The organism is Pseudomonas sp. KUIN-1, from assembly GCF_009176725.1.
GTDB lineage: Bacteria > Pseudomonadota > Gammaproteobacteria > Pseudomonadales > Pseudomonadaceae > Aquipseudomonas > Aquipseudomonas fragariae.
On record NZ_AP020337.1, the window covers coordinates 5,320,001 to 5,374,605 of the forward strand.

60 protein-coding genes (2 of these 60 running past the window's edge) are annotated in these 54,605 nt (G+C 59.7%); 16 read left to right on the plus strand and 44 right to left on the minus strand.

Annotated features, from left to right (window positions below):
* Positions 1-35, minus strand: the start of a protein-coding gene (gene tyrS, locus KUIN1_RS23995; protein WP_024639964.1) for a tyrosine--tRNA ligase. It extends 1,177 nt beyond the left edge of the window; 35 of the gene's 1,212 nt are visible here — the first part of the coding sequence; its start codon is at positions 33-35; the stop codon falls past the left edge of the window.
* 201 nt (positions 36-236) lie between these two features.
* On the opposite strand from tyrS, the gene KUIN1_RS24005 reads away from it, so the two are divergent.
* Together KUIN1_RS24005 and KUIN1_RS24010 are read left to right on the plus strand one after the other, a co-directional pair.
* Positions 237-1,664 carry a peptidoglycan DD-metalloendopeptidase family protein gene (locus KUIN1_RS24005; protein ID WP_103754712.1) on the plus strand — a complete coding sequence of 476 codons (1,428 nt, stop codon included), beginning with the start codon at positions 237-239 and terminating at the stop codon, positions 1,662-1,664.
* Between the two features lie 3 nt (positions 1,665-1,667).
* On the plus strand, positions 1,668-2,762 hold the full coding sequence (locus KUIN1_RS24010) for an anhydro-N-acetylmuramic acid kinase (protein ID WP_003401948.1): 1,095 nt from the start codon (positions 1,668-1,670) through the stop codon (positions 2,760-2,762).
* 62 nt (positions 2,763-2,824) lie between these two features.
* Here the strand turns inward: KUIN1_RS24010 and erpA are convergent, their stop codons facing one another.
* Entirely contained in the window at positions 2,825-3,175 is a 351-nt protein-coding gene (gene erpA / locus KUIN1_RS24015) for an iron-sulfur cluster insertion protein ErpA (protein WP_002551953.1), read from the minus strand.
* 243 nt (positions 3,176-3,418) lie between these two features.
* Entirely contained in the window at positions 3,419-4,453 is a 1,035-nt protein-coding gene (gene argC, locus KUIN1_RS24020) for an N-acetyl-gamma-glutamyl-phosphate reductase (RefSeq protein WP_011269099.1), read from the minus strand.
* 133 nt (positions 4,454-4,586) lie between these two features.
* Between argC and hemJ the strand changes: the two genes are divergently transcribed.
* The 5 genes from hemJ to coq7 all read left to right on the plus strand — a co-directional run bounded on the left by hemJ (position 4,587) and on the right by coq7 (position 8,059).
* Complete coding sequence (gene hemJ / locus KUIN1_RS24025) at positions 4,587-5,015, plus strand: protoporphyrinogen oxidase HemJ (RefSeq protein ID WP_003316309.1); 429 nt, start codon at positions 4,587-4,589, stop codon at positions 5,013-5,015.
* Between the two features lie 85 nt (positions 5,016-5,100).
* Positions 5,101-6,015 carry a DUF805 domain-containing protein gene (locus KUIN1_RS24030; protein ID WP_057457394.1) on the plus strand — a complete coding sequence of 305 codons (915 nt, stop codon included), beginning with the start codon at positions 5,101-5,103 and terminating at the stop codon, positions 6,013-6,015.
* Positions 6,016-6,071: 56 nt separating this feature from the next.
* Entirely contained in the window at positions 6,072-6,848 is a 777-nt protein-coding gene (locus KUIN1_RS24035; protein WP_103754714.1) for an SDR family NAD(P)-dependent oxidoreductase, read from the plus strand.
* Between the two features lie 103 nt (positions 6,849-6,951).
* The gene (locus KUIN1_RS24040) at positions 6,952-7,290 is read left to right on the plus strand and encodes a histidine triad nucleotide-binding protein (protein WP_003316306.1); all 339 of its coding nucleotides are present in this window, start codon (positions 6,952-6,954) and stop codon (positions 7,288-7,290) included.
* A 121-nt stretch (positions 7,291-7,411) separates the two neighbouring features.
* Entirely contained in the window at positions 7,412-8,059 is a 648-nt protein-coding gene (gene coq7 / locus KUIN1_RS24045) for a 2-polyprenyl-3-methyl-6-methoxy-1,4-benzoquinone monooxygenase (RefSeq protein ID WP_003401955.1), read from the plus strand.
* 69 nt (positions 8,060-8,128) lie between these two features.
* Here the strand turns inward: coq7 and speD are convergent, their stop codons facing one another.
* Positions 8,129-8,923 (minus strand): adenosylmethionine decarboxylase, encoded by a 795-nt coding sequence (speD, locus tag KUIN1_RS24050; protein WP_003316303.1) that lies wholly within the window; start codon positions 8,921-8,923, stop codon positions 8,129-8,131.
* A 242-nt stretch (positions 8,924-9,165) separates the two neighbouring features.
* Positions 9,166-9,588 (minus strand): OsmC family protein, encoded by a 423-nt coding sequence (locus KUIN1_RS24055; RefSeq protein WP_003401957.1) that lies wholly within the window; start codon positions 9,586-9,588, stop codon positions 9,166-9,168.
* Positions 9,589-9,789: 201 nt separating this feature from the next.
* Between KUIN1_RS24055 and crp the strand changes: the two genes are divergently transcribed.
* The gene (gene crp / locus KUIN1_RS24060) at positions 9,790-10,434 is read left to right on the plus strand and encodes a cAMP-activated global transcriptional regulator CRP (RefSeq protein WP_003401959.1); all 645 of its coding nucleotides are present in this window, start codon (positions 9,790-9,792) and stop codon (positions 10,432-10,434) included.
* An 11-nt stretch (positions 10,435-10,445) separates the two neighbouring features.
* Here the strand turns inward: crp and KUIN1_RS24065 are convergent, their stop codons facing one another.
* The 27 genes from KUIN1_RS24065 to KUIN1_RS24200 form a co-directional block, all read right to left on the minus strand.
* Positions 10,446-11,141, minus strand: coding sequence for a lipoate--protein ligase family protein (locus tag KUIN1_RS24065; protein WP_024640874.1), 696 nt, complete (start codon positions 11,139-11,141; stop codon positions 10,446-10,448).
* A gap of 34 nt (positions 11,142-11,175) precedes the next feature.
* Positions 11,176-12,012 (minus strand): indole-3-glycerol phosphate synthase TrpC, encoded by an 837-nt coding sequence (gene trpC, locus KUIN1_RS24070; protein ID WP_011269105.1) that lies wholly within the window; start codon positions 12,010-12,012, stop codon positions 11,176-11,178.
* Positions 12,009-13,058: an anthranilate phosphoribosyltransferase gene (trpD, locus tag KUIN1_RS24075; protein WP_024640873.1), complete on the minus strand. Its 1,050-nt coding sequence runs from the start codon at positions 13,056-13,058 to the stop codon at positions 12,009-12,011. The genes trpC and trpD overlap by 4 nt, the downstream gene beginning before the upstream one ends.
* A 21-nt stretch (positions 13,059-13,079) precedes the next feature.
* On the minus strand, positions 13,080-13,679 hold the full coding sequence (locus tag KUIN1_RS24080; RefSeq protein ID WP_003394873.1) for an aminodeoxychorismate/anthranilate synthase component II: 600 nt from the start codon (positions 13,677-13,679) through the stop codon (positions 13,080-13,082).
* A gap of 411 nt (positions 13,680-14,090) precedes the next feature.
* On the minus strand, positions 14,091-14,603 hold the full coding sequence (locus KUIN1_RS24085) for a lysis system i-spanin subunit Rz (protein WP_172980079.1): 513 nt from the start codon (positions 14,601-14,603) through the stop codon (positions 14,091-14,093).
* Positions 14,600-15,145, minus strand: a complete 546-nt coding sequence (locus KUIN1_RS24090; protein WP_057457391.1) for a glycoside hydrolase family 19 protein — start codon at positions 15,143-15,145, stop codon at positions 14,600-14,602. Before KUIN1_RS24090 ends, KUIN1_RS24085 begins: the two co-directional genes overlap by 4 nt.
* 230 nt (positions 15,146-15,375) lie before the next feature.
* Positions 15,376-15,873, minus strand: a complete 498-nt coding sequence (locus KUIN1_RS24095) for a tail fiber assembly protein (RefSeq protein ID WP_024639973.1) — start codon at positions 15,871-15,873, stop codon at positions 15,376-15,378.
* A 354-nt stretch (positions 15,874-16,227) separates the two neighbouring features.
* Entirely contained in the window at positions 16,228-16,794 is a 567-nt protein-coding gene (locus KUIN1_RS24100; RefSeq protein ID WP_024639975.1) for a tail fiber assembly protein, read from the minus strand.
* Positions 16,795-16,801: 7 nt separating this feature from the next.
* A complete protein-coding gene (locus KUIN1_RS24105; protein WP_024639976.1) occupies positions 16,802-18,265 on the minus strand; it encodes a hypothetical protein in 1,464 nt (487 codons plus the stop codon).
* Positions 18,266-18,275: 10 nt separating this feature from the next.
* The gene (locus KUIN1_RS24110) at positions 18,276-18,875 is read right to left on the minus strand and encodes a YmfQ family protein (protein WP_010439013.1); all 600 of its coding nucleotides are present in this window, start codon (positions 18,873-18,875) and stop codon (positions 18,276-18,278) included.
* Positions 18,863-19,903, minus strand: a complete 1,041-nt coding sequence (locus KUIN1_RS24115) for a baseplate J/gp47 family protein (RefSeq protein ID WP_003401993.1) — start codon at positions 19,901-19,903, stop codon at positions 18,863-18,865. Before KUIN1_RS24115 ends, KUIN1_RS24110 begins: the two co-directional genes overlap by 13 nt.
* Positions 19,893-20,291 carry a phage GP46 family protein gene (locus tag KUIN1_RS24120; RefSeq protein ID WP_003316288.1) on the minus strand — a complete coding sequence of 133 codons (399 nt, stop codon included), beginning with the start codon at positions 20,289-20,291 and terminating at the stop codon, positions 19,893-19,895. Before KUIN1_RS24120 ends, KUIN1_RS24115 begins: the two co-directional genes overlap by 11 nt.
* On the minus strand, positions 20,288-20,800 hold the full coding sequence (locus tag KUIN1_RS24125) for a phage baseplate assembly protein V (protein ID WP_003372720.1): 513 nt from the start codon (positions 20,798-20,800) through the stop codon (positions 20,288-20,290). Before KUIN1_RS24125 ends, KUIN1_RS24120 begins: the two co-directional genes overlap by 4 nt.
* Positions 20,797-21,924 (minus strand): phage baseplate assembly protein, encoded by a 1,128-nt coding sequence (locus tag KUIN1_RS24130; RefSeq protein WP_003401994.1) that lies wholly within the window; start codon positions 21,922-21,924, stop codon positions 20,797-20,799. Before KUIN1_RS24130 ends, KUIN1_RS24125 begins: the two co-directional genes overlap by 4 nt.
* A 3-nt stretch (positions 21,925-21,927) precedes the next feature.
* A complete protein-coding gene (locus KUIN1_RS24135) occupies positions 21,928-23,340 on the minus strand; it encodes a DNA circularization protein (protein WP_024652215.1) in 1,413 nt (470 codons plus the stop codon).
* Positions 23,337-25,496: a phage tail tape measure protein gene (locus KUIN1_RS24140; RefSeq protein ID WP_152092333.1), complete on the minus strand. Its 2,160-nt coding sequence runs from the start codon at positions 25,494-25,496 to the stop codon at positions 23,337-23,339. Before KUIN1_RS24140 ends, KUIN1_RS24135 begins: the two co-directional genes overlap by 4 nt.
* On the minus strand, positions 25,496-25,702 hold the full coding sequence (locus KUIN1_RS24145; RefSeq protein ID WP_116830836.1) for a hypothetical protein: 207 nt from the start codon (positions 25,700-25,702) through the stop codon (positions 25,496-25,498). Before KUIN1_RS24145 ends, KUIN1_RS24140 begins: the two co-directional genes overlap by 1 nt.
* A complete protein-coding gene (locus KUIN1_RS24150; protein WP_003316280.1) occupies positions 25,627-25,923 on the minus strand; it encodes a phage tail assembly protein in 297 nt (98 codons plus the stop codon). Before KUIN1_RS24150 ends, KUIN1_RS24145 begins: the two co-directional genes overlap by 76 nt.
* Positions 25,920-26,267, minus strand: a complete 348-nt coding sequence (locus KUIN1_RS24155; protein WP_003316279.1) for a phage tail tube protein — start codon at positions 26,265-26,267, stop codon at positions 25,920-25,922. Before KUIN1_RS24155 ends, KUIN1_RS24150 begins: the two co-directional genes overlap by 4 nt.
* Positions 26,268-26,327: 60 nt before the next feature.
* On the minus strand, positions 26,328-27,824 hold the full coding sequence (locus KUIN1_RS24160) for a phage tail sheath subtilisin-like domain-containing protein (RefSeq protein ID WP_003422754.1): 1,497 nt from the start codon (positions 27,822-27,824) through the stop codon (positions 26,328-26,330).
* A gap of 18 nt (positions 27,825-27,842) precedes the next feature.
* Complete coding sequence (locus KUIN1_RS24165) at positions 27,843-28,031, minus strand: DUF2635 domain-containing protein (RefSeq protein ID WP_003401999.1); 189 nt, start codon at positions 28,029-28,031, stop codon at positions 27,843-27,845.
* On the minus strand, positions 28,028-28,618 hold the full coding sequence (locus KUIN1_RS24170; RefSeq protein WP_011269116.1) for a phage tail terminator protein: 591 nt from the start codon (positions 28,616-28,618) through the stop codon (positions 28,028-28,030). The genes KUIN1_RS24165 and KUIN1_RS24170 overlap by 4 nt, the downstream gene beginning before the upstream one ends.
* 45 nt (positions 28,619-28,663) lie before the next feature.
* Positions 28,664-29,002, minus strand: coding sequence for a lipoprotein (locus KUIN1_RS24175; protein ID WP_011269117.1), 339 nt, complete (start codon positions 29,000-29,002; stop codon positions 28,664-28,666).
* Positions 28,983-29,372: a hypothetical protein gene (locus KUIN1_RS24180; RefSeq protein ID WP_003411734.1), complete on the minus strand. Its 390-nt coding sequence runs from the start codon at positions 29,370-29,372 to the stop codon at positions 28,983-28,985. The genes KUIN1_RS24175 and KUIN1_RS24180 overlap by 20 nt, the downstream gene beginning before the upstream one ends.
* Positions 29,373-29,494: 122 nt before the next feature.
* The gene (locus tag KUIN1_RS24185) at positions 29,495-30,667 is read right to left on the minus strand and encodes a cellulase family glycosylhydrolase (RefSeq protein ID WP_024639983.1); all 1,173 of its coding nucleotides are present in this window, start codon (positions 30,665-30,667) and stop codon (positions 29,495-29,497) included.
* 11 nt (positions 30,668-30,678) lie between these two features.
* Positions 30,679-30,864, minus strand: a complete 186-nt coding sequence (locus KUIN1_RS24190) for a Com family DNA-binding transcriptional regulator (protein WP_003402007.1) — start codon at positions 30,862-30,864, stop codon at positions 30,679-30,681.
* Positions 30,865-31,136: 272 nt separating this feature from the next.
* Positions 31,137-31,580 (minus strand): hypothetical protein, encoded by a 444-nt coding sequence (locus KUIN1_RS24200; protein ID WP_024661078.1) that lies wholly within the window; start codon positions 31,578-31,580, stop codon positions 31,137-31,139.
* Positions 31,581-31,769: 189 nt separating this feature from the next.
* On the opposite strand from KUIN1_RS24200, the gene KUIN1_RS24205 reads away from it, so the two are divergent.
* The 4 genes from KUIN1_RS24205 to estP all read left to right on the plus strand — a co-directional run bounded on the left by KUIN1_RS24205 (position 31,770) and on the right by estP (position 35,176).
* The gene (locus KUIN1_RS24205; protein ID WP_024639984.1) at positions 31,770-32,381 is read left to right on the plus strand and encodes a LexA family protein; all 612 of its coding nucleotides are present in this window, start codon (positions 31,770-31,772) and stop codon (positions 32,379-32,381) included.
* Positions 32,382-32,535: 154 nt separating this feature from the next.
* Positions 32,536-32,784, plus strand: a complete 249-nt coding sequence (locus KUIN1_RS24210; RefSeq protein ID WP_024639985.1) for a DUF1654 domain-containing protein — start codon at positions 32,536-32,538, stop codon at positions 32,782-32,784.
* Between the two features lie 121 nt (positions 32,785-32,905).
* Positions 32,906-33,148: a pyocin activator PrtN family protein gene (locus KUIN1_RS24215; RefSeq protein ID WP_003316268.1), complete on the plus strand. Its 243-nt coding sequence runs from the start codon at positions 32,906-32,908 to the stop codon at positions 33,146-33,148.
* A gap of 105 nt (positions 33,149-33,253) precedes the next feature.
* Positions 33,254-35,176, plus strand: coding sequence for an esterase EstP (estP, locus tag KUIN1_RS24220; protein ID WP_152092334.1), 1,923 nt, complete (start codon positions 33,254-33,256; stop codon positions 35,174-35,176).
* Positions 35,177-35,579: 403 nt separating this feature from the next.
* Here the strand turns inward: estP and trpE are convergent, their stop codons facing one another.
* The 9 genes from trpE to KUIN1_RS24270 all read right to left on the minus strand — a co-directional run bounded on the left by trpE (position 35,580) and on the right by KUIN1_RS24270 (position 46,222).
* Entirely contained in the window at positions 35,580-37,061 is a 1,482-nt protein-coding gene (trpE, locus tag KUIN1_RS24230) for an anthranilate synthase component I (RefSeq protein WP_024642330.1), read from the minus strand.
* 70 nt (positions 37,062-37,131) lie between these two features.
* Positions 37,132-37,950 carry a phosphoglycolate phosphatase gene (locus KUIN1_RS24235; protein WP_024651921.1) on the minus strand — a complete coding sequence of 273 codons (819 nt, stop codon included), beginning with the start codon at positions 37,948-37,950 and terminating at the stop codon, positions 37,132-37,134.
* A complete protein-coding gene (gene rpe / locus KUIN1_RS24240; RefSeq protein WP_003304938.1) occupies positions 37,947-38,621 on the minus strand; it encodes a ribulose-phosphate 3-epimerase in 675 nt (224 codons plus the stop codon). The genes KUIN1_RS24235 and rpe overlap by 4 nt, the downstream gene beginning before the upstream one ends.
* A gap of 224 nt (positions 38,622-38,845) precedes the next feature.
* Positions 38,846-39,667, minus strand: a complete 822-nt coding sequence (locus KUIN1_RS24245) for an ABC transporter permease (protein ID WP_024638077.1) — start codon at positions 39,665-39,667, stop codon at positions 38,846-38,848.
* A gap of 11 nt (positions 39,668-39,678) precedes the next feature.
* Positions 39,679-40,926 carry an ABC transporter permease gene (locus tag KUIN1_RS24250; RefSeq protein ID WP_003402025.1) on the minus strand — a complete coding sequence of 416 codons (1,248 nt, stop codon included), beginning with the start codon at positions 40,924-40,926 and terminating at the stop codon, positions 39,679-39,681.
* 77 nt (positions 40,927-41,003) lie between these two features.
* The gene (locus tag KUIN1_RS24255) at positions 41,004-42,038 is read right to left on the minus strand and encodes a polyamine ABC transporter substrate-binding protein (RefSeq protein ID WP_003394920.1); all 1,035 of its coding nucleotides are present in this window, start codon (positions 42,036-42,038) and stop codon (positions 41,004-41,006) included.
* An 82-nt stretch (positions 42,039-42,120) separates the two neighbouring features.
* On the minus strand, positions 42,121-43,245 hold the full coding sequence (locus KUIN1_RS24260; protein WP_003411754.1) for an ABC transporter ATP-binding protein: 1,125 nt from the start codon (positions 43,243-43,245) through the stop codon (positions 42,121-42,123).
* Between the two features lie 338 nt (positions 43,246-43,583).
* Positions 43,584-44,213: a response regulator gene (locus KUIN1_RS24265; protein ID WP_032655950.1), complete on the minus strand. Its 630-nt coding sequence runs from the start codon at positions 44,211-44,213 to the stop codon at positions 43,584-43,586.
* Complete coding sequence (locus tag KUIN1_RS24270; RefSeq protein WP_103754723.1) at positions 44,210-46,222, minus strand: sensor histidine kinase; 2,013 nt, start codon at positions 46,220-46,222, stop codon at positions 44,210-44,212. The genes KUIN1_RS24265 and KUIN1_RS24270 overlap by 4 nt, the downstream gene beginning before the upstream one ends.
* A 114-nt stretch (positions 46,223-46,336) precedes the next feature.
* On the opposite strand from KUIN1_RS24270, the gene KUIN1_RS24275 reads away from it, so the two are divergent.
* Positions 46,337-47,341 carry an alpha/beta hydrolase family protein gene (locus KUIN1_RS24275; protein ID WP_152092335.1) on the plus strand — a complete coding sequence of 335 codons (1,005 nt, stop codon included), beginning with the start codon at positions 46,337-46,339 and terminating at the stop codon, positions 47,339-47,341.
* Positions 47,342-47,362: 21 nt separating this feature from the next.
* On the opposite strand, the gene KUIN1_RS24280 is transcribed toward KUIN1_RS24275, so the two are convergent.
* From KUIN1_RS24280 to KUIN1_RS24290, 3 genes are all read right to left on the minus strand, one after another.
* Positions 47,363-48,130: a DnaJ domain-containing protein gene (locus tag KUIN1_RS24280; protein WP_152092336.1), complete on the minus strand. Its 768-nt coding sequence runs from the start codon at positions 48,128-48,130 to the stop codon at positions 47,363-47,365.
* Entirely contained in the window at positions 48,131-48,802 is a 672-nt protein-coding gene (gene murU / locus KUIN1_RS24285) for an N-acetylmuramate alpha-1-phosphate uridylyltransferase MurU (protein WP_172980080.1), read from the minus strand.
* A gap of 99 nt (positions 48,803-48,901) precedes the next feature.
* The gene (locus KUIN1_RS24290) at positions 48,902-49,924 is read right to left on the minus strand and encodes an aminoglycoside phosphotransferase family protein (RefSeq protein WP_011269130.1); all 1,023 of its coding nucleotides are present in this window, start codon (positions 49,922-49,924) and stop codon (positions 48,902-48,904) included.
* Between the two features lie 129 nt (positions 49,925-50,053).
* On the opposite strand from KUIN1_RS24290, the gene KUIN1_RS24295 reads away from it, so the two are divergent.
* The 3 genes in view from KUIN1_RS24295 to pdxA are tightly spaced (each overlapping or abutting the next) and all read left to right on the plus strand, a layout consistent with a single transcriptional unit that may run on beyond the window.
* Positions 50,054-52,834 carry an LPS-assembly protein LptD gene (locus KUIN1_RS24295; RefSeq protein WP_011269131.1) on the plus strand — a complete coding sequence of 927 codons (2,781 nt, stop codon included), beginning with the start codon at positions 50,054-50,056 and terminating at the stop codon, positions 52,832-52,834.
* On the plus strand, positions 52,815-54,137 hold the full coding sequence (locus tag KUIN1_RS24300) for a peptidylprolyl isomerase (protein WP_024639777.1): 1,323 nt from the start codon (positions 52,815-52,817) through the stop codon (positions 54,135-54,137). Before KUIN1_RS24295 ends, KUIN1_RS24300 begins: the two co-directional genes overlap by 20 nt.
* On the plus strand, positions 54,134-54,605 hold the 5' portion of the coding sequence (gene pdxA / locus KUIN1_RS24305; protein WP_152092338.1) for a 4-hydroxythreonine-4-phosphate dehydrogenase PdxA. 518 nt of this gene lie beyond the right edge of the window; the window shows 472 of its 990 coding nt (coding positions 1-472); the start codon lies at positions 54,134-54,136; its stop codon lies off the right edge, out of view. The genes KUIN1_RS24300 and pdxA overlap by 4 nt, the downstream gene beginning before the upstream one ends.

The window sequence follows — 54,605 nt, forward strand, 5'->3', positions numbered from 1 at the left end:
TTGATCAGCGCCAGCTGCTCTTCAACCGACTTCATTACAGCCCCCAATTCAAAGGGAACCAACCTTACAAGATCAGAGCCCAATTACAAGTTTTGCCCAGCGTTTGCCTGCGAATCAGTGACTGATACGCGGGAAGGGTTGCTTCGAGCAGGTTTTGGTTATATTTTATACAGTTATTTCATCTTCATCATGTCATTCATCTTTTCCATTTCACCTTTTTCAAAGTCAAATTACCTATGAAAGACACACCGCCTAAAGCGCCCCCGCTTTATCCGAAGAGTCACCTGCTCGCTGCAAGCGGCATCGCCGCGTTGTTGAGCCTGGCTCTCCTGGTTTTTCCATCCAGCGATGTCGAAGCCAAACGAACCAACATTCCCCTCGATCTGGAGGCACCGGATCAGGACATACAAGACCAAGACGCTCAACAAGCCACTCAAGCCACACCTGAAACCACCGAATCGCCATTTGCCCAGATCGACAACGCCGACGATCAGGCTCAAGACACCGCCAACGCACAGCCTCAGGCAGAGACTACCGCGCCAGCCGCTGCGAAAGATCCTGCCCACAGGGAGGTCACCGTCAGCAAGGGCGACACGCTGTCGACCCTGTTCGAAAAAGTCGGGCTACCCGCCGCCACCGTTCATGAAGTACTGGCCAGCGACAAGCAGGCCAAGCAGTTCAGCAAGCTGCAGAACGGACAGACGCTGCAGTTCGAGCTGACGCCGGATGGCCAGCTCAAGCAATTGCACACAAAACTCAGCGAAGTCGAGTCCATCAGCCTGTCGAAGACAGCAACTGGTGGTTACGCATTCAATCGCGAGATCAGCAAGCCCAACGTGCGTAACGCCTACGTACACGGGGTGATCAACAGCTCCCTGTCGCAGTCCGCGCAACGTGCCGGCCTGACTCATAGCATGACGATGGACATGGCCAACATCTTTGGCTACGACATCGACTTCGCGCAGGACATCCGCAAGGGTGACGAATTCGATGTGGTATACGAACAGAAAGTGGTCAACGGCAAGAGCGTAGGCACAGGGAATATCCTGTCCGCCCGCTTCACTAACCGGGGCAAGACCTACACTGCCGTTCGCTACACCAACAAGCAGGGCAATACCAATTACTACACGGCTGACGGCAACAGCATGCGCAAGGCCTTCATCCGTACCCCGGTCGACTTCGCCCGCATCAGCTCGATGTTCTCGATGGGCCGCAAGCACCCGATCCTCAACAAGATCCGCGCCCACAAAGGTGTGGACTATGCAGCGCCACGCGGTACGCCGATCAAGGCCACCGGCGACGGCAAGGTCCTGCTCGCCGGCCGCCGTGGCGGATACGGCAATACCGTCATCATTCAGCACGGCGACACCTACCGTACGCTGTATGGTCACATGCAGGGCTTCGCCAAAGGCATACAGACCGGCGGCACTGTCAAGCAAGGTCAGGTTATCGGCTATATTGGAACTACCGGGCTGTCCACAGGCCCGCACTTGCACTACGAGTTCCAGGTCAATGGCGTTCACGTAGACCCATTGGGCCAAAAGCTTCCGATGGCGGATCCGATCGCCAAATCCGAAAAACAGCGGTTCATGCAGCAAAGCCAGCCGTTGATGGCCCGCATGGATCAGGAAAAAGCCACCACGCTGGCCTCGAATAAAAGGTAATCCATGGACTTCTTCTATATAGGTGTGATGTCCGGCAGCAGTCTCGATGGGATTGATATCGCCCTTTTGAAGCAGGATGACCGATCAAGGCTTCTGGCTACTCACTACATCCCCATGCCGGAAGACCTGCATGCCGAGCTGCTGGGGCTTTGCTCCAGCGGCGCGGATGAGCTTGCGCGTGCGGCCATTGCGGAGCAAAAGTGGTGCAGGCTGGTCGCACAGGGCGTACAGACCTTGCTGCAAGATCAAAACATGGTGCCCGCTCAGATTCGCGCCATTGGCAGCCACGGCCAGACTATTCGTCATGAGCCATCGCGCGGCTACAGCATTCAGATCGGCAACCCTGCGCTGCTGGCAGAGCTGACTGAAATTACCGTGGTCAGCGACTTCCGCCGCCGCGACATCGCAGCAGGCGGCCAGGGCGCCCCCCTGGTGCCGGCTTTCCACGAAGCGTTGTTCGACGACAACAAGGATCATCGCGCCGTGTTGAACATCGGCGGGTTCAGTAACCTGAGCCTGATCGAGTCGGATCGTCCGGTCGAAGGCTTCGACTGCGGCCCCGGTAACGTACTGCTCGATGCGTGGATATCTTCACAGCTCCATGAAAGCTACGACAAGGATGGCGCATGGTCGGCGAGCGGCAAGGTTGATTCTGCGCTGCTCGAGAAACTGCTCAGCGATCAGTTTTTCCTCACCAAGGGCCCCAAGAGTACAGGCCGGGAAGTGTTCAACCTGGGCTGGGTTAAACACCATCTGTTCCAGTCGAAAACACTGGCTCCAGAAGATGTGCAGGCCACTCTGCTGGAACTGACAGCATTGACGATCACCGATTCCCTGAAATCTGCACAACCGATTACCCGGGAGCTTCTGGTCTGTGGTGGCGGTGCGCATAACAAGGCGCTGATGAAACGCCTTGCAGAGCTGTTGCCCGATACAGAGGTCAGCAGTACCGAGAAGTTCGGCGTAAACCCTGACTGGGTTGAGGCAATGGCGTTTGCCTGGCTGGCCCATTGCTGCCTCGAAGGCGTTCCGGCCAATCGTCCGACGGTGACCGGCGCCAAAGGCAGGCGCGTTCTGGGCGCGATCTACCCCGCCTGACGCGATGCCGCAATGCAAAACGCCGCTCAATGAGCGGCGTTTTTGTTTACAGCAAGCTTCGATCAGATCGAGAACGAGGAGCCACAGCCACAGGTTGTGGAGGCATTCGGGTTCTTGATCACGAATCGCGACCCTTCAAGCCCTTCCTGATAATCGACTTCTGCGCCGGCCAGGTACTGAAAGCTCATCGGATCGACAACCAGGCTTACGCCCTCGCGCTCGACGATGGTGTCATCGTCTGCCACATCTTCATCGAAAGTAAAACCGTACTGAAAACCTGAGCAACCGCCACCTGTAACGAATACACGCAGTTTGAGACGATCATTGCCCTCTTCGTCGACCAGGGTTTTCACCTTGTGCGCAGCATTTGGAGTGAACTCCAAAGCGGTAGGCGTGAAGGATTCGACACTCATGTCTGATATCTCCCGGCGTTAGCCGTCGTAATGCGTAATGACGGCATTATCCGCTTCTCCTAGAAAATCGGTCAACTATTTGATCGGGAGCGGCTACAAGCTACAAGCTACAAGCTACAAGCTACAAGCTACAAGCTACAAGCTACAAGCTACAAGCTACAAGAGCATGGCCGGCCCGCCTTTGCCTTGCAACTTGAAGCTTGCCGCTTGAAGCTTGAAGCTTGAAGCTCAAAGCTGCCTCCCTCAGGGCATCATGCCCGCATGGGACAACCCGGCGCGCTCATCGAGGCCAAACAGGATGTTCATGTTCTGCACCGCCTGACCCGACGCACCTTTGACCAGGTTGTCGATCACCGAAAGCACGACGACCAGATCGCCGCCCTGCGGACGATGCACCGCGATGCGGCACACGTTGGCGCCACGCACACTGCGGGTTTCGGGATGGCTGCCCGCTGGCATCACATCCACGAATGGCTCGTCGGCGTAGCGTTTCTCGAACAGTGCCTGCAGGTCCACTGAGCGATCAGCGACCGTTGCATAGAGCGTGGAGTGAATGCCACGAATCATCGGCACCAGGTGTGGCACGAACGTCAGGCCGATGTCGCCACCGGCAGCGCGACGCAGCCCCTGGGTGATTTCAGGCAGGTGGCGGTGGCCCTTCACGGCGTAGGCCTTGAAGCTTTCATTGGCTTCCGAGTACAGCGAACCGATATTCAGACCACGGCCCGCTCCGCTCACGCCAGATTTGCAGTCGGCAATCAGACGAGTGTTATCGGCAATACCGGCTTCAAGCAGCGGCAGGAAACCCAACTGGGTAGCGGTGGGATAGCAACCCGGTACGGCGATGAGTCGCGCGTTCCTGATCTGTTCGCGGTTGACTTCCGGCAGCCCGTACACCGCATCCTCCAACAACTGAGGAGCACCATGAGGCTGGCCGTACCACTTGGCCCACTCGACCGGATCCTGCAGACGGAAGTCGGCAGACAGGTCGATCACTTTGGTGCCTGCCGCGAGCAATTCACCAGCCAGGGCATGGGCTACACCGTGGGGCGTGGCGAAGAACACCACGTCACAGGCACCCAGGGTTTTCACGTCAGGCACGCTGAACGCGAGGCCGTCGTAGTGCCCGCGCAGGTTCGGATACATGTCGGCGACTGGCATGCCGGCCTCCGAGCGCGAGGTAATGACCACTACTTCTGCCTGCGGATGCTGTGCCAACAGACGCAGCAGCTCGACCCCGGTGTAACCCGTGCCGCCGACGATACCGACCTTGACCATAACCTGCCCTCAACGAAACAACTGGAAAGCGGTCGATAATAGGAGCCTATCGCCTCTGCGACAACCGACAACGTGACGTATGGGCGCACAAGACACTACTATTCGGCCACCGTGAACCTGGGAATAATCAAAAATGCTCTATCTATGGATAAAGGCGCTTCATGTCATTTCAATGGTCTGCTGGTTTGCAGCCCTGTTCTATCTGCCAAGACTGTTCGTCTATCACTCGATGAGTGAGGACACGGTCAGCCGCGAGCGTTTCATCGTCATGGAGCGCAAGCTGTACCGTGGCATCATGACCCCGGCAATGATCGCAACGCTGGTCTTCGGCGGCTGGCTGATCAGCTTCGACCCCAGCGGTTATTTCAGTCAGGGCTGGATGCACGCCAAGCTCGCACTGGTTGTCCTGCTGATCGGCTATCACCACGTCTGCGGCGCACAGATGAAACGCTTTGCCCGTGGTGAAAATGGCCGCAGCCATGTGTTTTATCGCTGGTTCAATGAAATCCCGGTACTGATCCTGATCGCCATCGTCATTCTGGTTATCGTCAAACCCTTCTGACTCCAATCATCAGTAACGCGACAGGGCGCCCTGTCTCAGACCGGCGCCCGGCATTGTTTTCCATTTAAAGACAAGGAAGCCCCGTATGGCCGATTCACACTTCAAGATTGTATTTGAAGGGCAGGTGCGTGAAGGCGTCGAGCTCGACACCGCAAAGGCCAACCTGGCGGGGCTGTTCAAAAGCGAACCGTCTGCAGTGCAGAAGCTGTTCAGCGGTCAACCCGTCGCGCTCAAGCGCGGGATCACTTATCAGGATGCGGAACGCTACCTGAAGGCGCTGGACGATGCGGGCGTCGAAGCACGTATCGAACCTGACGTTGAAATCAGCCTGAGTCTGGATGAAGTCGTCAGCCATCCCTCCCCCAAACCCGCGCATCTGGAAATATCGCCCTACGCACCGCCCAAGGCACAGGTCGGCGCTGATCAGCCCGGTCATTCGACGCTGAAGGTCTTGAGTATCCATGGGCGTATCGGGCGCTTGCGCTATCTGGCGTGGAGCATGGTCCTGAGCGCCGCGACGCTGGTGCTGGTAGGTGTGTGCCTGCTGGTCATGAACGGTTCGCTGGTCGCCGGCGGCCTGCTGATGGCGGTGGTGCTCGTCGTGTTCGCTGTCATTGGTGCGCAGATCGGCGTTCAGCGGCTGCACGATCTGGGTTGGTCGGGCTGGCTTCTGCTGCTGACCATGGTGCCGTTCGTAGGCAGCGTCTTCCCGTTTCTGATGATCCTGCTGCCTGGAACGAAAGGCCCCAACGCTTTCGGCCCGCCGCCGCCACCGAATTCCCGAGGCGTGAAGACCCTGGCCATTCTGTGGGTGTTACTGATCCCGATTGTCCTGATCGGGCTCACCGCCGGCGGCGCAGGCATACTGCGTGATGAGCTGGAATTGCAGACCGACGAATATGAGCAATCGCTCCCTTACGACGACGAAGAAAGCCGTGACAGTGCCTTGACCGCGCCAGCGGATGTCAACATAGAGCCCGAAGAACAAAGCGACAAGTAATAGACTGCTCACGGTTCGGCAGACTGCCGGTCGCAACACGCTCAATGGAGAAATGCATGACCCGTTACGCCCTGATCACCGGCGCGTCCAGCGGCATAGGCCTGGCGATGGCCGAAGCGCTGGCACGTCGCGGTCGCAACCTGATCCTGGTCGCCCGCCAGCGCGACCTGCTGGAAACAATTGCACTGGAATTGACGCAGCGTTTTGGCGTGGAAGTGCTGTTTCGAGCCTGCGATCTGGGCGAGCCACTGAGACTCTCGGGCTTTCTGCTGGAACTGGAAGACGGCGCCCATCAGATCGATCTGCTGGTCAACGCTGCGGGCATCGGCACCTGCGGACCTTTTCTGGCTCAGGACTGGAGTGCAGAGCAGGACCTGATCGATCTGAACATTCTGGCCCTCACGCGCCTGTGCCACACGGTCGGCAACCTGATGGCCATTCAGGGCGGCGGCCAGATACTCAACATCGCCTCGGTGGCGGCATTCCAGCCCGGGCCATGGATGAGCACCTACTACGCAAGCAAGGCCTATGTGCTGCATTTTTCCGAAGGGCTGCGCGAGGAAGTGAAGAAAGCCGGCGTGAAGGTCTCGGTGCTGTGCCCCGGCCCGACCAGGACGTCCTTTTTTCGCACCGCGCAGTTGCAGGTCAATGTGGATAACCTGATGAGCCCCGAAGAAGTGGCGCTGTATACCGTTCGCGCGCTGGCAAAAAACCGCGCAGTGATCACTCCCGGTTTCGGTAACCGGCTGTGGACGCTTAGCCCGCGCCTGGTTTCACGCTGGCTGGCTCGCCAGATCAGCGGCTATATCAACAAGAAATACTGCCCGCGCTGACCGACAAACGGCTGGGCGAGCAGCGTCTTGCTCAGTACACTCGGACGCGCTGAAGCACAGCGATACCCTGTGACGACCATCAACCGACAAGGAGCAAACGGCTGTGGACACTTTGTTTACCAAGATCATCAATCGGGAAATCCCGGCAAAGATCATCTATGAAGATGATCAGGTACTGGCCTTTCACGACATCGCCCCACAGGCACCCGTGCATTTTCTGGTTATCCCGAAAAAGCCCATTCGCACCCTGAACGATCTGACCGAGGAAGACAAAGGCCTGGCCGGACATATTCTGTTCACGGCGCAGCGTCTGGCCCTCGAGCTGGGCTGCGAAGAAGGCTTCCGCGTGGTGATGAACTGCAATGAGCTGGGCGGGCAGACCGTCTACCACATTCACATGCATGTACTTGGTCAGCGCCAGATGAACTGGCCACCGGGCTGAGCCAGCGTTTTCGGGCTTCCCGGCCGACCAGTGTGTGTGATCAGCGCTGGTCGGACGACACAAGCCCTGCCCGCTCCGGCCGATTGGGGTAAACTGCCCGCATGATCTTCCGGAGGTGCCCATGGCTACCGAACGTCAATACTCCCCCCTAGACCGTCTGTTACTGCAAGCCGACAGCGCGATGCGTACATTGCTACCGTCCAGCGCGCACTCGCAGCGCCCTTCCCCCGCCGTTGTTCAGCCCGAGCACAAGATGAGCGAAGTCGACACGCGCCACGTCGCGGGTCTGATGCGCATCAACCATACCGGCGAAGTCTGCGCCCAGGCGCTTTATCAGGGCCAGGCGCTGACGGCAAAGCTGCCCAAGGTGCGCAAGGCGATGGAGCGTGCGGCTGAAGAAGAAATCGATCATCTGGTCTGGTGCGAACAGCGCATTCATCAGCTTGGCAGCCATACCAGTGTGCTGAACCCACTGTTCTACAGTCTGTCCTTCGGGATGGGCGCAGTAGCCGGCGTTATCAGCGACCGGGTCAGCCTGGGGTTCGTCGCGGCGACCGAAGATCAGGTCTGCAAGCACCTGGCTGAACATCTGGAGCAACTACCGACCGAAGACGGCAAGTCCCGGGCTATCCTGCAACAGATGCTCAGCGATGAAGAACACCACGCTGAATCCGCACTGGAGGCAGGCGGTTTTCGCTTCCCGGCACCGGTCAAGTTCGGCATGAGTGTGCTGGCCAAGGTCATGACCAAGTCGACTTATCGCATCTGACAACACGCATACAACGCCCATAAAAAAGGCGCCTGCATCAGGCGCCTTTTTAATGTCCGGAATCCGGGTTTATACGGCGACGTTACGGCCGTAGAAGATTTCCAGCATTTCGTGTTTGACCTTGGCGGTCACTTGCTCGCGCTGCTCGGGAGACAAGTTACTGGTGGCGTCGCCAAACAGGTAGTTGTCCAGTTCGAACTGCTTGAGCAGCATCTTGGTGTGGAACAGGTTTTCCTGATACACGTTCACGTCGGTCATCTGGTAACCGTTGCGCGTGTCTTCGGACAGGTAGTTCTGGATCGAGTTGATCTCGTGGTCGATGAAGTGCTTCTTGCCTTCCACGTCACGGGTAAAGCCGCGCACGCGATAATCGACGGTCACGATATCCGACTCGAATTTATGAATCAGGTAGTTCAACGCCTTGAGCGGTGAAATAACGCCACAGGTCGACACATCGATATCCACGCGGAACGTGGCAATACCGTCAACCGGGTGAATTTCCGGGTAGGTGTGGACCGTGATATGGCTCTTGTCCAGGTGCGCCAGGATGGTTTCCGGCAGTGGACCTGGCGACTCTTCGATCTGGCTTTCGGTAGGCGTCACCGGCTGCTCCGAGATCAGAATGGTCACACTGGCACCTTGTGGATCGTAATCCTGACGCGCAATGTTCAGGATGTTGGCACCAATGATATCGACAACATCAGTCAGAATCCGCGTCAGGCGTTCTGCGTCGTACACACTGTTGATGTACTCGACATACGCCTGCTGGTCCTGCGGGGTTTCCGCATAGCAGATGTCATAAATGTTGAAGCTCAAGGTCTTTGTCAGGTTATTGAACCCGTGGAGCTTGAGTTTGCTTTTCACCGTTAAAAACTCTCTATATGGGTGCGGCGCCAGCCGCGTGATCAAGCATGCCCGTCAGGTGAGCCCGGCTCATCTGCGTAGGACGGTTAACACCTCTTCGCGTTGGCGATTTTGGTTGTCTGTTCGGACCGGCAGCAGAAAACCAATACATGCTGCGCCCGTAAAAAGTGGCGCATTATGCAGACGTCCGAAGCCGTCTGCCAGAGTGTGCGCCGTTTTTATGATCGTTGGATGTCTGGCGTTCAGCCCAGTTCGACAATTTCATAATCGTGAGTGATCTTCACACCCGCGTTGCCGAGCATGATCGAGGCCGAGCAATACTTCTCTGCGGACAGTTCGATCGCCCGCTTGACCTGCGCCTCTTTCAACCCTCGTCCCTTGACGACGAAGTGCAGATGGATCTTGGTGAACACTTTCGGGTCTTCATCGGCACGTTCGGCTTCCAGAAACGCCTCGCAGCTTTCCACGGGTTGGCGCGACTTCTTCAAAATGCTCACAACGTCAAAGTTGCTGCAGCCACCCAGCCCGATCAAGACCATTTCCATCGGGCGTACACCCAGGTTGCGACCACCGCTTTCCGGCGGACCATCCATTACCACCACATGACCACTGCCGGATTCGCCGAGGAACATGGCTTCGCCAGCCCATTGGATGCGTGCCTTCATCGCCAAGACTCCACTGTAAAAAAGGGGTCGCCAGCTTAGCACAGGGCCAAAAGCCGCCCGGAAGAAATGCCTTTTGTAGGAAATGCGTAGGAATGTTCGCAAATAGCTTCCTACACGTCTGGAAAAGCTGGCGAGAATAAAGGCGCAGCCGATACCTATAGGTATGCCATTTGGCCATACACCTTATTTCGGAAGCCTCGCATGGTCGCAATAACCTTTACGCCCAAAGCAAACAGTCTGGACAAGCTGCTGCCCCATGCAGAACGCCGCCGCTGCCCCGCGAAAACCAACATCATCAATGCTGGTGAGCGTTCCGAGTCGTTGTTTCTGATCCTCAAGGGATCAGTCACGGTTTTGATCGAAGACGACGAGCGCCGGGAGATGATCGTCGCCTATCTCAACAGCGGGGACTTCTTCGGCGAACTGGGTCTGTTCGAGCAAGCGGGAAAGGAGTCCGTACGCAGCGCCTGGGTGCGGGCCAAGACCGAATGCGAAGTGGCCGAGATTTCATATGACTCGTTCCGCGAGCTGACCAGGCAAGAGCCGGAAATTCTGTATGCGCTCGGCAGCCAGATGGCCGAGCGCCTGCGCAATACAACGCGCAAGGTCGGTGATCTGGCGTTTCTCGATGTCACCGGGCGAGTGGCTCGCACGTTGCTCGAGTTGTGCAAGCAGCCGGATGCAATGACTCACCCGGACGGCATGCAGATCAAGATTACCCGCCAGGAAATCGGACGCATCGTCGGCTGTTCGAGGGAAATGGTCGGACGCGTGCTCAAGGCCCTTGAAGAACAGAGCCTGGTCAACGTCAAAGGCAAGACCATGGTGGTCTTCGGGACACGCTGAGCCCTTGGTATTCAGAGCCCGGCGAGCAGCTTGCGGTAAGCCTGCGCCAGACGCTCCAGGACGTCAGCACCCGGAAACGCTTCGTACAAGGCAATGTGGCTGCCTGCCTGGACACGCGGCTCAAGCTCGCACAGCTCATTGAAACGGTTTACCGCGGCCGCCATCTGAACGCGCTCGTTATCCAGCAGCAAGGCACCATGCGCCAGCACTACGGGACGCCTTCCGCCCTGGCTCTGACGCCAGCGCTGAGCCGTTCCAACCATTTTGCGACCATTGAGGTTGACGTTGAAGCGACCGTCGCAGAATGCGCCTGCCACCTCACCCAGTGAGGCTTGGCCACCCAGGTCGGTCATCAGATCGAGAATCGGCTGACATAATCGCAGGTAGGCGGTTTCTATACGGTCACGATCCACGTCAGTGGGCGGTTGCGCGTAGACCAGTGCGATGTTCAGCGTGGCAGAGGACTGCGGCACTGGCTCGCCGCCGGTTTCACGCAAGAGGACGGGCCATGCGTTGTCCGACAGGGTCTCGCTGGCTTCGGCAAAACCCGCTAACCGGCTCATCCGCCGTGGCATGACCAGCGCGCGATCATTGGGCCGCCAGAACAGCAGCCCGTGATCTGCAGCACCTGCACATACCGACGCCAGAAGATCCTGCTCGGCCTGCAGGCCTTGTTCGACACATATGTCGATGATCGAGTCTTGCATGCCGGCCCTCGCAAAGATGTTCAGCTCAATACGCTCAGTCGCTGGACGAAGCGCTTACTGCAATCTTGCGCTCCGGGAAGAACAACCGCTGCAACTCGGCGCCCGGGTGTTCGGCACGCATGAAGGCCTCACCCACCAGAAACGAGTAGACATCGCTGATTTCCATCAGCTCGACATCCGCACGATTGAGAATGCCGCTTTCGGTAACGACCAGGCGATCACGCGGGATGCGCGGCAGCAAGTCCAGGGTGGTTTCCAGGCTCACCTCAAAGGTATGAAGGTTGCGGTTGTTGATACCCACCAGCGGTGTATCGAGCGTTTTGAGTGCGCGCTCCAGTTCGTCGCCGTCGTGCACCTCGACCAGTACATCCAGCTTCAGGCCCTTGGCAACGGCAGCCAGTTCAGCCATTTGCACGTCATCCAGTGCCGACACGATCAACAGAATGCAGTCAGCGCCCAAAGCACGTGCTTCGACCACCTGATAAGGGTCGATCATGAAATCCTTGCGGATCACTGGCAGGTTGCACGCCGCACGTGCCTCCTGCAGATAGGCATCGGCGCCCTGAAAGAAGTCCACATCGGTCAGCACTGACAGACAGGTCGCGCCACCGGCCTGATAACTTCTGGCGATCTCGCCCGGCAGGAAGTGTTCGCGGATGACGCCCTTGCTCGGCGATGCCTTCTTGATCTCGGCGATAACGGCAGGCTGCTTTGCCTTGGCCTGAGTGATCAATGCCTTGGCAAAGCCACGTGGCGCGTCGGCCCGGGCGGCCTGTTGTTCAAGCTCGGTCAGGCCCACAATCGCACGACGAGCCGCAACTTCCTCGGCCTTTCGGGCAAGGATCTTTTCCAGTACGGTTGGCACACTCATGCTTCGTTCTCCTGCTTGAATACCGCCGTGAAGGCACCCAGTTCTTCCAGTTTTTCCCGCGCCAGGCCAGTGTGCAGCGCATCGTGCGCCAGGGCCACGCCTTCTTTCAGGCTTGTCGCGTGATCAGCAGCATAAAGCGCGGCGCCGGCATTGAGCACGATCATCTCCGCAGCTTTCTGCCCGTTCTCGGTTTTGCGGCGTCCCAGCGCATCGCGGATCAGCTCCAGCGAAGCGGCCGGGCTTTCCACGGCAAGGCCGTACAGGCTCTGACTTTTGATGCCCAGGTCTTCGGGCTGTACCCAGTATTCGGTGACTTCGCCGTTTTTCAGCTCGGCCACGAAGGTCGGTGCGGCCAGACTGAATTCGTCCAGGCCGTCCTGCGAGTGGACCACCAGCACATGCTTGCTGCCCAGACGCAGCAGCACCTCGGCCAGCGGGCGGCACAGCGCCTGGTTGAACACGCCGACGATCTGATGACGAACGCCGGCCGGATTGGTCAGCGGGCCGAGCATATTGAACAGTGTGCGCAGACCCAGTTCGCGGCGCGGCCCGGCCGTGTGCTTCATGGCGGTGTGATGAGACTGGGCGAACATGAAGCCGATACCCACGCTGTCGATGCAACGCGCTACCTGAACAGGCGTGAGGTTCAGATAAACCCCGGCAGCCTCGAGCAGATCGGCACTGCCGCTTTTGCCCGAGACGGCACGATTACCATGCTTGGCCACGGTGCAACCCGCGGCGGCGATGACGAAAGCGGAAGCTGTCGACACGTTGAAAATATTCGCGCCATCGCCGCCCGTGCCAACGATGTCGACCACGCCGTCCAGGGTTTTCAGTTCGACCTTGCCAGCCAGCTCGCGCATGACCGACACCGCACCGACGATTTCATCGATGGTTTCGCTCTTCATGCGCATGCCCATCAGAAACGAACCGATCTGCGCTTCAGTGCATTGGCCGGTCATGATTTCGCGCATGACATCGCTCATCTCTTCAGTGGTCAGGTCCAGCTGGTTGACCACGCGATTGAGCGCGCTTTTGATATCCATGGGGGTACTCATAAAAAATCCTTAGCCCTGACGATGACCGCCACTCTGCTTGAGAAAATTGGCGAACAGCTCGTGGCCCTGCTCGGTCAGGATCGACTCGGGGTGAAACTGCACCCCTTCGACGTTCAATGTCTTGTGGCGCAGGCCCATGATCTCATCGACCGAACCGTCTTCCAGCGCAGTCCAGGCCGTCACTTCCAGGCAATCGGGCAGCGTATCCTGTTTGACCACCAGCGAGTGGTAGCGGGTGACCACCAACGGATGATTCAAGCCATCGAACACCCCGCCGTCTTCGTGAATGACCGGGCTGGTTTTGCCATGCATGACCTGACGCGCGCGGACCACGTCGCCGCCAAAGGCCTGACCGATGGACTGATGCCCGAGACACACGCCCAGAATCGGCAGTTTGCCCGCGAAGTGCTTGATCACATCCAGCGAGACGCCGGCTTCATTGGGCGTGCACGGGCCAGGCGAAACGACGATGTGCTCCGGGTTCAGGGCCTCGATCTCGGCGATGCTCAGTTCGTCATTGCGAATGACTTTGACGTCCGCCCCCAGCTCACCGAGGTACTGCACGACGTTGTAGGTAAACGAATCGTAGTTATCGATCATCAGCAGCATTTTGCTATCAACCTTTTGATTTACTGACTTGATTCAGGCCTTCCGGATTCTGCTTCACTCATGCATCCCCTCGTCAGCCACAAGGCCGGGGGACGGAGAAAAACATCACAAAATCGAAGGCATACAGGTACGGGACCGGCAGGGCCGGCGAGGAAATAGTCAGGCGCGCCAACGCCAACGGGCGTGAGCCTTGATAACGCGCATCAAAAGCTTGCTGACTGTCGTCACGGAAGGGGTCTCATCGGTACGTTTCAGGACATTAGCGTACCGAATCGGCCGGTGCAATATGAATGTACCGGGCCGCGTCGATTGAAAAGCAGTTAAAGGCTGAAAAGAGGGCCGCGCCTCCTTGCGGAGGCGGGATTGAGGCAGGGGCACGATGGCCTGGGAGGTGGGGAGCCGAGAGGAACATCAGTGCGCAATCTCGCGCACATAGGCTTGGCAGGCCTTCAAAGCGATCAATCCCTGATCGCCGTAGTCGGTGATGGCGACAATTCGTCCAGCAGCCGCTGGGTCAAGTTCGCCTCGCGGGCTTCCATGAACCACGCCGCCGGTGTCGGTGCCGGCTGGCATGCCATCGCGCTTGGCGGGGCTGTTGGCGAGGAGGACTGACAAGCGCAAATCAGCGGTAGCCAGGCGATCACGCAAACGAGCCTGAGCAGTCTGTGCATCGCTCAACTCCTTGTGGATGGTTGTATCGTTGGTGTGCAAACGGACTTCCAGCGCCCGTCGTTGTGCCTGCTCGGCGTTCTGCCAGTCGACGACCGCCAGCGCCGCCTGCTCGCGCTCGCGCTGCCACGTCAGCGCTTGCGTGGACAGTTGCAGGCCATAGCGGGCCGCCTGCCATTTCCAGGCGGCCCATGTACCCAGCCCTGACCCCAGCACGAATGCGAGGATCAGGAATCGCATATCCAGCACTTTCACGGCAGCACCTCCAATGCCCGCTGGTAAAGCGCCTGCCGATCCGCCAGGCCGTTGGTACCGCCGTTGATGCGGCGGGTGATCATCAAAAAATCACCCTGGTCTGCCAGCACGTTGAGGTTGGCCCGATCCCAGAACCATGCCGCCGACATGGCCGCGTGGCCGGGTTGTTCGAGCAGTTGCGGCTGGGCAAGCAAGTCCAGCCCGAGCGCCTCCCCGCACGCCTCGTAGTTGGTCCGCCCCGTCACCTGAATCAGCCCACGGCCCCGATACAACTGACCGTCGCCATCTGCTTCTGGCGTGTTGCCCAGACGCAGCGCCAACTGGCCCGTGTCGTACTTCGCCAGGTAGCTGTCACTGCCCAGCTCGCGCACATAACGAAGCTGCCCGGACTCATGCCCTATCTGAGCAATGAACGCGGCGATACGCAGGCGGGTGTCGATGGCGTAACGGGCCATGGCGATGTTGAGAGCAGGAACGAAAACGCCGGCTTTAGAGCCGGCGTTGGGGAGGATTTGTAATAGTTGTTGCTGGTTGATAGGCATGGTTACTCCTGCCTTGCTTATGACGCTCGTCAGTGTCCCCAATCGACGAAGCTCTCGTGACTCAAGAGCGACGCGCATTACGGGTAAAAAACACCCCATCATTGACCTGAGTCATTAGCAGCAGTCATATCGGCAGGTCGCGGCCATAGCGAAAGCAGAAACAACAACTCCAGCCTCATAGCTGGCGCCGGATGCAATTCGTTTTCGCGCACGCCCTGCCAAATGGCTAACTACTCAGAAGGTGGCACATACACAAAAGGCTGCGCAGGCGCCACTGGCCAGTCGAACTTCCTTGGGTAACCTGGCAATGTGTCAATTAGGGAAAGCTGCACGCGATAAAGACGGAACGCGTACAGCTCAGCGTTTATTGCTGGCACGGATTTCAATTGCTCTTCGGTCGCCAGATTCATTGCTATGGCGTCTTGAAGAATATCCAGTTCGTCCAGCAACGAGTGGATTCGATAAGTAGCGTTACTTGATAAGTTATTCCGCTGACTCGTCACCAGTTGCAGGACCGCCTCCTCGGTCGGCTCGAGAACCGGGCCGAACTCACCGGCGAGGGCACGGTTAAACAGATCGACGCCGTGAGCAGCGGAATCGTTGGGAGACGCACTAAAAGGCACCTCGCCGTAAGTGTCTTTAAACTCTGCAAACAACACCCACAGATTAATGTATGTGTGTGTCATATCGGACCACCGTGGATCACGAGCGCTTATTACTGTGTACATATGAATACCTTCGGTTTTCTAGTGAGAGAGTATGGGTTTATGAATGATTGACGCTTGCGGGCGTCGGCGGACCTCCTGTTTCGTTTGATGACAGGAACTAAAACGCCGGCGGTGGGGCCGGCGTCAGGGAGCATGTTCAGTGGTTGTTGCTGGTTGACAGGAATTGATACTCCTCTGGGGCTTGCGGGACGAGCCCACCCCATGAGTCGATAAGGCTCTCCTGTTCAAAAGCGAGATTAAATGGCGAATAAAACAACGCCCCCTCAGAGCGGGGCAGTTCGTCTGTACTTGCGCCCTACCGGGGCTAGCTGTTCTGTAGGCACGGGCAAAAAAAAACCGCTCTCGCAGTCATGTCTACAGGGCAGTTGTACCCGAGGGCGGTGAAGGCCATTTGATCTGGAGAGGGTAATCCGGGGTTTGCTCGATCCGGTTCAGTTCTACGCTATAGCGTTTCCATTCGAGCAAACTTGCCTTCTCCGCCTCGGTGGCATCTCCCAGTTCTTCGGCATACTGCAACGGGGCGATACGTGTAGCTGCTTCCTGCAAACGCTGGTCACGAACCAGCAGAGCGGCGGAAGCCAAAGCGGCCTTCTGCGCTTCCGTATCAAGAACCCATTCACCCTCTCGCCAAACGTAATACTTGCCGGGCCATTGTTTGGCGGTGAGCCGTTCAGGCGGCAGACCGAGGCTGCTCCACTCCTCTACCGAGCCGTCGTTTATTCGATACATCAAGCCACGGCGATCTATGACCTGCTGCAGCTCACCGTTTATCAGTGTCCAGGCAAATCCTGTGTTCGGTTCGTTAAGCAACTCGGTCATGCTTACAGCATTGCTGGGCGTTTGCTCGCCCAGTCCAGGAACAACCGGTAATTCAACAGGCCCTATCAAGGCCCCAGAGTCATCTATCAAGTAAGTAGGCATAATGTCCTCAGATCAGTTTAATACGGCCGGGATAGGCCATGTTGCGGCTACGGAAACGAATCCAGTTGTTCATCGGTTGCTGGTCGTCTCTCATAGCAGCTCCCGTCACGCCGTTATCTGTCGTTTCACGGAGATACGCAGAACCTCCAGCTGGAACCAATGCACCGATCGGCAACAAGCCATTAGGGCCTGTGGAGTTGAGGCGTCCATCTGCCTGGGCGTGACCACTGCCCAACAAGTAAGTACCCGTTTCTATGTCAGACCCGCTCCACTCCTGAGCCACCGTCCTCAGCCAAGTGCCGTCCTGCCAAGATCCGGCGACACGCGACGTATCGACGCCACGAGACTCATCCAGTACCCGCAGGAACTCGCCCCTACCTTCGGGCCCTCGGAAGGTCAGGGCGCCGTCGCCACTGCTCCATCCACCTTCCTTGCCGGTACGAGCTGCTTCGGTGTAAACCATCCCGGACTTTTGCGCATGATCCCAAAGCCACGGCCAGTCGGCGCGGTTGAGAAGCCCACCGTTCAACGCTCCGTATCCTCCTGGGCTGAACAACGTCGTTGTTTCGAAGACGGGCCGTCCCAGAGGTGTGTTGTCGTAGCGTCCTACCGGCCACCAACTCCCGGCACCATCGCTGCGCAGATGCCACCAGTCTCCAGCCCCCATCAGAACCAGAAAGGAATAACCAGCAGCATTTAGATGGGTATGAAACCTGATCTTTTCCCCGGCACTTGCATTAACGGTCAGCCGGTTGCCACTGCCGTCTATTCTGCGAACAATGACGTCCTTGACACCTAGTGCCGCGTTTGAGGAGGGCAGTGTGAACGCACGATTGCCGCCAGTGGCATCCAGTAGCAGCAACTCCATCTGGTCTCTTGTAAAAACTGTATCGGTGGTGAAAGAGAACACTTTTTGAGAGTCGACCTCCTCTACCTCTGTCATTTTGCCGCGCTTGGTGATGTAGATCGCGTCAGTATTAAAAACAAGCTCTACCCACTCCGCCGCATTGAGCTTCAACGTATTGCTGCCGGCACCGTATAGGGAGATGATCTCAGCACCATTGGCCTTGATAGTTGCCGCTGCTGGCGATGCGTTATGAAAGGTTATCGACTTACCTACTACTACGTTCGCTTTGGGAGGCAAGGTCAGCGTGATGCCCCCAAGGTTGATTCTGTGCCAATGCCCCGCCGCTCCGGGCAACAGAGTTTCAGAAGCGGTGTAGCCAAACCCGGCACCTTTATAGGCCTGCCTGACTTGCGAACCAATCTGCGTAATTGCGGTTGCGAGCTGGTCTGTTCTGGTTTCATCAGGCTGCTCACCACCGGCCGCCATCGCATTCAAAATCTCCTGCGTGATCGAGTTACCCCACTGCGCAGGAATAAGCGAGCCGGGCATGCCGGTAGCCGGGTTTTCATCTACAAACTTGCCGCTTGCCAAGCCTACGCCCGGCACACTCTTGGGATAATCCACATTGTGTTCCTCAGTTGAAGTTTACGAATTCGACGCTGTGCGCCGGTGCTGCTCGACGGATCAAACATTCGATTGCGAGTCCGGGATTCACCCCGAACCGCTCTCCCCAGTAGCTGGCCCCGAAGCGTCGGCCCAGGCGCTGGCGCCCGCCGGTGTTCAGGGTCCACATGAATTGCGCGTTCCAGGTGCCAAAGTGCGCCTGGCCAAAACGCGAACGCCCCATACGGGGCGCTCGGTGTTCGGTCACGGTGGCATCGGGGTAGCCCTGGCTGATGGCAATGTCGATGTAGAACGCCGCGTTTTGCCCTCCTGTTGCCACGAGCCGCTGGCGCACCGACAGACGCCGGTCAGCGAACAAGGGTTTGAGCCCCAGGCACGGGTCGGGCAGGTTCATCACCCGCTCCCAGTCCGGGACCAGCTCACTGACGGTGGCGGGGTCCATCTCGTTGAGCAGGTCGAACGCGCGGCCATCGATGCGCGCGAACTCGCGGGACAGCCCGGTAATCACCTGCTGCAATTCCGGCACCCGCTCCGGATCCCACGCTGGGCCGGGGGGCAACAGCGCCTGCAGTTGCCCGGCGTAGTGTTCGGCAGTTCTTATGACGACCATTGAATACCCCCGAACGTGAGCAGCTGGTTGGCCGCCGCAGTAACATTGGCCACTGGCGAAACCAGCACATGATCGGTTTCGCCCGTCGCGCGACTGATGGCCTCGGCGATGTGCGTGAGCAACAGCGTTTCGCCCAGTCCGCCCTCACGGTTGTGCAGGTCCAGCAGCTGCGCCTCGACCGCCGCCCGCACGGCGGAGGTGTCCGGTGTGAGCCGAATCGTGTAGACCACCGGTTTCTGCACCGGCGCCAGCACATACACATCCGCCGTAACCGGACGCAGCGGCTCGATATACGCCGCGACCGCAGCGAGCTGTTCAGCGTCAGGAATGGGATCGGCCTGGTCGTCACGCATGAAGAACACCGCCACAGTCCCTGGCCCCATGAACCGGCGCACACACCAGGCACGCGTCACGCCCGGTACTTCCAGCGCCCAGGTCACGTAATCATCCTGATTGCCGCCATGCGGGATGACCCGGTAGGAGCGCACGACACGCGCACGCAACGACTCGATACTTTCCTGCGAGATGCCGCCGGACAGACCGTCGGCAATGACGGTGAAGGTGCTGTCGATGCCTTCGACCGGTTGCACGGCAGTCATCACCAGACCGGCATCCGCGTTACCCAGAACACCGGCATCCACCGCTTCGACCGTGGTCGTGTTATTGCCCGCAACCGTGGTGACGCCTTTGGTGACACGGTAGAAGCGTCCATCGCTGAACTGCAGCACAGTGTCCGCATCCAGCACCGCGCCGGCTGCAGCGCTGAAGCGCACCGTGCCAGTAGCGGCCTGTGCCACCTTGCGCGGTTGCCTCAGGCGCAGGATGGCTTGCCGCTCGAGGGTCTCCTCGTCGGCGGTGTCCGGCAGAATCTGGTCGGCGATCCAGTCCTGATAGCCGTACAGCCCGTAGGCCGCACCGCTGTGCGCGCGGGACAATACCCGGGCATCGGACTGACGCAGCGCTTCGTCGGCAAGGTCGACCTGGGTTCGGTTGATCAGCGCCGGTAACGTAGGTGTTTCAAACGGCATAAATCACCTGCCACTGTTCAGAAGGGTTGAAACGCACGAGCTGACCGTCAGAGACGACCAGCTCGACGCCCAGGTTCAGGCGGTTGCTCTGAACCTGTTCGGTAAGGATGTTGATGTGCTGGACCTGGCCATCTTCGATCAGCCAGTCGAGCGCTTCGCGGGCATAGAACTCGGCATCTCGCTGGGTCTGGGCAGTCAGCCTGACCCGGCGCAGCAGCCACAGCCTGGAACCGATGCGGTCATTGGCCTGTGCCGGGTAGGTGTCGCCCCACCAGCCATAGCGCTCGGCATCGTCGAACGGGTCGTCCGCTTCGGCACGTCGCCAGGTGAACAGGCTGATGACCACCGAGCGCAGCAGAGACGCCTGCAGAGAGCCTTCGATGATCATCCGGCACCTCCAACGGGCGGCCCGCTCTGGCCATTCCCGCCCTGCACGTTGCCGTGCAGATGGCTGATCTGGCTGATGCCCGCGGCGAGCTGGTCGCCCTGAGAGACGATCTTTCCGGTCTGGGTGATCTGCGGTGTGTCGAAGTTCACGGCCACCGTCGCCTTGATGTTCAAGGTGTCGGTTTCAATGTCGATGACCTTGCCGCGCTTGAGGTGAATCTTGTCGCCCTCGTCGGTGTAGATCGCCACTTCGCCGGACTCCAGCCCCTTGAGCCGATAGCGCCGGTCGGCCACCACCAGCAGCAGACCGTGCGACCGGTCGCCACCAATGAACGCGGCGATACCTTCAGCGCCGGCCAGTGGATTGCTGGTGAAACCGTAGGGTTCGAAGTGCTCCATGTCGTCCTTGACCTCTCCGGCGGTGAGGCGCATTTGCAGCGCCTGCATTTTGCTGCTGGCTCTGGCGAGCACCACGGTGCCGCGCACCAGCATGCGATTGAGTAAGCTCATGAGGTTGTTTCCTCGTCGATGGGCAGCAGCCAGGAGTAAGCATCCTGATTGACCTGCACCTTGCTGCGCTTGTTGGGGTCACCCGGCTCGGCCTGGAAACCTTCAGGCGGACCGACCACCAGTGTGGTGATCGTGCCTTGGTCGCTCAGCGAGTAGGTCACGGCTGAAATCAGCATGTTGCGGCTCGTAAAACCGATGACCGGATCGATCACCCGGACCATGGTGTTATGCCGCCAGAGCGCCCCGTTGGACTGCCGCCAGCCCTGGACCTTGTAGGTGGTGAGCAGCGCCTTGCCGGCCCGCTGACCACGTTCCCAATTGGCGCGACTCAGAGCGAGCTTGGGGGTGATCGGTGCATCCTCATGAACGACCAGTACGCGAAGCCGCTTTTTATGCGCGGGATCGTCATGCCGGTTATCCGTGACCTCGGCCGAGACCTCCGACGACTCCTTGCCGAACGTCTGGTCATTACCGGTTTGTTGACCGATGACCCGGTACTCGGAAAAAAGCCCGGAAAAGTCCCGCGCGATGACGGCGCTCAACACGTTCTTGCCAAGTTCGAGCGCGTCTGCGCTCTGCCCGCGACTACCCGGCCTGGCCAGCACCACATTGCCGTATTCGTCATCGGTGGAAAAAATCCGGAACAGGGTCAGCAGCCGGTCAATGGACTTGAACACGGTTTCGGCAGGCTCGATGGTGTGATCGGCCATCTTCGAGGTTTCCGGTATTTCGCTGATCACCGACAAACCATAGGGAGCAGCCAGCGCTTCAACGATCTTCAGCACCCCCACCTCCTTCCACTGACTCGGCTTGTTGATGGCCGAGCAGTCGATGAGGTCGGCGGTTTTCGAGCGTCCGGAAATCTTTAGCGTGACTTGCTTGCCGTCATAGCTGATCGGCGCGGCAAACACCCAACCGGTCAGAATCAACTCGCCGCCGATACGCACTTCGCACGCGGCGCCAGGCGTGATCGGATGCGAGATTTCAGTGCCCGGCCACTGCCAGGTAATGCTCACGTCAAAGCTGCGCGCCTGACGCTCGATCCCGGCAGAGATTTCCACCGACTTCCAGCCGGCATAGTCGTGCTCGTCAACCGTCAGGGTGACAACGTTAGGGTCGATCATGGGTCACTCCTGAGCGATCTTCAGCGTGCCGGGCGGCACGAAACCCGGATGGGCCAGCCGATTGCGCTGCACCATTTCCTGCGCCCGGCTGGCGTCACCGAATCGGCGATAGGCCAGCACCAGCGCGGGCAACGGCTCGGACACCTTCAGGTCCACCAGACGCACGCCAGAGGCCGCCACCGCGTTGAGGTGCCGGATCAACGCCTGACGCAACGTGTTGAGCGCCAGGTAATGTTCAGGGTCGGCTTTCAAGGACGCTTCCCAGATGGCTGAACTCAGCGTGTCGCGCAGTTCGATCACATCATCGGCAACCGGCACATCCACGCGTTGCAGCGCTTGCGTCACTTGCTGATCCAGCGACGGCACCACCGTGAGCGGCGTGACGGTCGTCGCAACCGGCATGCTCGCGACGATTTTCGACACCTTGACCAACAAGGCATCCTGGACCAGATTGGCCGCGGCCTGCGCCGTCACGCCGGTATCCAGCCCGCTGCTCTGGCTGACCAGATTGATGCCGGACACTGCCTCCGCCTGTTGCGTGGCCTCGGAAATCACCGACCGGTAATCGACCGTTTCAACAGAGGACACGCCGCCATTGCTGCCGGACCTTGCTGCCGCGTTGCTCGCAGCGGTGCCGTTACTGCCACTCGCGGAACCATTGCCTGAGCCGCCCCCTGTCGAGCCGCCGGAACCTGCTCCCGTACTCGCCCCGCCAATACTGCTGGTGCCGTTCGCTCTTCTGGCTCGACGGCTGTCACCGTCGAAACTGGCGAAGAACGTGGTAAACAGCGTGCTGACCGTCAATGGCGCGTTGACCAGCGAATGCACCAGCGCGGTGACATCCGAATAGATCGTCATGAACGGTGTGAACTGCCGCTGAATGGTCGCGAATACACCCGACAGGGCGCTGCGCAGCGCCTGAATATTGATACGCACCGCGTCCACTGTGGCCATCACCGAGCGGTAGCGCCTGAGCGCCGAGTCCAGCAGGCTCTCGGATGCGCCCAGCAACTGCCGTCGCGTATTGAGCGTCGACACGGGAAACTTGAGCGGGTTGGCCGGATAGAATTTCAGGTCCAGCCGGACGAGTCCGCCTTCGCTCAGGTTGTGTGTAACACCACATTCGCCAACCTGGACCTGCACGCGACCCAGCCAAGGATGCACCAGCTCGCCGGCACCTTCCTGCTCCAGTGCCTGCAGCAATTTGTCTCGCTGTTCGAAACAGTCGGGACCGACAATGAACCCCGTCAGCGTATGCACTTTCGACTGTTTGCCCAGCGACTCGAAATAAGGCTCGTCGCGTTGTGGAAACTCATGCAACTGCCCCTTGCGGCCTGCCGGGACGACGGCTTTTTCAATGAAAAAACCGACGCCCCGGAAAGACGCCGGCAGCAGGCTGTCACGCCATGTACTCATGATCCGGCTCCTGCGCCGAGGGTTCGATAACCGACGTTTGGCGATATCGTCAAACCCGGCTGGTTGGTTTGCACTTGCCCCGCACGCAGGCCCGGCGGTGCGTTTTCAAAGCGAATGTTGAGCTCGCCTTCAAGTCGCGGGCCGGCCCCGGCTGCGCCCTGTTGCAACAACAGGCTGCCGGGGGCCAGCGGGGTGGGTACGCCGAGCAATTGGCTGGTCGGCGGCACGCCAGTGGCCTGATTGAGCAACTGTTGATTTGTGCGAACGTTCTCGACGGCACCGGCCGCCAGAAACGCTCCAGTCCCGCCGCCTGGCCCTGCGTTGCGTATCCGCTGTTCTTCCGCGAACTGATTGGCCTTCTCGGTCGCCCGCTGCAGGACGGTCTTATTCGTGTCGCCACCAAACCAGCTCATGATCGGCTCGATGAATGGCTTGATGTCCGCCCACAGACCTGCGAACCAGGTTTTGATCGGCTGCCAGTTCTCGATGACCATGCCCAGCGGCGAAAAACTGAACAGCGTTGCCAGCACATCGGTAAACGGTTGTGCCTCGGCCTTGATGGTTTCCCACAGGCCGGCCAGGTACTCGGACAGCGGCTGCCAGTTGGCCACGACCATGCCCAATGGCGACCATGCAAACAGCGTCTGCAGAAAATCGAAGACCGGCGTGGCCAGCGCTTTGATCACGTCCCACAGCGCAGCAAAGAATTCGCTCAGTGGCTGCCAGTTGGCTGCGATCATGCCCAGCGGCGTCCAGGCGAACACCGCCTTGAGCACGTCCCACAGCGCCATCACCGGTCCGCGAATCGCCTCCCAGACCGCCTGGAAATAAGGTGCGACGGTAGACCAGTTGGCGATCAGAAAACCTGCCGCCAGCGCGAGGCCGCGCACGATCAGGCCCAACGGTGACATGCCCATGACCGCAGCCAGCAGCCCGGCGGCACTCGTCGCAGCGAGAACGGCGACTTGCAGTACGCCGAAAGCAATCGCGGCGCCCACGACGCCCTTGATCACCTCTGGGTGTTCGGCCGCCAGCGCGGCGACCTGAGAAATCATCGGCCCGATCACGGCCATTGCTTCGTTCATCGCCGGCAGGAACATACTGCCGATATTGATGCCCAGACGATCGACACGGTTAGTCATCTCTTTGATGGCAGTGGCCGTGGTCTGGGAGTTGTCTGCGAACTCCTTCTCGATGGAGCCGCTGTTTTGCACGCCCTCCCCGACCTTGGCCAGGTTGGACTTGAGCACATCGAGGTGGGCCAGCAGCGGCGTGATCGCGCCCAGCGATTCGGCACCGAACAGCTGCGTGATGACGTCCGACTGTTTGCCAGGATCAACACTGGAAACCGCCGTCAGGACCTTTTCAATGGTCCCGGACGGGTCACTCTGCATGCCTTGGGTCAGCTGGTTGACGTCGAGCTGCAACGCCTCGAACGCCCCGGCTTTCGCCGCGCCCCCTTCGGTCAACGACTGCATGAACCGCTTCATGCCGCTGGCGGCCACATCGGCCGGCACATCGACGCTGGCCAGGGTCGCGCCCATTGCCGCCAGTTGCCCGGAGGCCATCCCCGCAACCGGCCCGAGCGGGCCCATTGCAGTCACCATGGTGGCGATTTTCTTTTCCAGGTTGTTGCCACCGAGCACGTTGATCTTCTCGGACAACGCCGCGACCTGCGGCTGAGTCATCTGAAACGATGACCGCCACGAGGCCATCATGTCCCCCGACTCGGCCGCCGTCTGATCGAATGCGACGCCCATTTTCACGGCGTCGCTGGCAAACCCGGTCAGTTCTTCGCGCGGTACATTGGCCTTGGCACCCGCGGCGACAATCGCCGCGATACCGTTGGCGCTTTCCGGCAGTCGTTCACTGAGGTCCAGAATGTCGGAACTCATCTGCTGGAACTGTTGCGGTGTTTCAAAGGTGACCGATCGTTTCACGCCGGCCATGCTGGTCTCGAAACCGATCGCTGCCTTTACCCCGGCAATCAAGGGCTCTGCCAAAGCATTGCTCTTGATCATCTCGCCCACTTCGACGTTCCCAAGACCAGAGCCTTTAAGCCTGGTCTCGAAGCCTTCAACGTTGTTGCGGATGGTTGCCAGCGTTGGAGACAGCTTGTCGACGCCGGTAATCAGCGTCTTGATAGTGTCTGCCATCACTCCCCCTGCAGGATCTGGTTGATGCGTTGCGTCTGCAAGATCGACTCGGTGATGATGTCCAGCTCCCTGGACATCATCAGTTCGGGATCGGTCTTCCAGAAATACGCGAGGTCGTAAACGACGGCGATCAGTCCTTCGAGGTTGCTGATGCCGCTGCCATGAAAAAACTCGCAACCTTCCAGCTCAACGTATTGATGTCGCACAGGTCCATCTGATTGACCGACGAGGGCGGGATGCCAGCGCAGACGGCGATGTATTTCGCCGCCACGTCCAGATCCAGGGAGACTTCCTCGTTCTTGTCGATCCTGTACGGCAGGGCCTTGATGGCCCGCGCTTCCTGCGCCGTAGGGCGCCGGAAGGTCAGTTGCGAAAGGGTTTCGCCGTGCGCTTCGATCGGGCTGGCCAGGTCGATGACTTCACTCATTGCCAGCTCCCCTGATTGCCGTCGAATTGCAGTTCGATGGTGCCGTCGTCAGCCTTGCTGCTCGGCTCATCGACCAGGTAGGCGCCGGACAGGACGTAGGTCTTGCCGTTCTTGAACTCACAGGTGATGGTCATATCCACACCAGTAGTGAGCAGCTTGAGCGGCAGATCCGCGGTATGCACGGCGGTGAATTTCAACCAGGCAGCCTTTTCGGTTTCCTTGTAGTAACCAGGCACGACCGTCTCGCGCTTGATGTTCATCAGAGGCGCTTCGCCGCCGCCGCTGATGGTCAATTGGGTGCCATCCACTTTGATGTAGCAGGTACCCGCAACTTTCTGACCCATGTTGTTTATCTCCAGAATGAAAAAACCCGCACGAGGCGGGCTTGAAAGGGTTGGTTAGGCTTATGCCGCTTCGTCGTACTGCAAGCGGAACTGGTTGAGCAGCGCGAACACGCGCAGGCCGTTGATGTAGTCAGGCGGGAACATCACGTTCACGCGGCTTGGGTCATTGCCGTCACGCTCGACGATCAGGTGCTGGGCGAACGTTTCGGCGTTCTCCACATGCCCCTCTTCTTCAAGACGTGCGTACTGCGCAATCAACTCGCCACGGATGGTGCTCGGCGTGATGATCGGCTGGCCGGCACCGAAGCGCGTGCCATCGTTGGCCAGCTTGTGGCGGCCGTACTTGCTGGTGATGATGCCTTGCAGGCGACGGATGATGAACGCCGACTGGTGCATGGTTTCGCTGTCCAGGTACGAGTTGTCAGCCTGGCCATAAGCGTTCTTCTGATAGGTGGTGATCGAACGCTGAATGCGCACGTAACCGCCTTCGTAGTACGCCGTGGCGATGCCGTAACGCAGCAGCGACTCACGCTCGGTCAGGGTGAAACGCTGACTGGCCGGAGCCGGATCGATGCCAGGCATGGTGCCGCTCTGGGTCGGACGGCTGGCGTCGGCAGAGATGAACACCGCCGTGCGCGCAGCCAGTGCAGCAGCTTGCAGCCAGACCGGTTGCGGAACACCGTTTTCGACACCCTGCAGGGTGATGTGCTGGTCGTTGCGCAGTTGACCTGCGGCCACCAGCGTACCGACCGTGCCGCGCTTGGCGCTGTAAACGTGACCGTACAACTGACGCGCCCAGCTCCAGCGACCGGTGCTGTCGTCCATTGCCGCTTTCCAGGCATCCAGCGTGGCGGTGTCGGTCCAGGGCATGCAGATGAACTCGAACGGCTCATCGCCCAGCGCAGCCAGTGCCTTGAGCTGATCAGGCGTACCCACGCCGCCGGTCATGGCCGTAACTGCCGCCGTCAGGCCTGCCGGAATGACTTCGCCATTGGTCTTGCCCTGGCGATTGAATTCCAGCTGGATGTCATTGCCGCTTGCCCCGCTCCATTTGCAGGAAAGGGTCAGCACGCCCGCTTCGACAGCCGCAGTGATCGGCAGGTCTGGCGTGGCATTGATCTTTACCGACAGTGCCGTGGCCGCCTGGGCAGCGGTTGCGCCGTTGACCACAGTGGCCTGCACTCGCATGCCGCCGACATACAGGTTCAGCAGACCGGCTTCGGTCGCCGCCCCGGTGAGGGTGACTTTCGCACCGGCCTTGGCGCCTTCGGTATTGAGCAGCGGCAGGCACCAGACTTCGCCGGTGGGGTCCGCCTTGCGCCAGGTTTCATACATGGAGGCCAGCATGGAGCCCTGACCGCCGATGTTTTTCGCCAACGCCACGCTCGGCACCAGCACCAGAGAACCCAGTTCGGGGCCGGACACGTCGTCGTTGACCTGCGCAACGATCAGGCGACGCATGCTGGCCGACGCGCTGTTGGCGGCAGAGTTGTCCATCTCCGCATAAAACAGCGGCACGCGGACATCGGATGGAATGTTGTTAAAGCTGATAGCCATTGTTTGGCTTCCTCTTGGTTAAGCCGTGAAGGCTTGATGGGTGGTGGTGGATTGCTCGGTTTTAAGGGTGATGTCGCCGTCGTTCTGACGACGCTGCCACCAGGCGTTGAAGGTCACCTGCCGGCCTTCGACGGGCAGCAAATCGCCCGCCTCCGGATCCGGCACAGTGCGGCCCTCGGCCGGTATTACAGTGATGCGTTGAGTCATGGGGTTACCTCTGCTGTGAACTTCGCTTCGATACGGCCATCAGGGCCGGGGGATTTCAGATTCGGATCTGCGGGGTCAACGCAGTCCATCTCGAGGGTGGCGCCGGTAAAACCGGGCAAACCATCCAGATACGCTTCGTGCCAGGTCTCGGCAGGCTGATCGGCGGTGTTGCGGCCCAACTGGAACTGCGCGGCAAAGCCGAAGCGATACGTCACCCGGTCGCCGCTGATCTGCACCAGCGCACCACCGGTGTATTGCATCGCGTCGTAATCGTGATCCGGGTTCCAGCCCACCAGTGCACGCCACAGTTCGGCGCGCAGGGCATGCAGTTGCTCACTGGCTTCCTGCCCGCGCTTGTCACCGCCATCGAGCACCACCACGACATCGATCGTGTCGGTGATGTTCTGGCGAATGACGTTCTGCAAATCGTTGGCCGTGGACTGATCGCCAGTGGCAATCACGTACGCCGACGGGTGAGCGAGCTGATCGCCGAGGGCGACCGCAGCCCAGTCGATACCGGCGCTGATTCGCCCGGCAAAGCTCGGGCAGGTCGCCTGCAAATGGGCAACTATCGGGGTTATCTTCATAAGGAGTTCCGCGTGTGTTGGAGTGATCTGACGTGATGAATGCGCCTACTGGCTTACCTTGCCCAGCGCCTCATCCGCCTTGTCCGCCGCGCGACTGGCCGCATGCGCAGCCTGGCTGGCGATGGAGGCAGCCGTCTCGACCTTGTCCGCCGCCTGCGTTGTGGTTTCGGCCAGCCTGTCCAGGCGCCGGTCGCGTTTGCCCAGTGCTGCGTCATAGGCATTGCGAACCTCGGCCAACTGCTGCGTATGCTCGGCATTCGCCGACCACTGCCCAGCCTGAAAACCAAGCATCAGGCAGCCAGCGATCAGCAGCATGGAAATCAACCAGACCTCCAGGCGCCGCCACCAATGGCGAGCGATGAAATCAATTGCGCATCTGTGCATCGTTTGCACCTCCGAGTTGGGATCGCAGCCGGGCTATTTCGGCGCTTTGCGTAGTGACCTTGTCGGTAAGCTGAACGATGTGGCTGGTGAGGGCTTCGATCTTGCCCTCCATCCGGCCAACCGCTGCGGCGAGCTCGTTGCGCTCCTTGGCGAACTGATCAGCCCGCGCTTCAGCCTCTTTGCGCGCCTGGCGCTCGGAGTCGAGCAGTTCATTGAGGCGGCGAACCGTGCCGATGTCCGCGTTGTCCATCGCCCGGTCTGTTGCATCTCTGGAAAGAAACTTGCGCAGCCATAAAAAGCCGCCAAGCAGAATTGTGCCCGTGCCGCCCAGCCAGGTAGCTGTGCCTGGGCCTAGGTCGGTTGGGTCCATGGGTACTCCGTAACAGGCTGGTGGACTCTCAAGGCCCTCGTTGATCGAAAGCCTGAACAAACTGGAAAGAGCCCATTGATACGGGGCTCCGTTGTCGGGTCAGAACGGAATGACTTGCACCGTCATGCCTGTGCATAACCCCACAGGGCAATGCGCTCGGCAAAGTACGGTGTGACCAGTGCGACGGTCTGCGCCTGGTTGCTGGCTTCCAGGCTCATCTTTTCGCCATCGGTGCCTGGTCCTGTGACCCACAGCGTCACTGGCACCATTTCTGCCTTCGCTTTATCGAGCAGGTTTTTCAGCGCGGTGCGACCGGCAGCCGTTGGCGGAATCCCTGTTTCACCGATAAATGCGGCCATCTTGTTAGTCTTGGCATAGGTCAGAAACGGACCCACGATTTCATCGCGCAGAACGGTCGGCGAGATCAAATCGTTGTTATTGGCGTAGGCACCGCTGGAGCTTTTATCGTAATCGCCGTAAGCGTGGGCTTCCCAGACGATTGCATTGGCCGGATCGACAATCTTCGACTGAAGGTTGGCAGAGACGGTGGCCCAGTTTCTGGCGCTTGCAAACTCCAGCCCACAAATGAACACCGGCTTTTTCGAGCTGTTGCGCAACGCCTGCAGCACGGTATTCATCGTGCTGATGTACAGCGCTTCAAGATCAGGCAACGTAATGTAGTCTTTGGCACCTGCCGTGGTATTCGAATACGGCTCGTTACCCAACCCCCAGCCCAGCACCATCGGATCGTCGCATTCAGTGACCAGCTTCTGGTGGAAGTTGGCCAGGTGAACGGCGCTCCAGAAAGTGCCGTTGACACCGTTCCCGTCCTTGATCAATACCGATTCGGTTGCCTTCCAGCCATTCTGATTACCCGCCTCTGCGGCAGGAAGAATGCGTCCGGTCAGCGTCCCGTTTGCATCTGTTTCGTAGCGATGCAACCGCATGTAGTGGTGCGGATCAGGAATGATTCTGGCCTCGCCGTTGGAGTCATCGCGAATCCAGCCAAGCATTTCTTTCCAGCGCTTCACAAAATCGGTGTTCAGGTTCGCCCCTTGGCCTGGCAGACCGTCCAGAGTCGACAGCTGAATGGCGCGCTGAAGTTCGAACGGAAACCGGATCAGACGCACGCCCCGGTTCTTGACCCAGGTCGTGATGGTTCCACGATTGGGCCACTGGTAATGAGTCCCGGCCTCGCCCGGCACGATCTGTCCGGCGTTCGCCACCGAACCCAGGTTGATACCTACCAGCGGAATATTCTTCAGCTGGCTGACAGCAGAACTGCTATTGGACATGATTGATACCTCTAGTTGGCACCGCGAGGCAGCAGCGACGCTGCTGTACCTCTTTCGCTCAACGGCGATAACTCGAGGCTCGCGGCCTTCACATGATTCAACGTCCCGCAGCGGGAACATTTGATCTGGAGCTCTGTGTATTCACCCACGCGGGCCAGCAGTTTCCTGCACTGCCCGCATCTAAAGCTTTTCAACATCTACATTGGCCTCCATGCGCCTGGCCCAATGAAAAACCCCGCCGGAGCGGGGTTTGAGGTGGGTCGCCAGTGACCGGTTGTGGCTGTTGATCAGCCTGTTTCCGGCTGCTGCCCTGAGGCGCAAATCGCATATCGTGGGACCTTTTTACCCCCCTCCGGAAAGCCTGGGAAGGGGCAGTTTCGGGGTGGGTCGAGTTTGACCTGAGTTCAACACGAGTTCGGCCACAGCTGTGCAATCGACCCGGATAAACGGTGTGAAACCGTGTCTTCATTCACCCTTGGGCAGCCTTGTCGGCGACCGCATTGTTGCTTCTGGAAGCGCTGCGCTCAGCGAGAATCGCCAGCACTTGCTGGTGCAGCTTGTTGAGCCAGTTGCGATAGGTGCGGTCTGCGCCCTCATTAATGCCCACCAGGCGCATCTGCTCGCGCACCGGCAACGACTCGACATAACGCAATGTCGCCAGCTGGGCCAGTTCGGGCCCGCGGCTCTTTGCCGGGCTGCGCGACAGCTGCGCCACGGCCGCCTCGACTTCGCTGCTTATATAGTCCAGGCCGCTGCCATTACCCACCAGCGCGCGCGAGCCGGGTGTGCGACGCGGAATGTACGCGCCCCATTCCATGATCCCGGCCATCGGACTGCTCAGCCCGCCGCCCAGACCAATGCGCATGCGCTGTTCACCCCAATGCTGCATCACGGCTTCTACTTTCTCGATCATTGTGTCTCTCCTGTAGGACCTTTCTGAAAAGCTGCGCAGCGTCTTTCGCTACACAGAACCAAGGCCTTACAATACATTTTGTATTTTTATGACACAACGAAGCATTACATTATGTATATTGCTCAACACCCTACAGCCTGTATGATTCGACGCATGAACAGAAAATGGTATGAAGTCGCAAGACAGGTCATGGAAACCCAGGAAATCAGCCAGGAAGAAATGGCTGAGCGGATGGGCGTGACGCCCGGCGCGGTAGGGCATTGGCTGAACGGCAAGCGTGAACCGAAGATCGAGGTCATCAATCGATTTCTGACCGAGCTCGGCCTGCCGATTCTCACCACCTCCATCCCGGCCAGCGAACCCGGCATGCACAACGTGGAGCCCACGGTGCAGCCTTCGCGTTTCTATCGATACCCGGTCATCAGCTGGGTCGAGGCCGGTGGCTGGAGTGAGGCCGTCGAGCCCTACCCTGCCGGCTATTCGGACACTTTCGAGATCAGCGACTATAAAGCCAAGGGCAGAGCTTTCTGGCTGGTAGTGCGTGGCGACTCGATGACCGCGCCCGCAGGGCAGAGCATTCCCGAAGGCATGTTGATTCTGGTCGACACCGGAATCGAGCCCACTGCCGGCAAGCTGGTCATCGCCAAGCTGCCGGAAAGCAACGAGGCTACCTTCAAAAAACTGGTCGAAGACGCCGGACGCTACTTTCTCAAGCCGCTGAACCCCGCCTACCCGACCCTTGCGGTGACCGAGGAGTGCAAACTGATCGGCGTCATCAGGCAGATGACCATGCGTCTCTGAAGCGCGGCACGCCCCGCCCAAGCCCCGATAATCGGGGCTTTTTCATGCGCCACTGTTTCAGTCCGGGCAGGTGTCCGTGTAGGAAACATTTGTAGCTTGCGTGAGAAACACCCCTCAATTACTGTATGCACATACAGTAAAAAGGAGTTCACTCATGCTCAAGCAGTTCCCCGACACCTCGCAACATGACGCTTATCTGGCATTGGCACAGCGGATTCAGGACGCTATCACCAGTGACAAGGCCCAGATCGAGCATCAGGTCCTGCTGATCAGGGAGCCTGGCGAGTCGGTGGCCCACTGGGAGCGCATCATGGATCAGATCAGCGAGGCCGACGGCATCAACGTAACCCGCAACTCTGAAAACGGCACTGCCCACGTGTCCTGGTACATCGATTCCCTGTGATTCGAACTATACAGATCGTATTTAAAATACAAACTGTATTGTCACGACGCGCTACATATCGTATTGTTTGTCTGCACCCCATTTCGGGAGTACTCACATGCAAACCACAGGGAGTCATGGAATGAACGAAATACTGGATCAACTCCGCAAAGAATTCGCCACGCCGTGCCCTTCGCTGAGCGCCGTCAGAGAGCGTTATTTTTCGCACCTGTCGAACGACAGGAATCTGCTGCGCAAGATCAACGCAGGGCGCATCGACTTGAAGGTCAGCCGTACAGGCGGCAGTCGTCAGGGCCACCCCTTCGTATACCTGCACGACCTGGCCAACTACCTGAGCGCCATCGTGACCAACAGGGCCGCCTGAGGTCAAAAAAGCACCGCCGCAGCGCGATAATGTTCATCGAACTTTGCAGTCATGAAAAATCTTGCTACGTTTCCGGTACAAAACAAAAACAATCGGGATCCGTTCATGACCAAGACATCGAGGCGCTGGCCCTTCGCGGCCTGCCTGTTATCGCTTGCCTGCGGCACCGCTGCTGCCGCGCCCTATTCGACCATGGTGGTGTTCGGTGACAGCCTGGCCGATGCCGGGCAGTTTCCCGACACCGCCGGGCCCAGGGGCTCTACGCTTCGGTTCACCAATCGGGTCGGCCCCACTTATCAGGACGGCAGTGGAGAGGTGTTCAATCTGAACTCGTCGACGCTGATCGGCAGGATGCTCGGTGTGCCGGCAGGAGATCTGGCGGCTTCCACGTCGCCGGTCAATGCTGCGCTGGGCGCACCCGATGGCAATAACTGGGCAGTCGGCGGCTATCGGACCGACCAGATTCTTGACTCGATCAACTCGCAATCCACCGTCGTCGACCCGAACACCGGCACATTGCTGCGCAGCAGGACCGGTTATCTGCCCGCCAACGGTTTTCGCGCCGCCCCCAACGCGCTTTATTACCTGACCGGAGGCGGCAACGACTTCCTGCAGGGTCGTGTGTTGAGTGCCAGCAGCGCCGCGCAAGCTGCCAACCAGCTGGCTGACAGCGCGCAAGCCCTGCAACAGGCCGGTGCGCGCTACATCATGGTCTGGTTGCTGCCGGATATCGGTAAAACGCCAGCCTTGAGCGGTTCGCCACTGGCTTCGGCAACTTCCGCACTCAGCGCGGGCTTCAATCAGCAGTTAGTCAGCCGACTGGCGCAGATCAATGCCCAGATCATTCCGCTGAATGTTCCATTGCTGATCAATGAAGTCCTCGCCGAACCGGCACGCTTCGGGTTCGATCCCAACGAGAATCTGGTCAGTACCTGTTTCAGCGGCAATAGCTGCCGGGAAAGCACCACCAACGGCCGGTCCAGTGCGACGCCGAATCCAAACCGGCTGTTCTTCAACGATCGCGTGCACCCGACCGAGGCCGGGCAGAGGTTGCTGGCCGACTACGCCTACTCGCTGCTTTCGGCCCCCTGGGAAATCTCCCTGCTGCCGGAAATGGCCAATGGCACGCTGCGCATGCATCAGGACGAAATTCGCGCCCAGTGGCTCAGCGACTGGGGCAACTGGCAAGGCATAGGACAGTGGCAGAGCATGCTTTCGGCAGGCGGTCAGAAAATGGACTTCGACGCGCAGGACAGCTCGGCTGATGCTGGCGGAAGAGGCTATAACCTGACCATCGGCGGCAGCTACCGATTTGCCGAAAACTGGCGCACTGGGGTTGTCGCCGGGGCGTATCGCCAGAATCTTGAGGCAGGGCCAAGGGATTCGGACTACACACTCAACAGCTACATCGCCACTGCGTTCCTGCAGTATCAGGCCAACCACTGGTGGGGTGATCTGGCGGTGTCAGGCGGCAAACTGGACTACGAAAATGCCGAGCGCAAGTTCGCGCTGGGCGTCAGCGAAGGTCAGGAAAAAGGCGATACCGACGGCGAAATGTTGGCTGTCAGCGGGCGGGTCGGTTTCGACATCGCGGGCCCGACCAGTCGCTGGCATCTGTCGCCGTTCGTCAGCGCCGATTACGCGCACATCGATGTCGACGGCTACTCGGAAAAAGGCGACCGCTCGACCGCGCTGACCTTCAGTGACCAGACGCGCAAATCGCGGCGTGCTGGCGTGGGTGTGCAGGGCAAATTCCAGGTGACACCGAGCACACAGGTATGGGGCGAAGTGGCCCATGAAAGGGAGTTCGAGACCGATCAGCAGGACGTGACCATGGCGCTCAACAGCGTCCAGTTAGTCGGTTTCACGCTGCAAGGCTACACGCCGCAACGCGATTTGAACCGGGCCACGCTGGGCGTCAGCCAGAAGCTGACTCAGGACCTGACACTGCGCGGCAATTACAACTGGCGCAAGAACGACGACGTGACCCAGCAAGGGGTAAATGTCGCGTTGGGTCTGAGTTTCTAGACTGCCCGCAGGAGGGAGCGTGAGGAACGATAATCTGACTATCGTGCCCATGCTCCGCGTGGGCATGCCGTTCTGGACGCTCCGCGTCCTGTCCTGAGAACTGCGGCGCGGCGCAAATCTGTGACGCGGAGCGTCACCCACGGCATTCCCACGCTGGAGCGTGAGGAACGATAGCTCTCCAACTACCGTTCATTACCAGAGCAGCAAACCTGACTATCGTGCGACGCTCCGCGTCGCATGCCGTTCTGGACGCTCCGCGTCCTGTCCTGACTCTGCGGCGCGGCGCAGATCTGTGACGCGGAGCGTCACCCACGGCATTCCCACGCTGGAGCGTGAGGAACGATAATCTCAACTATCGTGGGATGCTCTGCGTCCGCTTTGAGACGCAGAGCAGCAAGCCTGCTCAACCCTCGGCAGGCTGCGAGGCCAGGGCTACGGCGCGGAACATGGCGCGGCGTTTGTTCAGGGTTTCTTCCCATTCCAGCACTGGCACGGAGTCGGCGACAATGCCGCCGCCGGCCTGTACATGCAGCTCACCATCCTTGATCACCGCAGTCCGAATCGCAATCGCCGTGTCCATGTTGCCGTTCCAGGCCAGGTAACCGACTGCGCCGCCATAGACGCCGCGTTTGACCGGCTCCAACTCGTCGATGATTTCCATGGCGCGGATCTTCGGCGCCCCGGACAGGGTGCCCGCCGGCAGAATCGCGCGCAGCGCGTCCATCGCGCTCAACCCGCTTTTCAACTGGCCTGTGACGTTGGATACGATGTGCATGACGTTGGAATAACGCTCGATGACCATTTTCTCGGTCAGTTTGACCGTGCCAATCTCGGACACCCGACCGGTATCGTTGCGGCCGAGATCGATGAGCATCAAGTGCTCGGCGATTTCCTTGTGATCGGAGAGCAGGTCTTCTTCCAGCGCGCGATCCGCCTCTTCGGTGGCGCCGCGAGGACGAGTACCGGCGATCGGACGCACAGTGATCAGATTGTCCTCGACCCGCACCAGCACTTCCGGCGAACTGCCGACGACATGGAAGTCGCCGAAGTTGAAGAAATACATATAAGGCGTCGGGTTGAAGCAGCGCAGCGCCCGATACAGATCGATCGGCGCGGCGCTGAAATCGATGGACATGCGCTGTGACGGGACCACCTGCATCACGTCGCCGGCGAGGATGTACTGCTTGATCGTATCGACCGCCGCCTCGTAATCGTCCTGGGTAAAGCTGGAACGAAACACCGGGTCGGCCGCCGGCGGCCGGTCCAGATCAAGGCCGCGGCGCGGCGTGATCGGCTGACGCAGCTTGTGCATCAGTTCATCGAGCTGTGCAACACCACTCGCGTAAGCGTCCTGTTGCGCCGGATCGATCAGCACGATGGCGTGCATCTTGCCCGCCAGGTTGTCGAACACCACGACCGCGTCAGACACCATCAGCAGGATATCCGGCACGCCCAGCGGGTCAGGGTTCGGGCAGTTGGCCAGACGCTTCTCGACATAGCGCACACAGTCGTAGCCAAAGTAGCCCACCAGCCCGCCGTTGAAGCGTGGCAGCCCGGCAATGGTCGGCACGTTGTAACGCGCCTTGAAGGTTTCGACGAAGTCCAGCGGGTCTTCGACATCCCGGCTTTCGATCTCGACGCCATCATGGGTCACGCTGACGTGATGACCATGCACGCGCATCACGGTGCGGCACGGCAGGCCGATGATCGAATAACGCCCCCACTTCTCTCCGCCCTGCACCGACTCCAGCAAGTAGGAGTTGGGCTGATCGGCAAGCTTGAGGTAGATCGACAGCGGCGTGTCGAAGTCGGCCAGGGTTTCGCGGGCAAGCGGGATGCGGTTGTAGCCTTCAGCGGCCAAACGCAGGAATTCTTCACGGTTCATGAGCAACCTCGTGGTTTGAGGACAAAACGGTCAGTAAGGCAAACGTGCCGGCAGGCCGGCCAGGATCAGGTCAGGCGCGCCAACGCCAGCGGGCCAGGGCCTTGATGACTTTCATCCAGAGTTTGCGAGTGACCACCACGATGGATTCTCTTGAGGAGGGACGTTTGATGTCGGGCAACAGTATCTCAGCGTCCATGTCCAGGCAACCGGGAATCAGTTTGCGCAGATCATCGATGACCATCGCCGGGTTTTCCTCGGCAATCGGTCGCCCGTGGTTGTAGCCATAGCTCAACGCGACGCAGGCCACACCGGCAGCCTTGGCAGCCTGCACGTCACTGCGCGAGTCGCCGACGAACAGCGATTGCGAGGCAGGGGCACCAGCCATTTTCATCACGAAGAACAGTGCAGCAGGATCAGGCTTTTTCTGCGGCATGGTGTCACCGCCGACGATCCAGCGAAAGAAACGCCCCAGCTTCATCTCGTCCAGCAGCGGCGCGACGAAGCGCTCCGGCTTGTTGGTGATGAGCGCCATTTCGACACCCATTTTCTGCAGCCACTTGAGGGTTTCGCGCACGCCGGGGTAGACCACGGTGAATTTATGCTTTTGTGCATAAGCGCGCATGAAGATTTCCAGGCCCTGCTCGGCCAGGGCGTCATCGACTCCACTGTGGTCGAGGTTGTTGGCCAGCGCGCGGCGTACCAGCACCGGCGCACCGTTGCCCACCCAGGCCCGCACCGATTCCAGCCCGGCGATCGGACGCCCCAGTTCAGAGAGCATGGTGTCCACCGCCACGGCCAGATCGGGCACCGAGTCCACCAGGGTGCCGTCCAGGTCGAACATGATCAGCTTGGGAAGCTTGCCTGCAAACAACTGCTCGAAGCCGCTCATGCGCGGGATGACGCCAGTTCTGTGCGCATCTTTTCGATCACTTCGCGGTAGTCCGGCGCATTGAAAATGGCTGAACCGGCGACGAAGGTATCAGCACCTGCCGCTGCGATTTCGCGGATATTGTTGACGTTCACGCCGCCGTCGATTTCCAGGCGGATGTCGCGTCCGGAAGCATCGATCAGGGCGCGCGCTTCACGCAGCTTGTTGAGCGTACCGGGAATGAACTTCTGCCCGCCGAAACCGGGGTTGACGCTCATGAGCAGGATCATGTCGACCTTGTCCATGACGTATTCGAGCAGGTTCAACGGCGTGGCCGGGTTGAACACCAGGCCCGCCTTGCAGCCACCCTCGCGGATCAACTGCAGCGAACGGTCGATGTGCTGGGTCGCTTCCGGGTGAAAGGTGATGTAGGTGGCACCGGCCTCGATGAAGTCGCCGATGATGCGATCCACCGGGCTGACCATCAGGTGCACGTCAATCGGTGCAGTGACGCCATATTTGCGCAGCGCGCTGCACACCATCGGACCAATGGTCAGGTTCGGGACGTAGTGATTGTCCATGACATCGAAGTGGACAAAGTCGGCGCCGCTGGACAGCACGTTGTCGACTTCCTCACCCAGACGGGCGAAGTCAGCGGAAAGAATCGATGGGGCAATAACGAAGGGCTGCATGACGCACCTGTTTGAGCAGAATCACGGTGCGCGGATTGTACGCCAAGCTTCGCCCGGAGCGGTAAGCTTCGAGCCTCGAGCCTCAAGCCTCAAGCCTCAAGCCTCAAGCCTCAAGCCTCAAGCCTCAAGCCTCAAGCCTCAAGCATTTTGATTTGCTTCTGCTTTTAGCTTGTAGCTTGTAGCTTGTAGCTTGCAGCTTGCAGCTTGCAGCTTGCAGCTTGCAGTCACTGCGCCGTTCGCAGTTTTTCGCTGCGCCCCCTCAGCCACTCCAGCACCAGCAGCAAGACCACCGAGAAGCCGATCAGCAGGGTCGCAGCGGCGGCGATGGTCGGGCTGAGGTTTTCGCGAATGCCGCTGAACATCTGCCGAGGCAGGGTCGCCTGTTCCGGCCCGGCGAGGAACAGCGTGACCACCACTTCGTCGAACGAGGTCGCGAAGGCGAACAGCGCGCCGGAAATCACCCCCGGCGCAATCAGCGGCAGCGTCACGCGCCGGAACGCGGTCAGCGGTGATGCACCGAGGCTGGCAGCAGCGCGCACCAGGTTGTGATTGAAGCCCTGCAAAGTAGCCGACACGGTGATGATCACGAACGGCACGCCCAGCACCGCATGGACCAGAATCAGCGAGGTGTAGCTATTGCCCAGGCCCAGTGGCGCGAAGAACAGGTAGCTGGCGACGCCGACGATCACCACCGGCACCACCATCGGCGAAATCACCAGGGCCATGACCAGCGCCTTGCCGGGGAAGTTGCCGCGGGTCAGGCCGATCGCCGCCAGCGTGCCGAAGCCCATCGCCAGCAGGGTCGCAGCCGGGGCGACGATCATGCTGTTCTTCAGCGCGCGCATCCACTCGGCAGAGTTGAAGAAGTCCTGATACCACTGCAACGAGAAGCCTTGCAGCGGATAGACCAGAAAGCTGCCGGAGTTGAATGACAGCGGCACGATGACCAGTACCGGCAGCACAAGAAACAGCAGCACCAGCGTGCAGATGATGCGCAAGGTGTAATACCAGAGGCGCTCGATCGGCGATGTGTAGGGGTTCAGCATGGTCACGCTCCTTAGCTCAGACGCAGGCGGCTGGCGCCGACCAGCCAGCTATAAATCAGGTACAGCACGATGGTCGCCAACAGCAGCAGCCCGCCGAGCGCGGTGGCCATGCCCCAGTTGATGCTGGTGTTGGTGTAGAACGCGACGAAATAGCTGACCATCTGATCGTTCGGGCTGCCCAGCAACGCCGGGGTGATGTAGTAGCCGATCGACAGAATGAACACCAGCAGACAGCCGGCCCCGATCCCGGCGTAGGTCTGCGGGAAGTACACGCGCCAGAAGCTCGCAAACGGGTGGCAGCCCAGCGAAATCGCCGCGCGCATGTAGGTCGGGGAAATGTTCTTCATCACGCTGTAGATCGGCAGGATCATGAACGGCAGCATGATGTGCACCATCGAGATGTACACCCCTACCCGGTTGAAAACCAGCTCCAGCGGCTTGTCGATGATGCCCATCGCCAGCAACGCACTGTTGATCAGACCGCTGGACTGCAACAACACGATCCAGGCGGCCACGCGCACCAGAATCGAGGTCCAGAACGGCAGCAACACCAGAATCATCAGCAGGTTGCTCTGCCGCGCAGGCAGGCTGGCCAGCAGGTAGGCCAGCGGATAAGCCAGCACCAGACAGATCGCGGTAATCACCAGGCCCATCCAGAACGTGCGGGCGAAGATGTCCAGATAGATCGCCTGGTCCGGAGTCGCCGGGGCGATTTCGCCGAGGTCATCGACACGATGGTCGACCGCCGCCAGCAGGTAATACGGGGTGATGCTGCTGGTATTGCGACGCACTGCCTGCCAATAGGCCGGGTCGCCCCAACGCTCGTCCAGCGCTTCGAGTGCTTCTTTATAAGAGGCCGGTTCAGTCTTGAACGGCAGCGCGCGGGCGGTCTTGCTCAGCAGGCTGCGGTATCCGGCCAGTTCGATGTTCAGACGCTTGGACAGGTCGCCCAGCGTGGAATTCTTGCGCGTTTCGGCCAGGTCCAGGCTCATTGCCTTGTAGACCGACTCGGGCGGCAGCCCTTTACCATCCCACTTTTGCACTTCGACCACGGTGGTCGGCAGCGCAGTCACGACTTCGGGGTTGCCGACGCTCTTGTACAGCAGCGCAGCGATGGGCACGAGAAACACCAACAGCAGGAAAATCACCAGCGGAGCGATCAATGCCTGAGCCTTCCAGCGGTTGACCCGCTCGGCGCGAGCGAGACGTTGCTTCAAGTTAGGGCTGGCGCCTTCAGTCAAGGGCACGGCGATGGCCATAGCGAACTCCGGAATCTTTCAACGAGGGGGCGCTCCCCGTTTCAGGGAACGCCCGGTTCTGACTCAACGCAAACGGATTACTTGGCAGCCCAGGCAGTGAAACGCTGCTCGAGGGATTCGCCGTTGTCGGTCCAGAACGCCACGTCCATCTGCACCTGATCCTTGATGTTCTCAGGCGTGGTCGGCATGTTCTGCAGGGTTTCCTTGTCCAGCAGCTTGACCGCCTGGGTGTTGGCCGGGCCGTAGGCGATGTTCTGCGAGTAGGTCTTCTGCTGCTCGGGGCTCAGCATGTAGGCGATGAACTTCTTCGCGGCATCGGCGTTTTTCGAACCCTTCGGGATGGCCCAGGCGTCGAAGTCATACACGCCACCGGTCCACACGACTTTGAGGTTGCTTTCCTTCTGCACGGCGGCGATCCGGCCGTTGTAGGCCGAGCTCATCACCACGTCACCGGAAGCGAGGTACTGCGGCGGCTGTGCGCCAGCTTCCCACCACTGAATGTTTGGCTTGAGCTCATCCAGCTTTTTGAACGCGCGGTCCTGGCCGTCTTTGCTGGCCAATACCTTGTAGACGTCTTTCGGCGCAACGCCGTCGGCCATCAGAGCGAATTCCAGGGTGTACTTGGCGCCTTTGCGCAGGCCGCGCTTGCCCGGGAATTTCTTGGTGTCCCAGAAATCGGCCCAGCCACTGGGTGCAGTGCTGACCTTGTCAGCGTTGTACGCCAGCACGGTGGACCAGACGAAGAAGCCCGCACCGCAGGTGGTGATGGCGCCAGGCACGAAGTCAGCAGCATTGCCCAGCTGTTTCGGGTCCAGCTCTTCGAACATGTCTTCGTCGCAACCACGCGCCAGTTCCGGCGATTCGACTTCTACCAGGTCCCAGGAAACGCTTTTGGTGTCGACCATGGTTTTGACCTTGGCCATCTCCCCGTTGTACTCACCGGCGATGATCTTGCCGTTGCCAGCCTTTTCCCAAGGCGCGTAAAAGGCTTTTTCCTGAGCGGCCTTGTTGGCACCGCCAAAGGAGATGACGGTAAGATCGGTGGCAGCCATGGCCTGCGCCGCGCACATCATGCCCAACGTGATGGCGGTGAACTTCAAAGACTTCAACATAGGTTCTTTTCTCCACGAGCAGTGTTGGTAAGCGATTGGGATGGGCGATCAGGTCGCCTCTGTTATTGCTTTTGTAGGTAGATCAATGCACTTGCTGCAAGGGGTCGAGCGCACGGACGTGCTCGACTTGCCAGCCGATGGGCACCACGTCGCCCACGCTCAGGCCGGGGTCCAGTTCGGCAATCGGCTGTTTGACGAAGAAGTCGTTCTTGCCGGCCACTTCCAGACGCACACGAACGTGGTCGCCCAGATAGATGAACTCGGCCACACGACCGGAAAAACGGTTGGCGCAGCTCTCGCTGCGGCCATTGAGGTTGATGCGCTCGGGACGGATCGACAGGGTGACCGGGCCACCTGGCTGACCGACATTGATTGCCAGCGCGTGGACTTTTTCGCCACGCTCCAGCTCGACCACACAGCGGTCGCCGTCCTGACTGACCAGACGTCCGTTGAGGCGGTTGTTCTCGCCGATGAAGTTGGCGACGAAGGTGTTCTTCGGTTCTTCGTATAAGCTGCGGGGCGGCGCGATCTGCTGGATCTCGCCCTGATGGAAGACCGCGACCCGGTCCGACATGGTCAGCGCTTCGCCCTGGTCGTGGGTCACATAGACCACGGTTACGCCCAGGCGCTGGTGCAGGTGCTTGATCTCCATCTGCATGTGTTCGCGCAGCTGCTTGTCGAGGGCGCCGAGCGGCTCATCCATCAGCACCAGTTGCGGTTCGAAGACCAGCGCACGCGCCAGTGCAACGCGCTGCTGCTGGCCACCGGACAGCTGCGCAGGGTAGCGATGCGCAAAGGTGTCGAGCTGGACCATGCCCAGTGCCTTTTTGACCTTCTCGCCGACGTCGGTCTTGCTCATGCCACGCACCGATAACGGGAACGCCAGGTTCTCGGCCACGGTCATGTGCGGAAACAAGGCGTAGTTCTGGAACACCATGCCGATGTCGCGTTTATGCGGTGGCACGTTGTTGATGGCGCGGCCACCGAGGAGGATTTCACCGGCCGTCGGGGTCTCGAAACCGGCCAGCATCATCAGGCTGGTGGTCTTGCCGGAGCCGGAAGGACCGAGCAGGGTCAGGAACTCGCCCTTGCGAATGTCCAGGTTGAGGTCTTTGACGATCAGTGCTTCGCCGTCGTAGCTCTTCTGCACACCACGAAAGCTGACCAGAACATCATTTGCTCCAGCGCTTGTATCGACGTCGCTCATTACCCACACCCTTGTTTTGTCTGCGTGGGCTCCAGCCTAGAGCAGCCCGAAGCCCCCGCAAATCGGTGGCCGGGAGAGAATCGCCTAGGCCGGCTGGAAGGCCAGGGGTAGGGATTGCCCTACAGAGATGGCGCGATTGGATAAGTCGGCTCAGGCATCCTTCTCGACGCACTGCGTTGCAAGAGGACGCAGAGCGTCCCGAACGGCATGCCCACGCGGAGCATGGGCACAATAGTGTTCTCAAGGACGCTTATCGTTCCTCACGCTCCGCGTGGGAATGCAGGTCTCGACGCACTGCGTCGCAAAGGGGCGCGGGGTGTCGGGTGTCGCTTTCAGACTCAGAGCAGCTTGTGCTCCATCGCGTACTTGACCAGATCGGCCAGCGAGTTGAGTTTCATTTTTTGCATCAGCCGGGCCTTGTGGGTGCTGATGGTCTTGCTGCTCAAGGCCAGTTGCTGAGCGATGTCGTTGACGTTGGCGCCCTGGGCAAGGCGCTCGAATACCGAAAACTCGCGCTCCGACAGCAGCGAGTGCAGAGGCCGGCTGTCGGTGAGGCCCACTTCAAAGACCATGCGGTCAGCCAGGTCCGGGTCGATATAACGCCCACCTGCCGCCACCCGGCGAATGGCCGTCAGCAGCAGCGCCGGGGCGCTGTCCTTGGTAGCATAACCCGCCGCGCCGACCTTCAATGCACGCGCGGCCATCTGCGCCTCATTGTGCATCGACAGCACCAGAATGGCCGGCGGGTTGGTCAGTGCGAGAATCCTCGGTATCGCCTCGAGGCCATTGACGCCGGGCATGGAGATATCCAGCAGCACCACTTCGCAGGCCACATGACGCAAGGTTTCGAGCAACTGTTCGCCGTTGCTGGCCTCGCCCACCACCTGCAGATCCCTGGCCAGACCAATCAATTGCTTGATCCCTTCACGCACGATGGTGTGGTCTTCGGCTACCAAAACACGAATCACTGTCTTCGCTCCTGTGCGAGGGTGTCCAGCGGGATATAGGCGCGCAAGGTTGTGCCCGCACCCACCTCGCTGTCCAGCTCCAGTCTGCCGCCGAGCATCAGCACCCGCTCGCGCATCCCGACCAGACCGAACGAAACCGCCCTGCCCGACTCGATGACAAAGCCCTGCCCGTCATCAGCGATGCTCATGCACATCATGCCGTCCTGCAGCGTCAGGCTGATCTCTACCGTGTGTGCGCGGGCATGGCGCATCACGTTGGTCAGCGCCTCCTGAAGGATGCGGAACATGCCCGTAGCCCTGGCATCGCTGAGCGCCGGGAGATTGTCCGGCACCTGCACCAGGCACGGAATCTGCGTACGCGCCTCGAAACGGCGTGCCTGCCATTCGATGGCCGAAGCGATACCGGCGTCGAGAATCGGTGGGCGCAAGGCCGTGGCAACATCGCGCACCAGTTGAAACAACTGAGCGATCAGGCGCTTCATGCTGTCCAGCCGCTCGCTCAGGCCAGGGTCGAGGTCGGCATAGGCCAGCTCGCACATCGACGTCTCGAGCTTCAATACCGTCAGCATCTGACCCAGCTCGTCGTGAACCTCGCGGGCAATATGCGCCTTCTCTTCTTCACGCACGCTTTCCAGATGCGCTGACAACTCACGTAACAGATCATGCGCGCGGCGCCGCTCGCTGACGTCAGTGAGAAACACCACCAAGTATTCAGCGTCACGAAAGCGCAGGAAGCTCAACGAGACATCGACAGGCAGCAGGCTGCCATCGGCGCGCAGGCAATGGGTCTCGAACACTTGCGGGCTGTCTTCGCTGGAGCGTGCGTTCTTCCACAGGTTGAGCCAGCGATCCATGTGCAGACCGGGCTCGAAATCGATCAGCGGGCGCTCGACCACCTGCCCCGGCGCATAGCCCAGCATGGATTCCGCCGCCCGGTTGGCGTAACGCACGCGGCTGTCCCAGTTGACCCAGAGGATGCCGACGGTGCTTTGATCAATGGAAAACTGCGCCAGGCGCAGCGCCGCCTCCTCTTCGACACGGCGGGCGAGTTCTTCACGCGCAGCCAGCAGCTCCTGCTCAAGCGCCTGCTGCTGGCGACGCTGCCAGATCACGATGGCGAAACACGCCAGCAACATCACCAGCAGCAGAATGCACAGGTTCTTCCAGAGTTTGGTCGACTCGATGAAATGGGATGGGGTCAGCGGCATCCAGCGCGCGTGCAACTGCTCCAGCTCCTTGGCAGGGATCGCTCGCAACGCTTCGCTGACGATGGCGGCCAGCTCCGGCATGTCGCGTCGTGAAGCCACACGCAACAATTGCGGCAGCCCGATATCCCCCACCACCGCCAACCCGGCGAACTCCGGCTCGCGCAGCAGACGACTGAGTTGCGCTTCGTCCACCACGGCATAACGAGCTTGCTGGCTGAGCAACAGCTGCAAGGCCTGGCGCTCCAGCGGCACGCCTTGCAGGTTGAGGTGCGCAAAGTTGCTGCGCAGGTAGTCGGCCGTGGTACTGGGCATGCGTACCGCGACGCGCGAAAGGCTGTCGAGTTTCTCCAAGTCCACGGCAGTGCTGCCATCACGTTCGCCGATCAACAGCTGCGAAACACGCAGATACGGGTCGGAAAACAACCACAGACGCAGGCCTGCGGGGGTTTGCATCAAGCCGGGCGCAACGTCGATTTCCCCCTTGGCCAGCGCGTTCTCCAACGCGCTCTGGTCAGGAAAATTCCGCCACAGCAAGTCGACCGGCAGCGTCGCCGCCAGCGCATTCATCAGGTCGACGTTGGCACCGGACAACTGCTGCAAGCGTTGATCGAACTGCGCGTAAGGCGCGCGCAGTACCAGCCCTACGCGCAAGGGTCCGTGCTGGTCGAGCCAGTTGCGTTGCGCTGCGCTCAACTGCGCAACGGCAGGTGTTTGAGGTTCGTCAGCCTGCGTATTCGCCATCTGAGCCATCAAGAGCAAGGCCAGGCAGCCGATAAAACCGGTGCGCAGAAGACGAATCATCAGTATGTCGCTCTCGTGTGTGCGTATCACGGCCGTGTGCCGCGCAGGCTCAGGCCTGACAAAAGCCGATCAACCCATTAGGCTGCCGGGATAGTTTCTGGCTTGGAATATCCGATGTCCTACACCTTTCGCGCAACGTTTCCTGCATTGTTTCTGTCATTGATACTGCCTTGCGCCTTGCCTGCCCTCGCAGCCGACCCGGCGCCTGACCCGGCCAAGGACGCGGCTGCAGAAGCGCCCGTCGAAAGAGCCCCGCTGCTCAGCCGCTCGCAGGAAGACGCAATAGCGCTGGAACGTCAATTGCCGCGCGAAGATCAGCAACAACTTCAGGCTGGAGACGACAGCTTTCTCGCGCTCTGGAAACCCGCCAACACTGAGGCCCCTGAAGGCGCGGTCATCATTGTGCCTGGCGACGCCGAGTCACCGGACTGGCCCGACGCTGTCGGCCCGCTGCGACGCAAGTTTCCGGATGTCGGCTGGTCGAGCCTGAGCATCACCCTGCCGGACCCGCTCGACAACACGCCAGGAGCACGCGAGCCCGATGCTGCTCCAGCAGATGCAAACACCGCCAAAGCCACTGACGCACCGAAGGAAACCCCCAAGGACGCCACCGCGACGGCAAAAGACCCGGCCGCAGAAGCCGAGGCCCTGGCTGCGGCTGAAACGGCCAAGGCTGCTGCCGACGAAGAACTCGACAAGGCTCAGGCCGAGCGCATCTTCGCGCGGATCGAAAGTGCGATCAGCTTTGCGCAGCAGAACAAGGCACGCAGTATCGTGCTGATCGGCCACAGCAGCGGCGCGTACTGGGCGGCCAGGTTCCTCAATGAGCGGACATCGCCTGTGGTGCAGAAACTGGTGATGCTGGCGGCGCGTGAGCCTATGAATGCCAAGCCTTCGCTGCTGGACATGGTGCCTCAGCTGAAAGTAAAAGCCGTCGACTTCATCTACAAAAACTCACCTGACGAGGCCGCAAAGGCCCGCCTGCAGGCCAGTAAACGCACCAAGGGGCCAGGCTTTACCCAGATCGGCCTGATCAACATCGCCGGCAGCGGAGATACCGAACAAGAGCAGCTATTCCGCCGTGTTCGTGGCTGGATAGACGCCAAAGAGGAAAAATAAGCGCCACACGCACCAGCAGGTTCAGTTGAACCCGCGTCGGGCTTTGACCACCCGATAGGCATTGTGCAACTCGCTGGTCTTCTCGGTCGCCACCCGCACTTGCTGAGGATTGGCGCCCGAACCGGCAATCTTGTCAGGATGATGGCGGCTGAGCAGACGCCGATAGGCGCGCTTGATGCTCAAAGGATCGGTGTCCGACCTTACCCCCAGCAGCGTCATCGCACTTTTGTAGTCGTCGCCGCTGCTGATCGGCGAGCGCTTCATGGGGTCGTGGTCAGCAGCCAGCGCCTCGACTTGCGGCCCTGTCCAGCCAAGCCACATCCCCCATACCCCGATCAGCTCGCGCTCGACCCGAGAAGCCTTGCCGTCCGCCCAGGCCATCCGCCAGCAGGCACGCAACATATCTTCGGCAATGTCCGGCTGCCCTTGCAGACCATGCAGATAACTGCGCAGGCCATCGCTGCCATCGCGGCCGCGCTTGAAGGCGTTGATGGCGCGCAACTGATCCGTCTCGTTCAGATTCAAACGGCGCATCTCGATACGTGCCTGGTGGATATGACTGGCCAGAACCCGTCCGCCACTTTTGGCCAGACGGCCCAGCAACACAAACAGCAGGTCATTCTGGGGGATCGTTGCACGTCCACCCAGGCGCTCACGCAGATGCGCCCAACTCTGCAGTTTCAGGCGCCGATCCAGCGCCTGACCCAATAGAGCGCCGAGCATCGCGCCTGGAATGCTGGCAATTGCATAACCGACTCCAGCGCCGATCAATGTGCCGGGCCAGAGCATTCAGCGAGTCTCCGCAAGCATCTGCTCGACTTCAGCCAGACGCTCGTGGGTGCCGACATCGACCCAGCGCCCTCTGTAGTACTCACCCGTGACCAGCCCCTTATGCATCGCCTCGCGCAACAGCGGCGCGAGCTTGAACGCGCCGGGCTCGCAGTTGGCAAACAGCTGTGGATGGAGGATGGCGATACCGCTGTAGGTCAGCCGCTGCCCCGCCGAATCGTCGTCGCGCACCTGACCATCGACCAGCGAGAAATCACCTGTCGGATGATGCGCGGGGTTATCGACCAGTACCAGGTGCGCAAGGCCTTCAAGCGGCACGCGCAATGCGCCGAAGTCGTAATCGGTCCAGATATCCCCGTTGATCACCACGAACGGCTCCAGGCCAAGCAATGGCAACGCCCGCTGTATGCCGCCTCCCGTTTCCAGCGGCATGCCTTCGGGGGAGTAACGGATGCTCAGGTCGAAACGCTGACCGTCGCCCAGGTAATCCTCGATCTGCTGGCCCAGCCACGCATGGTTGATGACCAACTGGTGAAACCCTGCATTGCGCAAGGCGTTCAGGTGGTATTCGATCAACGGTACATCCCCGACACGCACCAACGGTTTGGGCGTGTGCAGGGTCAACGGGCGCATTCGCTCGCCTTTACCGGCAGCGAGAATCATCGCTTTCATGCAGTCCTCTTCGACACAATCAAGATCTTTTCCAAAATGGCCATCTTTCAAAGCGACCCTGTATAAACCGGCTCTCTCTCGTTGGCCGTCTCTGTCATTTCAGACAGCGGCGTCTACCGGCTGCAGACTGGTAAGCAATTGCCCGAGCTGCGCCAGCTCTGGGCGACGTGACAGTACCGCCTCTATATAAGCGAAAAAGCGCGGAACGTCTTCCAGGTAGCGAGGCTTTCCATCGCGATGGCAAATGCGCGCAAAAATGCCGATCACCTTCAAATGTCGCTGTACGCCCATCAGATCACTGGCGCGCTCGAAAGCGGCAAAGTCTTCCTGTACCGGAATACCGATGGCCCGCGCCTGATCCCAGTAGGTGCGCAGCCAGTCACTCACGCGCTCCTGTGGCCAGCTCAGGAATGCGTCCTTGAACAGGCATGTCACGTCATAGGTAACCGGGCCGTAGACCGCGTCCTGGAAATCCAGCACGCCCGGGTTGGGCTCGCTGATCATCAGGTTGCGCGGCATATAGTCACGATGCACCAGCACTTTGGGCTGTGCCAGGGCGCTGTTGATCAGCAGCTCGCTGACCTGCTGCCAGTCGCTCAGTTGCGCCTCGTCCATCTCGACACCCAGGTGCCGCTTTACGTACCACTCGGGAAACAGCTCCAGCTCACGGCGCAGCAACGCGACGTCATAGCTGGGCAATGGCGCGTCCATAGGCAGTTGCTGGTAGGCCAGCAACGCCTGGATAGCATCAGCGAACAAGGCATCGGCATTGTCGGCGTCAATGACATCCAGATAAGTCTGACGGCCCAGATCGTTGAGCAGCAAAAAGCCTTGTGTCAGGTCTTCGGCATAAATTTTTGGAACATTAATGCCCGACTTTTCCAATAAATGAGCGATATCCACGAACGGTTTGCAGTTTTCCTGCGGTGGGGGGGCGTCCATGACAATAAAAGTTCGGCCCGCACCCTCCCAGCGAAAATAACGGCGAAAACTTGCGTCACTACTGGCCGCAGTCAATGTAGCCGGGGGCACGGCGCCCCAACCGTGCGCCGAAAACAGCGCCGGCAACTGCTCATCGAGCCAAACTTTCAGGGATTGCAGGCGTATATCTTGATCTGACATTACAAGGGTCTCCGACGGCGCTAGCCGTCAAGCGGGTCATGCTTTATTATCCGGAATCTTTTTCAGCCCATCGAGAGGCGTGCGGCCCCCCCGCGGGCAGATGGCGCGCAGGAAGCCCGGACTAATAAGATGGCATTGAAATCCCCCGCGTTTCGTAAAAAATTTCCGTTGCTCGTAACCGGCAGTCTGCTGGCGATGCAACCTCTGGCCACTCAGTTCGTGGTCGCCGCGGAACAGTATGACTGCTCAGTCTCTGCTTCGGGTGCCTGGAACTGTGCGCCGAAATCCAATGCTGCTGCAGTGGATCTGCCTCCGCGCCCCGTGCATGACACGACGTCGGTCAGCTCCAACGGCACGGTCACCTCACAAGGCACCTCTTCGGGTGAACAGTCTGCGGGTACGCAACTGGTCACTGAAGCCAAGGGCAAAGGTCTGAAGTCGCGTAGTGCTGACTACAGCCACCTCGATTGGGTTCCTCGCGAAAAGCTTACCGCAGCGCAACTGGCCGAGACCGGCCCGTATTGCTCGGGTGCCTACGTCGAGCCGATCCGTCCTGGCATGGACGACAAGACGCCGATGAAAGACGCGCCGATGTTCGTGGGAGCCAAGGCTTCGCGTTACGAACAGGACGCGCAGGTCGCAACGCTGGCCGGTGATGTGGTGATGCGCCAGGGCAGCATGCAGGTGCAGGCCCAGGAGGCTGCACTGCATCAGGCCGAGAACCGTGGCGAGCTGAACGGCGATGTCCGTCTGCGCGACAACGGTGCGCTGATCGTCGGTGACAAGGCCGAACTGCAACTCGACACCGGCGAAGCCCGTGTCGACAACGCCGAGTACGTCCTGCACAAGTCGAACATTCGCGGTAACGCCCTGTACGCCAAGCGTGCAGAGAACGCGATCATCCGGCTCAAGGACGGTACCTACACGACGTGCGAGCCGAACAGCAACGCCTGGACGCTCAAGGGCAACAACATCACGCTGAACCCGGCCACCGGCTTCGGTACAGCGACCAACGTTACCCTGCGGGTCAAGGACATACCGGTTCTGTACACGCCGTATATCTACTTCCCGATCGACGACCGTCGTCAGTCCGGTTTCCTGCCGCCGACCATTGCAGCAGGTGGCGACAACGGCTTCACGCTGGTCACCCCGTACTACTTCAACCTGGCACCGAACTACGACGCCACGTTGTACCCGCGTTACATGGCTGATCGTGGCTTGCTGATGGAAGGCGAGTTCCGCTACCTGACCAAGGGCAGCGAAGGTCAGTTTGGCGGCGCGTACCTGAACGACGAGAATGACGACCGCAAACAGCAGTCCGATTACGACAAGACCCGCTGGATGATCAACTGGCAGCACAAGGGCGGGCTTGATACGCGCTGGCTGACCCAGGTCGATTACACCGATATCAGTGATCCGTATTACTTCCAGGATCTGGAAACCGATCAGATCGGCGTAAAAAGAACAGACTTCCTCAACCAGCAGGGCTCCCTGACCTACCGTGGCGACAGCTTCTCGGCAGTGCTCAATGCTCAGGCCTACAAGCTGGCGACGGTTGCCAACGTTACGCCGTACAACCGCCTGCCTCAGCTGACGCTCAACGGTACGTTGCCCTACAACCCCGGCGGCCTGAAGTTCGATTATCAGACCGAAGCCGTCCGCTTCGAGCGTGATCTGCGCAGCGGCGCGTTCATCGATGAAGATGGCAACTCCGAAACACGTCTGGACAACAACATCTCCGGCCTGGCTCGCGCCAACGGTGATCGCCTGAACCTGGCACCGTCGGTCAGCTTGCCGATGAACTGGACCTATGGCTTCCTGACGCCGAAGCTGAAGTATGTCTACACGCAATACGATCTGGATCTGGACAGCCAGGGCAAAAACACCCTGCTGGCCGGCGAAGAGTACAGCAGCAGCCAAAGCCGCAGCGTACCGATCTTCAGCGTCGACAGCGGTCTGTACTTCGACCGCAATACCAACTGGTTCGGCAAGGATTACCGCCAGACCCTGGAGCCGCGCCTGTTCTATCTCTATGTTCCCGAGAAAGACCAGACCGATATCCCGGTATTCGACACCAGCGAAAGCACGTTCAACTATGCCTCGCTGTTCCGTGACAACCGTTTCACCGGCTCCGACCGCATCGGCGACGAGAACAAACTGTCGCTGGGCGTCACCAACCGCTGGATCGAGGACAACGGCTTCGAACGTCAACGCTTCAGCATCGGTCAGGCGCTGTATTTCGAAGACCGCAAGGTGCAGTTGCCAGGCGTGGTGTTTGCTGATCGTGATGATGCGCGTTCCAACGTTTCGCCTTACGCACTGGAATACGAATACCGCTTCAACCGCGACTGGCGCTTCAACTCCGATTTCAACTGGGATCCGGACAGCCGAAGCACCCGTTCGGGCAGCGCAATGTTCCACTACCAGCCTGAAGACAACCCGAACAAGGTCGTCAACCTCGGCTATCGCTATCGTAACGACCAGATTCGTTACGACGAAAGCACCGGCCGTTGGGTCGTGGGCGGTGGCGACTACGGCACTCCGGGTTCGCCAAACTACGTGAAGGACTACTACAAGATTCAGCAGCACGATTTCTCGGTCATCTGGCCGATCGTGCCGCAGTGGAGCCTGATCAGCCGTTGGCAGTATGACTACAACCGTGAACGCACCATCGAAGCTTTCGGCGGGTTCGAGTACGACAACTGCTGCTGGAAAATGCGCCTGGTCAATCGTTACTGGATCGACTACGACGAATTCAGCCAGGCAGCACCTCAGAACGAGAAAGGCGACCGCGGCATATTCCTACAAATCGTGTTGAAGGGGCTCGGCGGTGTAACTGGCGCCAAGGTAGACAGCTTCCTCGACAAAGGCATCCAAGGTTATCGTGAACGTGAAGACCAAGCTTTCTGATTGTCTGCGCCCGCTGATGCTGGGCGCGTTACTCCTGAGCGGTGCAGTGCATGCTGCGGTTCAACCTCTGGACAGTGTCGTGGCCATCGTCGACAACGACGTGATCATGAAAAGCCAGATGGACCAGCGTGTACGTGAAGTTCAGCAGACCATTGCCAAGCGTGGCTCTGGTGTACCGCCTGCCGAAGCCCTGCAACCACAGGTTCTGGATCGTCTGATTCTGGAAAACCTGCAGTTGCAGATGGGCGAACGGTCTGGCATTCGAGTCTCCGACGAAGAGCTGAACCAGGCCATCGGCACCATTGCCCAGCGCAACAACATGAGCGTGGAGCAGTTCCGCGCCGCGCTGGCGCATGACGGCCTGTCCTATAACGATGCGCGCGAACAGGTGCGCCGGGAAATGATCATCAGCCGCGTGCGTCAGCGCCGGGTGGCCGAACGTATCCAGGTGTCCCAGCAGGAAGTGAAGAACTTCCTCGCCTCCGATATGGGCAAGGCTCAGCTGTCTGAAGAGTTTCACCTGGCCAACATTCTGATCGCCACACCTGACAGCGCTTCTTCGGACGCCATCCAGGCCGCAGCGGTCAAGGCCAAGGGTATCTACGACCAGCTGAAGAAAGGTGCTGACTTCACCCGTCTTGCAGCCACCTCCTCGTCCAGCGAAAACGCACTGGAAGGCGGCGACATGGGCTGGCGCAAGGCTGCACAGTTGCCACCACCCTTCGGCGACATGCTCAGCTCGATGCCGGTCGGTGACGTAACGCCTCCTGCGCGTACGCCGGGTGGTTTCATCATTCTCAAGCTGCTGGAAAAGCGTGGCGGTCAGGGTCAGGCGCAAATGCGTGATGAAGTGCATGTGCGTCATATCCTGATCAAGCCAAGCGAAATCCGTAATGAGGAAGAGACCAAGCGTCTTGCCCAGAAGATCTACGACCGCATCGAGAACGGCGAAGATTTCGCCGAGCTGGCAAAAAGCTTTTCGGAAGATCCGGGTTCTGCACTCAATGGCGGCGATCTGAACTGGGTTGATCCCAATTCTCTGGTTCCGGAATTCCGTCAGGTCATGAGCGAAACACCACAAGGCGTCTTGTCCAAACCGTTCCAGACCCAGTACGGCTGGCATGTCCTCGAAGTGCTCGGTCGTCGCTCCACGGACGCTACCGATCAGGCTCGCGAACAGCAGGCGCTGAACGTACTGCGTAACCGCAAGTACGACGAAGAGCTGCAAACCTGGCTGCGTCAGATCCGCGACGAAGCCTACGTTGAAATCAAACTCCCTGGCGCGACCCAGGCTGCACAGTGAAACCCAAGCGTTTCGCACTGACACCCGGCGAGCCGGCCGGCATAGGTCCTGACCTTTGCCTGCTGCTCGCCACGCAGCCTCAGCCATACCCCCTGATTGCCATTACCAGCCGTGACCTGCTCCTGGAGCGGGCCGCGCAACTGGGTGTAGCGGTCAGTCTGATCGATGTCACCCCCGAAGCGTTTCCCGACCTGCCTGCACCTGCCGGCAGTCTGTACGTCTGGGATACGCCACTGGCTGCTCCGGTGGAAACCGGCGTACTGAACAAGGCCAACGCGGCGTTCGTCCTGCAAACCCTGACCCGCGCCGGCCAGGGCTGCCTGGATGGGCTGTTCAGCGGCATGGTCACCGCCCCGGTGCACAAAGGCGTCATCAACGACGGCGGTATCGCGTTTTCCGGACACACCGAATTTCTCGCTGAACTGACTCACACCGAACAGGTGGTGATGATGCTGGCAACCGGCGACC

What these genes read in the sequence shown, in the direction of transcription:
- KUIN1_RS24005 (WP_103754712.1), top strand. Translation starts at nt 237, where the DNA reads ATGAAAGACACACCGCCTAAAGCGCCCCCGCTTTATCCGAAGAGTCAC.
- KUIN1_RS24010 (WP_003401948.1), top strand. Translation starts at nt 1,668, where the DNA reads ATGGACTTCTTCTATATAGGTGTGATGTCCGGCAGCAGTCTCGATGGG.
- erpA (WP_002551953.1), bottom strand. Translation starts at nt 3,175, where the DNA reads ATGAGTGTCGAATCCTTCACGCCTACCGCTTTGGAGTTCACTCCAAAT.
- argC (WP_011269099.1), bottom strand. Translation starts at nt 4,453, where the DNA reads ATGGTCAAGGTCGGTATCGTCGGCGGCACGGGTTACACCGGGGTCGAG.
- hemJ (WP_003316309.1), top strand. Translation starts at nt 4,587, where the DNA reads ATGCTCTATCTATGGATAAAGGCGCTTCATGTCATTTCAATGGTCTGC.
- KUIN1_RS24030 (WP_057457394.1), top strand. Translation starts at nt 5,101, where the DNA reads ATGGCCGATTCACACTTCAAGATTGTATTTGAAGGGCAGGTGCGTGAA.
- KUIN1_RS24035 (WP_103754714.1), top strand. Translation starts at nt 6,072, where the DNA reads ATGACCCGTTACGCCCTGATCACCGGCGCGTCCAGCGGCATAGGCCTG.
- coq7 (WP_003401955.1), top strand. Translation starts at nt 7,412, where the DNA reads ATGGCTACCGAACGTCAATACTCCCCCCTAGACCGTCTGTTACTGCAA.
- KUIN1_RS24055 (WP_003401957.1), bottom strand. Translation starts at nt 9,588, where the DNA reads ATGAAGGCACGCATCCAATGGGCTGGCGAAGCCATGTTCCTCGGCGAA.
- crp (WP_003401959.1), top strand. Translation starts at nt 9,790, where the DNA reads ATGGTCGCAATAACCTTTACGCCCAAAGCAAACAGTCTGGACAAGCTG.
- KUIN1_RS24065 (WP_024640874.1), bottom strand. Translation starts at nt 11,141, where the DNA reads ATGCAAGACTCGATCATCGACATATGTGTCGAACAAGGCCTGCAGGCC.
- trpC (WP_011269105.1), bottom strand. Translation starts at nt 12,012, where the DNA reads ATGAGTGTGCCAACCGTACTGGAAAAGATCCTTGCCCGAAAGGCCGAG.
- trpD (WP_024640873.1), bottom strand. Translation starts at nt 13,058, where the DNA reads ATGGATATCAAAAGCGCGCTCAATCGCGTGGTCAACCAGCTGGACCTG.
- KUIN1_RS24080 (WP_003394873.1), bottom strand. Translation starts at nt 13,679, where the DNA reads ATGCTGCTGATGATCGATAACTACGATTCGTTTACCTACAACGTCGTG.
- KUIN1_RS24090 (WP_057457391.1), bottom strand. Translation starts at nt 15,145, where the DNA reads ATGCCTATCAACCAGCAACAACTATTACAAATCCTCCCCAACGCCGGC.
- KUIN1_RS24095 (WP_024639973.1), bottom strand. Translation starts at nt 15,873, where the DNA reads ATGTACACAGTAATAAGCGCTCGTGATCCACGGTGGTCCGATATGACA.
- KUIN1_RS24100 (WP_024639975.1), bottom strand. Translation starts at nt 16,794, where the DNA reads ATGCCTACTTACTTGATAGATGACTCTGGGGCCTTGATAGGGCCTGTT.
- KUIN1_RS24110 (WP_010439013.1), bottom strand. Translation starts at nt 18,875, where the DNA reads ATGGTCGTCATAAGAACTGCCGAACACTACGCCGGGCAACTGCAGGCG.
- KUIN1_RS24115 (WP_003401993.1), bottom strand. Translation starts at nt 19,903, where the DNA reads ATGCCGTTTGAAACACCTACGTTACCGGCGCTGATCAACCGAACCCAG.
- KUIN1_RS24120 (WP_003316288.1), bottom strand. Translation starts at nt 20,291, where the DNA reads ATGATCATCGAAGGCTCTCTGCAGGCGTCTCTGCTGCGCTCGGTGGTC.
- KUIN1_RS24125 (WP_003372720.1), bottom strand. Translation starts at nt 20,800, where the DNA reads ATGAGCTTACTCAATCGCATGCTGGTGCGCGGCACCGTGGTGCTCGCC.
- KUIN1_RS24130 (WP_003401994.1), bottom strand. Translation starts at nt 21,924, where the DNA reads ATGATCGACCCTAACGTTGTCACCCTGACGGTTGACGAGCACGACTAT.
- KUIN1_RS24135 (WP_024652215.1), bottom strand. Translation starts at nt 23,340, where the DNA reads ATGAGTACATGGCGTGACAGCCTGCTGCCGGCGTCTTTCCGGGGCGTC.
- KUIN1_RS24140 (WP_152092333.1), bottom strand. Translation starts at nt 25,496, where the DNA reads ATGGCAGACACTATCAAGACGCTGATTACCGGCGTCGACAAGCTGTCT.
- KUIN1_RS24150 (WP_003316280.1), bottom strand. Translation starts at nt 25,923, where the DNA reads ATGAGTGAAGTCATCGACCTGGCCAGCCCGATCGAAGCGCACGGCGAA.
- KUIN1_RS24155 (WP_003316279.1), bottom strand. Translation starts at nt 26,267, where the DNA reads ATGGGTCAGAAAGTTGCGGGTACCTGCTACATCAAAGTGGATGGCACC.
- KUIN1_RS24160 (WP_003422754.1), bottom strand. Translation starts at nt 27,824, where the DNA reads ATGGCTATCAGCTTTAACAACATTCCATCCGATGTCCGCGTGCCGCTG.
- KUIN1_RS24165 (WP_003401999.1), bottom strand. Translation starts at nt 28,031, where the DNA reads ATGACTCAACGCATCACTGTAATACCGGCCGAGGGCCGCACTGTGCCG.
- KUIN1_RS24170 (WP_011269116.1), bottom strand. Translation starts at nt 28,618, where the DNA reads ATGAAGATAACCCCGATAGTTGCCCATTTGCAGGCGACCTGCCCGAGC.
- KUIN1_RS24175 (WP_011269117.1), bottom strand. Translation starts at nt 29,002, where the DNA reads ATGCACAGATGCGCAATTGATTTCATCGCTCGCCATTGGTGGCGGCGC.
- KUIN1_RS24180 (WP_003411734.1), bottom strand. Translation starts at nt 29,372, where the DNA reads ATGGACCCAACCGACCTAGGCCCAGGCACAGCTACCTGGCTGGGCGGC.
- KUIN1_RS24185 (WP_024639983.1), bottom strand. Translation starts at nt 30,667, where the DNA reads ATGTCCAATAGCAGTTCTGCTGTCAGCCAGCTGAAGAATATTCCGCTG.
- KUIN1_RS24190 (WP_003402007.1), bottom strand. Translation starts at nt 30,864, where the DNA reads ATGTTGAAAAGCTTTAGATGCGGGCAGTGCAGGAAACTGCTGGCCCGC.
- KUIN1_RS24200 (WP_024661078.1), bottom strand. Translation starts at nt 31,580, where the DNA reads ATGATCGAGAAAGTAGAAGCCGTGATGCAGCATTGGGGTGAACAGCGC.
- KUIN1_RS24205 (WP_024639984.1), top strand. Translation starts at nt 31,770, where the DNA reads ATGGAAACCCAGGAAATCAGCCAGGAAGAAATGGCTGAGCGGATGGGC.
- KUIN1_RS24210 (WP_024639985.1), top strand. Translation starts at nt 32,536, where the DNA reads ATGCTCAAGCAGTTCCCCGACACCTCGCAACATGACGCTTATCTGGCA.
- KUIN1_RS24215 (WP_003316268.1), top strand. Translation starts at nt 32,906, where the DNA reads ATGAACGAAATACTGGATCAACTCCGCAAAGAATTCGCCACGCCGTGC.
- estP (WP_152092334.1), top strand. Translation starts at nt 33,254, where the DNA reads ATGACCAAGACATCGAGGCGCTGGCCCTTCGCGGCCTGCCTGTTATCG.
- trpE (WP_024642330.1), bottom strand. Translation starts at nt 37,061, where the DNA reads ATGAACCGTGAAGAATTCCTGCGTTTGGCCGCTGAAGGCTACAACCGC.
- KUIN1_RS24235 (WP_024651921.1), bottom strand. Translation starts at nt 37,950, where the DNA reads ATGAGCGGCTTCGAGCAGTTGTTTGCAGGCAAGCTTCCCAAGCTGATC.
- rpe (WP_003304938.1), bottom strand. Translation starts at nt 38,621, where the DNA reads ATGCAGCCCTTCGTTATTGCCCCATCGATTCTTTCCGCTGACTTCGCC.
- KUIN1_RS24245 (WP_024638077.1), bottom strand. Translation starts at nt 39,667, where the DNA reads ATGCTGAACCCCTACACATCGCCGATCGAGCGCCTCTGGTATTACACC.
- KUIN1_RS24250 (WP_003402025.1), bottom strand. Translation starts at nt 40,926, where the DNA reads ATGGCCATCGCCGTGCCCTTGACTGAAGGCGCCAGCCCTAACTTGAAG.
- KUIN1_RS24255 (WP_003394920.1), bottom strand. Translation starts at nt 42,038, where the DNA reads ATGTTGAAGTCTTTGAAGTTCACCGCCATCACGTTGGGCATGATGTGC.
- KUIN1_RS24260 (WP_003411754.1), bottom strand. Translation starts at nt 43,245, where the DNA reads ATGAGCGACGTCGATACAAGCGCTGGAGCAAATGATGTTCTGGTCAGC.
- KUIN1_RS24270 (WP_103754723.1), bottom strand. Translation starts at nt 46,222, where the DNA reads ATGATTCGTCTTCTGCGCACCGGTTTTATCGGCTGCCTGGCCTTGCTC.
- KUIN1_RS24275 (WP_152092335.1), top strand. Translation starts at nt 46,337, where the DNA reads ATGTCCTACACCTTTCGCGCAACGTTTCCTGCATTGTTTCTGTCATTG.
- KUIN1_RS24280 (WP_152092336.1), bottom strand. Translation starts at nt 48,130, where the DNA reads ATGCTCTGGCCCGGCACATTGATCGGCGCTGGAGTCGGTTATGCAATT.
- murU (WP_172980080.1), bottom strand. Translation starts at nt 48,802, where the DNA reads ATGAAAGCGATGATTCTCGCTGCCGGTAAAGGCGAGCGAATGCGCCCG.
- KUIN1_RS24290 (WP_011269130.1), bottom strand. Translation starts at nt 49,924, where the DNA reads ATGTCAGATCAAGATATACGCCTGCAATCCCTGAAAGTTTGGCTCGAT.
- KUIN1_RS24295 (WP_011269131.1), top strand. Translation starts at nt 50,054, where the DNA reads ATGGCATTGAAATCCCCCGCGTTTCGTAAAAAATTTCCGTTGCTCGTA.